At 33.4% G+C, this 57,671-nt stretch carries 43 protein-coding genes and 3 tRNA genes (1 of these 46 running past the window's edge); 24 read left to right on the plus strand and 22 right to left on the minus strand.

The window, feature by feature from the left end:
* Nucleotides 1-460 precede the first annotated feature (460 nt).
* Nucleotides 461-841 carry a DUF4258 domain-containing protein gene (locus tag ACIQ2L_RS11830; RefSeq protein ID WP_396159054.1) on the minus strand — a complete coding sequence of 127 codons (381 nt, stop codon included), beginning with the start codon at nucleotides 839-841 and terminating at the stop codon, nucleotides 461-463.
* Nucleotides 842-1,024: 183 nt separating this feature from the next.
* Entirely contained in the window at nucleotides 1,025-2,218 is a 1,194-nt protein-coding gene (locus tag ACIQ2L_RS11835) for an alanine dehydrogenase (protein ID WP_396159056.1), read from the minus strand.
* A gap of 151 nt (nucleotides 2,219-2,369) precedes the next feature.
* Here ACIQ2L_RS11835 and ACIQ2L_RS11840 point away from each other — a divergent pair, with 151 nt between their 5' ends.
* Both ACIQ2L_RS11840 and ACIQ2L_RS11845 read left to right on the plus strand, forming a co-directional pair.
* Complete coding sequence (locus ACIQ2L_RS11840) at nucleotides 2,370-4,745, plus strand: carboxypeptidase-like regulatory domain-containing protein (protein WP_396159058.1); 2,376 nt, start codon at nucleotides 2,370-2,372, stop codon at nucleotides 4,743-4,745.
* 91 nt (nucleotides 4,746-4,836) lie between these two features.
* Nucleotides 4,837-5,406, plus strand: a complete 570-nt coding sequence (locus ACIQ2L_RS11845) for a Crp/Fnr family transcriptional regulator (RefSeq protein ID WP_396159060.1) — start codon at nucleotides 4,837-4,839, stop codon at nucleotides 5,404-5,406.
* Between the two features lie 329 nt (nucleotides 5,407-5,735).
* Here the strand turns inward: ACIQ2L_RS11845 and ACIQ2L_RS11850 are convergent, their stop codons facing one another.
* From ACIQ2L_RS11850 to ACIQ2L_RS11860, 3 genes are all read right to left on the minus strand, one after another.
* On the minus strand, nucleotides 5,736-6,434 hold the full coding sequence (locus ACIQ2L_RS11850; protein WP_396159062.1) for a hypothetical protein: 699 nt from the start codon (nucleotides 6,432-6,434) through the stop codon (nucleotides 5,736-5,738).
* A 98-nt stretch (nucleotides 6,435-6,532) separates the two neighbouring features.
* Nucleotides 6,533-6,943: a tRNA (adenosine(37)-N6)-threonylcarbamoyltransferase complex ATPase subunit type 1 TsaE gene (gene tsaE / locus ACIQ2L_RS11855; protein WP_396159064.1), complete on the minus strand. Its 411-nt coding sequence runs from the start codon at nucleotides 6,941-6,943 to the stop codon at nucleotides 6,533-6,535.
* A 71-nt stretch (nucleotides 6,944-7,014) separates the two neighbouring features.
* Nucleotides 7,015-8,598, minus strand: coding sequence for a PglZ domain-containing protein (locus tag ACIQ2L_RS11860; protein ID WP_396159066.1), 1,584 nt, complete (start codon nucleotides 8,596-8,598; stop codon nucleotides 7,015-7,017).
* 176 nt (nucleotides 8,599-8,774) lie between these two features.
* On the opposite strand from ACIQ2L_RS11860, the gene ACIQ2L_RS11865 reads away from it, so the two are divergent.
* Nucleotides 8,775-8,975 (plus strand): hypothetical protein, encoded by a 201-nt coding sequence (locus tag ACIQ2L_RS11865; RefSeq protein ID WP_396159068.1) that lies wholly within the window; start codon nucleotides 8,775-8,777, stop codon nucleotides 8,973-8,975.
* Nucleotides 8,976-9,114: 139 nt separating this feature from the next.
* Entirely contained in the window at nucleotides 9,115-11,154 is a 2,040-nt protein-coding gene (locus ACIQ2L_RS11870; protein WP_396159070.1) for a M13 family metallopeptidase, read from the plus strand.
* Between the two features lie 43 nt (nucleotides 11,155-11,197).
* On the opposite strand, the gene ACIQ2L_RS11875 is transcribed toward ACIQ2L_RS11870, so the two are convergent.
* The 7 genes from ACIQ2L_RS11875 to rsfS form a co-directional block, all read right to left on the minus strand.
* Complete coding sequence (locus tag ACIQ2L_RS11875; protein WP_396159072.1) at nucleotides 11,198-12,055, minus strand: superoxide dismutase; 858 nt, start codon at nucleotides 12,053-12,055, stop codon at nucleotides 11,198-11,200.
* A 3-nt stretch (nucleotides 12,056-12,058) separates the two neighbouring features.
* A complete protein-coding gene (locus ACIQ2L_RS11880; protein ID WP_396159074.1) occupies nucleotides 12,059-12,334 on the minus strand; it encodes an acyl-CoA-binding protein in 276 nt (91 codons plus the stop codon).
* Between the two features lie 6 nt (nucleotides 12,335-12,340).
* Complete coding sequence (locus tag ACIQ2L_RS11885; protein ID WP_396159076.1) at nucleotides 12,341-12,994, minus strand: phosphatidylserine decarboxylase family protein; 654 nt, start codon at nucleotides 12,992-12,994, stop codon at nucleotides 12,341-12,343.
* A complete protein-coding gene (locus tag ACIQ2L_RS11890) occupies nucleotides 12,984-13,787 on the minus strand; it encodes a phosphatidate cytidylyltransferase (RefSeq protein ID WP_396159078.1) in 804 nt (267 codons plus the stop codon). Before ACIQ2L_RS11890 ends, ACIQ2L_RS11885 begins: the two co-directional genes overlap by 11 nt.
* Nucleotide 13,788: 1 nt before the next feature.
* Nucleotides 13,789-14,394, minus strand: a complete 606-nt coding sequence (locus ACIQ2L_RS11895; RefSeq protein ID WP_396159080.1) for a lactate utilization protein B/C — start codon at nucleotides 14,392-14,394, stop codon at nucleotides 13,789-13,791.
* Nucleotides 14,395-14,509: 115 nt separating this feature from the next.
* On the minus strand, nucleotides 14,510-16,429 hold the full coding sequence (ftsH, locus tag ACIQ2L_RS11900) for an ATP-dependent zinc metalloprotease FtsH (RefSeq protein WP_396159082.1): 1,920 nt from the start codon (nucleotides 16,427-16,429) through the stop codon (nucleotides 14,510-14,512).
* 22 nt (nucleotides 16,430-16,451) lie between these two features.
* Nucleotides 16,452-16,823 (minus strand): ribosome silencing factor, encoded by a 372-nt coding sequence (rsfS, locus tag ACIQ2L_RS11905; protein ID WP_396159084.1) that lies wholly within the window; start codon nucleotides 16,821-16,823, stop codon nucleotides 16,452-16,454.
* A gap of 93 nt (nucleotides 16,824-16,916) precedes the next feature.
* On the opposite strand from rsfS, the gene ACIQ2L_RS11910 reads away from it, so the two are divergent.
* Nucleotides 16,917-17,645, plus strand: a complete 729-nt coding sequence (locus tag ACIQ2L_RS11910) for a biotin--[acetyl-CoA-carboxylase] ligase (RefSeq protein ID WP_396159086.1) — start codon at nucleotides 16,917-16,919, stop codon at nucleotides 17,643-17,645.
* Here ACIQ2L_RS11910 and ACIQ2L_RS11915 read toward each other — a convergent pair.
* Nucleotides 17,642-18,052, minus strand: a complete 411-nt coding sequence (locus ACIQ2L_RS11915) for a hypothetical protein (RefSeq protein ID WP_396159088.1) — start codon at nucleotides 18,050-18,052, stop codon at nucleotides 17,642-17,644. The two genes, ACIQ2L_RS11910 and ACIQ2L_RS11915, sit on opposite strands and share 4 nt — an antisense overlap.
* Before the next feature lie 161 nt (nucleotides 18,053-18,213).
* On the opposite strand from ACIQ2L_RS11915, the gene sucC reads away from it, so the two are divergent.
* From sucC to ACIQ2L_RS11975, 12 genes are all read left to right on the plus strand, one after another.
* Nucleotides 18,214-19,407: an ADP-forming succinate--CoA ligase subunit beta gene (sucC, locus tag ACIQ2L_RS11920; protein WP_396159090.1), complete on the plus strand. Its 1,194-nt coding sequence runs from the start codon at nucleotides 18,214-18,216 to the stop codon at nucleotides 19,405-19,407.
* Between the two features lie 207 nt (nucleotides 19,408-19,614).
* Nucleotides 19,615-20,976, plus strand: a complete 1,362-nt coding sequence (locus ACIQ2L_RS11925; protein ID WP_396159092.1) for a hypothetical protein — start codon at nucleotides 19,615-19,617, stop codon at nucleotides 20,974-20,976.
* Nucleotides 20,976-21,932, plus strand: coding sequence for a glycosyltransferase family 2 protein (locus tag ACIQ2L_RS11930; protein ID WP_396159094.1), 957 nt, complete (start codon nucleotides 20,976-20,978; stop codon nucleotides 21,930-21,932). The genes ACIQ2L_RS11925 and ACIQ2L_RS11930 overlap by 1 nt, the downstream gene beginning before the upstream one ends.
* A gap of 6 nt (nucleotides 21,933-21,938) precedes the next feature.
* Nucleotides 21,939-22,676: a class I SAM-dependent methyltransferase gene (locus tag ACIQ2L_RS11935; protein WP_396159096.1), complete on the plus strand. Its 738-nt coding sequence runs from the start codon at nucleotides 21,939-21,941 to the stop codon at nucleotides 22,674-22,676.
* 100 nt (nucleotides 22,677-22,776) lie between these two features.
* Entirely contained in the window at nucleotides 22,777-24,747 is a 1,971-nt protein-coding gene (locus tag ACIQ2L_RS11940; protein WP_396159098.1) for a tetratricopeptide repeat protein, read from the plus strand.
* A gap of 83 nt (nucleotides 24,748-24,830) precedes the next feature.
* Nucleotides 24,831-25,598 (plus strand): LytR/AlgR family response regulator transcription factor, encoded by a 768-nt coding sequence (locus tag ACIQ2L_RS11945; protein WP_396159100.1) that lies wholly within the window; start codon nucleotides 24,831-24,833, stop codon nucleotides 25,596-25,598.
* Nucleotides 25,599-26,005: 407 nt separating this feature from the next.
* Nucleotides 26,006-28,633 carry a T9SS type A sorting domain-containing protein gene (locus ACIQ2L_RS11950; RefSeq protein ID WP_396159102.1) on the plus strand — a complete coding sequence of 876 codons (2,628 nt, stop codon included), beginning with the start codon at nucleotides 26,006-26,008 and terminating at the stop codon, nucleotides 28,631-28,633.
* 85 nt (nucleotides 28,634-28,718) lie between these two features.
* Nucleotides 28,719-30,731, plus strand: coding sequence for a T9SS type A sorting domain-containing protein (locus tag ACIQ2L_RS11955; RefSeq protein ID WP_396159104.1), 2,013 nt, complete (start codon nucleotides 28,719-28,721; stop codon nucleotides 30,729-30,731).
* A 189-nt stretch (nucleotides 30,732-30,920) separates the two neighbouring features.
* Complete coding sequence (locus ACIQ2L_RS11960) at nucleotides 30,921-32,204, plus strand: citrate synthase (RefSeq protein WP_396159106.1); 1,284 nt, start codon at nucleotides 30,921-30,923, stop codon at nucleotides 32,202-32,204.
* Between the two features lie 268 nt (nucleotides 32,205-32,472).
* Nucleotides 32,473-35,454, plus strand: coding sequence for a hypothetical protein (locus tag ACIQ2L_RS11965; RefSeq protein WP_396159108.1), 2,982 nt, complete (start codon nucleotides 32,473-32,475; stop codon nucleotides 35,452-35,454).
* Nucleotide 35,455: 1 nt separating this feature from the next.
* The gene (locus tag ACIQ2L_RS11970) at nucleotides 35,456-37,423 is read left to right on the plus strand and encodes a T9SS type A sorting domain-containing protein (protein ID WP_396159110.1); all 1,968 of its coding nucleotides are present in this window, start codon (nucleotides 35,456-35,458) and stop codon (nucleotides 37,421-37,423) included.
* An 86-nt stretch (nucleotides 37,424-37,509) separates the two neighbouring features.
* Nucleotides 37,510-38,424 carry a dimethylarginine dimethylaminohydrolase family protein gene (locus ACIQ2L_RS11975; protein ID WP_396159112.1) on the plus strand — a complete coding sequence of 305 codons (915 nt, stop codon included), beginning with the start codon at nucleotides 37,510-37,512 and terminating at the stop codon, nucleotides 38,422-38,424.
* Here the strand turns inward: ACIQ2L_RS11975 and ACIQ2L_RS11980 are convergent.
* Nucleotides 38,421-39,836, minus strand: coding sequence for a S41 family peptidase (locus ACIQ2L_RS11980; protein WP_396159114.1), 1,416 nt, complete (start codon nucleotides 39,834-39,836; stop codon nucleotides 38,421-38,423). The two genes, ACIQ2L_RS11975 and ACIQ2L_RS11980, sit on opposite strands and share 4 nt — an antisense overlap.
* A 121-nt stretch (nucleotides 39,837-39,957) precedes the next feature.
* Here ACIQ2L_RS11980 and ACIQ2L_RS11985 point away from each other — a divergent pair, with 121 nt between their 5' ends.
* The 4 genes from ACIQ2L_RS11985 to ACIQ2L_RS12000 are packed head-to-tail and all read left to right on the plus strand — an operon-like array spanning nucleotide 39,958 to nucleotide 41,981.
* The gene (locus ACIQ2L_RS11985) at nucleotides 39,958-40,467 is read left to right on the plus strand and encodes an RNA polymerase sigma factor (protein WP_396159116.1); all 510 of its coding nucleotides are present in this window, start codon (nucleotides 39,958-39,960) and stop codon (nucleotides 40,465-40,467) included.
* On the plus strand, nucleotides 40,454-40,903 hold the full coding sequence (locus ACIQ2L_RS11990; protein WP_396159118.1) for a hypothetical protein: 450 nt from the start codon (nucleotides 40,454-40,456) through the stop codon (nucleotides 40,901-40,903). The genes ACIQ2L_RS11985 and ACIQ2L_RS11990 overlap by 14 nt, the downstream gene beginning before the upstream one ends.
* Nucleotides 40,904-40,916: 13 nt before the next feature.
* A complete protein-coding gene (locus ACIQ2L_RS11995) occupies nucleotides 40,917-41,438 on the plus strand; it encodes a DUF4252 domain-containing protein (protein ID WP_396159120.1) in 522 nt (173 codons plus the stop codon).
* 6 nt (nucleotides 41,439-41,444) lie between these two features.
* The gene (locus ACIQ2L_RS12000) at nucleotides 41,445-41,981 is read left to right on the plus strand and encodes a DUF4252 domain-containing protein (protein ID WP_396159122.1); all 537 of its coding nucleotides are present in this window, start codon (nucleotides 41,445-41,447) and stop codon (nucleotides 41,979-41,981) included.
* Nucleotides 41,982-42,034: 53 nt separating this feature from the next.
* Here ACIQ2L_RS12000 and ACIQ2L_RS12005 read toward each other — a convergent pair whose 3' ends face one another.
* The 7 genes from ACIQ2L_RS12005 to ACIQ2L_RS12035 form a co-directional block, all read right to left on the minus strand.
* Nucleotides 42,035-42,478 (minus strand): beta-carotene hydroxylase, encoded by a 444-nt coding sequence (locus ACIQ2L_RS12005; protein WP_396159124.1) that lies wholly within the window; start codon nucleotides 42,476-42,478, stop codon nucleotides 42,035-42,037.
* Between the two features lie 5 nt (nucleotides 42,479-42,483).
* Entirely contained in the window at nucleotides 42,484-43,323 is an 840-nt protein-coding gene (locus tag ACIQ2L_RS12010; protein WP_396159126.1) for a phytoene/squalene synthase family protein, read from the minus strand.
* Between the two features lie 5 nt (nucleotides 43,324-43,328).
* Nucleotides 43,329-44,789, minus strand: a complete 1,461-nt coding sequence (locus tag ACIQ2L_RS12015) for a phytoene desaturase family protein (RefSeq protein ID WP_396159128.1) — start codon at nucleotides 44,787-44,789, stop codon at nucleotides 43,329-43,331.
* Between the two features lie 37 nt (nucleotides 44,790-44,826).
* Nucleotides 44,827-45,729: a MerR family transcriptional regulator gene (locus ACIQ2L_RS12020; protein WP_396159130.1), complete on the minus strand. Its 903-nt coding sequence runs from the start codon at nucleotides 45,727-45,729 to the stop codon at nucleotides 44,827-44,829.
* An 807-nt stretch (nucleotides 45,730-46,536) separates the two neighbouring features.
* Nucleotides 46,537-46,620: transfer RNA gene (locus tag ACIQ2L_RS12025), tRNA-Leu, on the minus strand.
* 41 nt (nucleotides 46,621-46,661) lie between these two features.
* A tRNA-Lys gene (locus ACIQ2L_RS12030) sits at nucleotides 46,662-46,734 on the minus strand.
* Between the two features lie 25 nt (nucleotides 46,735-46,759).
* Nucleotides 46,760-46,832 (minus strand) — tRNA-Lys (locus ACIQ2L_RS12035).
* 183 nt (nucleotides 46,833-47,015) lie between these two features.
* On the opposite strand from ACIQ2L_RS12035, the gene ACIQ2L_RS12040 reads away from it, so the two are divergent.
* On the plus strand, nucleotides 47,016-47,534 hold the full coding sequence (locus ACIQ2L_RS12040; RefSeq protein WP_396159132.1) for a shikimate kinase: 519 nt from the start codon (nucleotides 47,016-47,018) through the stop codon (nucleotides 47,532-47,534).
* On the opposite strand, the gene ACIQ2L_RS12045 is transcribed toward ACIQ2L_RS12040, so the two are convergent.
* Nucleotides 47,526-48,023, minus strand: coding sequence for a phosphoribosyltransferase family protein (locus ACIQ2L_RS12045; protein WP_396159134.1), 498 nt, complete (start codon nucleotides 48,021-48,023; stop codon nucleotides 47,526-47,528). The two genes, ACIQ2L_RS12040 and ACIQ2L_RS12045, sit on opposite strands and share 9 nt — an antisense overlap.
* A gap of 334 nt (nucleotides 48,024-48,357) precedes the next feature.
* On the opposite strand from ACIQ2L_RS12045, the gene ACIQ2L_RS12050 reads away from it, so the two are divergent.
* Both ACIQ2L_RS12050 and ACIQ2L_RS12055 read left to right on the plus strand, forming a co-directional pair.
* Entirely contained in the window at nucleotides 48,358-54,234 is a 5,877-nt protein-coding gene (locus ACIQ2L_RS12050) for a fibronectin type III domain-containing protein (RefSeq protein ID WP_396159136.1), read from the plus strand.
* 438 nt (nucleotides 54,235-54,672) lie between these two features.
* Nucleotides 54,673-57,671, plus strand: the 5' portion of a protein-coding gene (locus ACIQ2L_RS12055) for a T9SS sorting signal type C domain-containing protein (RefSeq protein WP_396159138.1). It continues 2,620 nt past the right edge of the window; the window shows 2,999 of its 5,619 coding nt (coding positions 1-2,999); its start codon is at nucleotides 54,673-54,675; the stop codon falls past the right edge of the window.

Genomic DNA, 57,671 nt, shown 5'->3' on the forward strand with positions numbered 1-57,671 from the left:
TGGGAGAGTATGTCGCTGCCTTTTTTTAATCTGAACTTGTTTCAGATTCTTTGAACCCCAATCTGAAAAGATTGGGGTTCTTTTTTTTATAGGAGCAGCGTGTCCCTCGTCTAAGGACGAGGTTGATCCGCTGCCCTGCCTGTCGGCAGGCAGGCTTTTTTTAGAAAGCCCTCATCATTTATTTGATGGGGATTTTTTGTTTAGAATAAGGCAGTAGTCATTAGGCAAAAATGGCGTTTTTTTTATTGGGTAGTGCGTGAGGGACCTACCTACCGAAAAGCAGGTAGTAGTGGCATCCTTTTTACTGTTTTAAGTAAGGCCATTTTTTAATCAAAATTTTATAAACAGTAAAAAGATTTCTTCGGCAGTTGCTTCGCTCATGTGAACGAATAGCTCAGTCTTTTTTATTTAACGAGAACTCGCCATAAAAAAAGCCAAACTACTTATCTTGGCGGATGTCTTATTTATCTTTTAGAATAATATTCCTTAAAACAGCTTTGTCGGCATAATTAATTACTTCTAAAGTTATTTCTTTGTTTTTTTTGGTTTTACCATAAATGATATACAATTTTCCGCCTTCTTCTTTGATATTACTTTTATCAAAATCAACATCTCCATAGGTTAAAGTATTTTTTATATCTATCGTGTCTACCCAGTCCTCAGAAAGTCTTCTGGAAGCTTCAATATCATACTGAAATGGTTTTGTCCTAAGGTCGTTTAAAACCCGTGCATTAGGAAAATAATTGCAGCGCGTGTCTTTTCCACTGAGTACTGCCGCAACAAAAAAAGATCCAATAACCAGACCTATTAAATAGTAGGCAAATCGTTGATAAAATTTCATGAGTGTGTTATTGTTTTTTATTGGTCATGTAATAGCCTTAGGAAATTATTATTTAACGGCACTTTAATGCTCGGCTATCATATAGTAGATTAATTTTTTAATTCGCAACGTTTCGATCTAAAGGTCCCGATTAGCAAAAGTAATCAATGTTTGATATTCTTTAAATTTTTAAGAAGATTTATTTTAAAAAACAATCAAATTAATATCGTTATCAGCAAGGTTAAACCAATCACCAATGGCTTTGTTCGTTAAAATTCCATGATAAAGGTACACACCGTTTTTAAGTCCTTTGTTACAACGGATGGCACTTTCTAATCCTCCATCTTCGGCAATTTGCAGTAAATAAGGTGTAATAATATTACTAATTGAAAGTGAAGCAGTTTTAGAATAACGCGAAGGAATATTTGGAACACAATAGTGAATAATATTGTTTTTAATAAAGGTTGGGTTTTCATGCGTGGTCACCTCCGAAGTTTCAAAACAACCACCAGTATCAATACTGATATCAACGATTACGGCACCTTTCTTCATGTGTTCTACCATAGTTTCGGTAACTACAATCGGGCAACGTTCTTTGCCGCGTAGAGCCCCAATGGCAACATCACATCTTCGCAAAGCTTTTAATAATGATTTCGGCTGTATGGTTGACGTAAATATTCTTTGATTTAAATTATTTTGCAATCGGCGCAGTTTGGTGATAGAATTGTCAAAAACTTTTACATTGGCACCTAAACCCAACGCTGTTTTGGCTGCAAATTCTCCGGCAGTTCCCGCACCAAGAATCACAACATCAGTAGGAGGAACTCCTGTTATATTTCCGAGTAATAATCCTTTTCCGAATTCGTTGTTAATCATCAATTCGGCAGCAATCAAAACCGAAGCTGTCCCTGCGATTTCGCTTAAGGATTTTACCGCAGGATACGAACCATCTTCATCTTTGATATATTCAAAAGCAAGTGCAGTAATTTTTTTCTTAGATAAGGCTTCAAAATATTCTTTTTTTCTAGTTTTCAATTGAATGGCCGAAATCACAATAGCGTTTATGTTCACTAATTCAATTTCCTCCATGGTTAAAGGTTCTACCTTTAATATCATTGGACAACTCAATACCTTTTTAACATCTTTGGTAATTGTTGCTCCTGCATCACTAAATTCTTTGTCGGTATAGCTAGAACTCAATCCCGCACCCGATTCAATCATTACTTTATGACCATGTGAAGTAAGCGAATTGACAGCATCAGGCGTTAAACAAATACGTCTTTCTTGATAAGAAGTCTCTTTTGGAATTCCGATAAAGAGTTCGCTTTTATGACGATATACTTCTAATTTTTCTTCTTGAGGTAAAAGTTGTTGCTTTGTGAAAGGAGTTAATGACATATAATTTATCTGATAAATAATATTTGTCTAAGATAAAAAAAGTTTTGGTAAAATAACACTGTAGTTTAATTTCATTTTTCTTGACTTTAATCAATTTTTATGGTTTTGAAATGCTATACGTTTGTAGAAATAAATTATTAAAAAATTAAAAATGAAAAAATTAATTCAAATAGTACTTGTAATACTTAGTACAGTAACTTTTGCACAAACAGGTGTAATTAAAGGTAAGATTATTGATAAACAATCAGAATCATCCATTGCTGGAGCTAGTATTATTTTAAATGCCAATAAGGAGTTAGCGGCAACTAGTGACGAAAAAGGTAGTTTTGTTTTGAAAGCTGTGCCAATTGGAAGGCAAACGATTACGGTTTCATTTATTGGATATGAAAATGCAATAGTTTCAGAACTCGAGGTTACTACTGGAAAAGATTTGGATTTGACCATTGTTTTAATCGAATCATTTAATAAGTTGGAAGAAATTGTCATCAAAAATGAGTTTAGTAAAGTAAAACCAATAAACAAAATGGCTGCTGTTTCTACCAGACAATTTACGGTTGAAGAAGTAAATAGATATGCTGGAGGTAGAAGCGATGTAGCTCGATTAGCAGCAAATTTTGCTGGAGTTTCTACCGCAGATGATAGTAGAAATGATATAGTGGTTAGAGGAAATTCGCCATCCGGAATGTTATGGAGAATTGAAGGAATTCCAGTTCCTAGTCCAAATCATTTTTCTACACTTGGCACAACAGGTAGTCCTGTTTCGGCTTTAAACCCAAATTTATTAGCCAATTCCGATTTTATGACATCTGCTTTTCCAGCCGAATACGGAAATGCTATTAGTGGTGTTTTTGATTTGAATTTTAGAAAAGGGAATAAAGATGATTATGAATATACAGCAAGTATTGGTGCTTTTCCTGGTGCAGAGTTTATGGCTGAAGGACCACTTGGCAAAAAACAAGGATCATTTTTAGTCGCTGGAAGGTATGGTGTTGCAGGATTTTTTGGAGCTGGAGGTACATCGGCTCAACCCAACTATAATGATTTGTCTTTTAATATTGATCTTGGTACAGGAAAATGGGGAAATCTATCTTTCTTTGGTGTTGCTGGTACATCCAATATTGATTTTATTGGAAAAGATGCTGATGCAAGCGATCTTTTTGCTGCCAAAGATGAGGATGCTTTTGTTACCTCAAATTTTGGAGCAGTTGGTATAAAACATACTATTAAAATTAATGAAAATTCATTTTTTAAAACAATACTTGGTGGTTCCACTTCATCAAACACGTATGATGCAGACCGATATATAAATTTTGAAACACCACAAGAAGAGAAAATACGATATACAGAAAATGATAATACCGAATCTAGAATTACTTTTTCCACCTTATTTAATTCTAAGTTAAACAGTAAAATCACCATTCGAACAGGATTACTTTTTGAACAATTTTCATTGGATGCCAATTTAACTGATCGAGACAGACAAGCCGATAACGACGGTGATGGTTTACCCGATTTTGTTTCAATATATGATACTAATGGTAGCTATCAAATTATTCAACCTTATGCACAAGGACAATTTAGATTAACCCAAACCATAACCTTAAATTCGGGATTACACGCTCAATATTTTTCTTTGAACGAACAATTTGTAGTGGAACCAAGAGCATCTATTACTTGGGCATTTTTACCAAAACACAGTTTCAATTTTGGCTATGGTTTGCATCATCAAAACGTAGTTGCGCCACTGTTATTTCAAAAAGGAGATGTTGGTGGTAACTTAGTAGAAACCAACAAAAACCTTGACTTAGTGAGCAGTCAACATTTTGTTCTTGGTTATGATGTAAAACTTGCCGATAAATGGCGGGGAAAAGTAGAATTGTATTATCAAAGCATCGAAAAAGCCGCTGTTGAAAAATTTGCCTCCAGTTATTCATCCTTAACCGAAGGTGCTGATTTTGGTTTTTCGGTTGATAAACCTTCATTGATAAGCAAGGGAACGGGTTTCAATCAAGGTGTTGAATTTACATTGGAAAAGTTTTTCAGCAAGGGATATCACGGGTTATTTACTACTTCATTTTTTGAAAGTAAATACAAAGGGAGTGATGGCATAGAACGCAATTCCCCTTTTAACAATCGATATGTTATTAATGCTTTGGCAGGAAAAGAGTTTAAAATTGGAAAGCAAAAACGAAACATATTTTCTATAAATACAAAAATCACAACTGCTGGCGGAAGGTTTTACACTCCAGTAGATTTGGCAGCGTCAAATGCTGCGGGTTATGAAATTACCGATGATACTAAAGCATTTAGTAAACAATATGATCCCTATTTTAGAATTGACCTAAAATTTGGTATGAAAATCAATAGTAAAACAAAAAAACAATCGCATCAGTTTTATGTTGATTTACAAAATGTTACCAACAATGATAATATCTTTGTTGATAGATACAATCGCTTGACTAATAGAGTAGATACAGTATATCAAATTGGATTTTTTCCTGATTTTGGTTATAAATTTCAGTTTTAATAATTTTTTCTTGATTAAAGCTTACTGGACTAATTTATTAGATTCAGTAAGTTTTTCTTTTACATAAATAATTTACCTTTACTAGTATCTTATGGAAGCGCGTTTAAAAATTTTTACCGATAGATTTACCAATCTTACTAGTTCAGAAATTCAAGAATTAGCGAGTATTTTTGTGCCATTGAATGTAAAAAAGAAAGATCATTTATTTATTGAGGGCGAAGTGGTAAGGAAAATGTATTTTGTTAATGAAGGTATTCTTAGAGCGTATTTTTTGAAAGATGGAGTAGATTATACTACAAATTTTGTTTTTGGTCCCTCAATGTTTAGTGATATGATTTCGGTTAGAACACAAAAACCAACGATGATGAATGTCCAACTTTTGAATGAAAGTGAAGTTTTTGAAACCAATTTTTCGAATATTGAAGATCTTGCACTTCAAAATCCAAGAATTTTATTTTTATTTTTCAAATTATATGAAATGTTATTTTTTCTAGGTACAGAAAGACAACAATCCTTTATTTTTGATAGTCCAACAGAACGGTATTTGAAATTATTTGAACTACGACCAAAAGTAATTGCCGAAATTCCACAGCAATATATTGCTTCCTACTTAGGAATTAAACCAGAAACTTTAAGCAGAATTAAAAAAAAGATTTTTTAATCATTGTTGACCGATAAAAAATTGAAAAGCTACTATTTATAAGCATTTCAATTGATTTGCTTGTTTTTAGACACTCTTTATAGAATTCGATATATGAAACTATTGTTGTCCGATAAGTTTTAATCAATAATAAACAGGACGCTCCGATGGAGCTATATTTTCAATAAAAATTCAATTTTCTACAAACATTTCGCTCCTAAAGGAGCTATTTTAGTCCCATCGGGACTTACTGTTTGTAGAAAAGATGTTATTCAAAAAATAAGCTCCAGAGGAGCGACCTGTTAAAATTCATCGTGAAGCTTTTAGTGGCTGGCATTTCTTGTATTTCGTTAGACATATTTTGGTGTTTGTCTTGTTAAATTTGAAAGTGTAAATAGTCCGCCTACTGTTAATATTGCTCCACCAACAAAAGGAAAACCTGCTCCAACTAAGTCCGCAATGTTCGAAGAAAATAGAAATGGCAAGCAAAATAGCATTCCAAATATTCCTGCAATAATTGAAGATAATGCTCCGTATTTAGTAATAGTCTTCATATTTAATGTTTTTTGGTTTTCAGTTCTCGTTTCAATTACTTGTTTTCTTAATGTTTGTGTTTGGAAATCAGCATATTTTTCAATTGTCCAACTTGAAATAGGTTTGGATTTTTGTCCGCTTTTAAAATCTTTATAAAATGTCGACCACTCGTCTGGCAACAGGATTGCTCCAAATGTCAGAATAGCAAAACAAGGAATTGTATAATTTCCGTTTCCTAACATAAAAGCCTGCATTCTAATTTCGTCAACAGGTGTCATTTTAAAGTCGAGCAGAACGTGTTTTAGGTCGTGGCTTTCATAGTTAGGAACAAGTCCAAGTTTATTGTCGTCAAGGCATTTAGCAATGTCGTGTCCTAATGTTCCAATTGGATATTTTCTTAAATTTTCTACTTGATCAGCATAGTAATTTTTGTCGTGAAATTGTTCGATTGTCCAAACCGAAAAGTTGAACGACTTCTTAATTATTTGTCTTGCTATTTTCTGTAAAATATTCATATGTCTCTTGTTTGCAGGGTCGTTCGTTTATGCTTGCCACTAACATAAACATTGGGTTAAAAATTTATTTACTCTTTTTTATTGGACAACAAAGTTTTTTAATAACTAAATAATACCTTTCTTTTTTCGTCAGGAAGAAGTAAAATAGTCACTTCGGAATATTTTTCAGGCAAAAGATTTGGAATTTTTTCAGCCCATTCAATAAAGCACCAATTTCCAGAATATAAATACTCATCAATGCCCATGTCCATTGCTTCGGTTTCACTTTTTAAACGATAGACATCAAAATGATACACATATTGATTTCTATCAATTTGGTATTCGTTAACTAATGAAAATGTGGGACTACTTGTAGCATCTTTTACACCAAGTTCTTTTGCCAAAGCTTTAATTAATGTAGTTTTTCCAACGCCCATTTTTCCATGAAAAAGAATCACTTTATTTGGGTTTTCTTCAATAATTTTATTGGCAACTTCTTGTATTTCGTCAATTGAAAATATAATTTCCATGGTTTGTTTATGGTTTATGGTTTATGGTTTATAGTAAAACAACGACAAACCATAAACCACAAACTATTAGCTTACTTAGGGTTAAAAACTAAAAAAGGTACAATCATTTCCTCCATTGAAATTCCGCCGTGTTGATAGGTATTTCTGTAATAGCTCACATAGTGATTGTAATTGTTGACATAGGCCAAAAAATAATCATTCTTTGCAAAAATATACGAACTACTCATATTGATGACTGGTAAACCAATTTTTTTCGGATCTTTCACAGCATAAACTTCTTTGTCTTCATAGGTCAAACTTCTACCGGTTTTGTAGCGTAGATTTAAACTGGTGTTTTTATCGCCAATTACTTTTGATGGATTTTTTACATTTATGGTTCCATGGTCGGTAGTGATTATGAGTTTAAAACCTAATTTTTGTCCTTGTTGAATGATTTCCAAAAGCGGAGAATTTTTAAACCAACTCAAGGTTAATGAGCGATAGGCCTTATCATCGGAAGCCAATTCTTTAACCACATCCATTTCGGTTTTGGCATGAGAAAGCATATCGACAAAATTATATACTACTGTAACCAAGTCATTGTCTTTAAGTCCTTTAAAATTTTCGGCTAGTTTTTTACCGTTGGTTAAATTAGTAATTTTAAAATATTCTTGTTTGATGTTTAATCCCAATCGTTTTAAATGAGCCGTTAAAAATTCGGCTTCATATAGGTTTTTCCCACCTTCTTCCACATCATTTTTCCAATATTGTGGAAATTGTTTTTCCATTTCTATTGGTAATAATCCCGAAAAAATGGCATTTCGGGCATATTGTGTTGCTGTTGGTAAGATAGCGTAGTAAGGTACTTCTTTTTCTAGTTTATAGTATTTGGAAACCACACTTTCCATTGCTTTCCATTGGTCATAACGAAGATTATCGATGACTATAAATAGTACGGGCTTGTCTTTTTTTACCAATTCAGGAACGACTAATTCTCTGAATAATGTGTGTGATTGTATTGGTTTAGCTTCGCTCAGTTCGGCTTTGCCTCGGGTGTCAACTTTTGGAGCAAACCAATCTTCATAATTACGCTCAATAAATTTGCTAAACTGCGCATTGGCTTCCACCTTCTGACTTTCTAGAATTTCAAACATACTTTGATCGTTGATATTTTCCAATTCTAATTCCCAAAACAATAGTTTTTTATACAACTCTACCCAATCTTCATACGTTTTCACCATAGCCATTTCCATAGCAATTTTTCGAAATTCTTTTTGGTAATCCAAGGTGGTTTTCTCAGAAATTAAACGGGAATGATCTAAATTTTTCTTTAAACTCAATAATATTTGATTTGGATTAACGGGTTTTATCAAATAATCAGCTATCTTAGAGCCTATGGCTTCTTCCATGATATATTCTTCTTCACTTTTAGTAATCATAATCATGGGTGTAGCTGACTTTTTTTCTTTCATTTCTGCAAGTGTTTCTAGACCGCTCATTCCAGGCATATTTTCATCAAGAAAAACAATGTCAAAATTACCATCTTCAAAAGCATCGACGGCATCTCGACCATTATTAAAGGTAGTTACTTTATAATTTTTCTTTTCTAGAAAAAGGATGTGTGGCTTTAATAAATCAATTTCATCATCAACCCAAAGAATTTTAATTGTATCCATAATTGTGTATAGTTTAACGCAAATTACTACATTATAAAACGCAGTATTATTAAAATTATTGTAAATTATCAAAATATAATTTTAACAAACAAGAGAATGTTAAAATATAGAAGTAACAATAAAAATTAATTACATTTGACCTTGTTACGATTATTATTAATTCAAAAAACTATAAAATGAAAAATTTAATTTCGATGATGGCTGTTGTTGCCTTTTTGTTTTCGATAAATGCAAATGCAAGCGAAACTCCAAAAGGTAAAAAGAAAGAAAAAGCAAAAACTGAAAAATCGTGTTCAGAAGCTGAAAAAAAATCTTGTGCTACTACCGAGAAAAAAGGTGGATGTTGTGCTGCTAAAAAAGCAGAAGAGAAAAAATAGTTTAAAACAGATTATTAGTAGCAAGTGCTTGAGATAATCAAGCACTTTTTTTTGCTTTAGGGCATATAAAAATATTCAAATGCAATATATTTGTTAACATTATATTTTTTCAGATTAATCATTAATAAACCAATAATTTATGCAAATAATAAACAAACTTTCATTTACTGCGCTGGCAGCTGTATTATTAATAAGTTGTAACAAAAAAGAATTTCAATATGAGGATCCATTAATTACTAATAGGGATACAACGTTGGTTCCTGGAGATGATTTTTTTCATTATGCTAATGGAAATTGGTTTAAAAAGCATCCTATTCCGAGTAGTGAAAGTAGTAATGGTATTTTTAGAACCATTGGAGATACAATTAATGCCCAAATAAAAGATATTTGTGAAAAATCTGCCAAAAATACAGGAACAGAAAAAGGAAGTAACGAACAAAAAATAGGCGATTTTTATGCGTCAGGAATGGACACCATAACTATTGATAAAGTAGGCTTACAACCATTGGCTGCCTCTTTTTCTCAAATTGAAGCTATTAAAGATATACCAACTTTAATGAATACAATTGGTTATCTTCATACAATTGGTGCTGGACCCGCATTCTCTTTTTATGTTGGTCAAGATGATAAGATAAGTTCTAAAAATGCTTTATTTTTTGGACAAGGCGGATTGGGTTTAGGTCAGCAAGAATATTATTTTAATACGGATGCTGAAACGGTAAAAATCAGAAACGAATATGTGAAGCACATTCAAGCAATAATGGAGCTTACTGGTGTTCAAACTACAAAAGCCAATAGTATTGCAACAACAATAATGAAATTAGAAACCGATTTAGCAAAAAATTCTAGAAAATTAGAAGCACTTCGTGATCCTATAAAAAACTATAATAAAATGACTTTGGAGCAATTCAAAGCTTTAACACCTTCTATTGCATGGGGAAATGTATTGCCCAAATTAGGCATTACAAAAGCAGATACCGTTATTGTTGGCCAACCAGAATTTTTCAAAGGTTTAAATAAAGTGGTAGCATCCTATTCCATCGAAGAGTGGAAGACCTATTTAAAATGGGATGTGATAAATACCTATGCTTCTTATTTGAATAAAGATATTGAAACTCAAAATTTTTATTTCTATTCAACGGTTATGAATGGCGTAAAAGAACAAAAGCCCAGATGGAAAAGAATTGTAGAACAAACAGATGGGTCTTTGGGGGAATTAATTGGACAAGTTTATATTGCAAATTATTTACCTAAAGGTTCCAAAGAAAAGCTCTTAGAAATCGGAAATAATATTCGAGACGTCTATGCTGAACACATCAAGAAATTGGATTGGATGAGTGACGAAACTAAGAAAAAGGCACTATTCAAATTGAGTAAGATTGTGATGAAAGTGGGTTATCCTGATAAATGGAAAGACATGAGTAGTGTTTCAATTAATAGAAATACCTATTGCTCCAATGTTATGGCAGTTAATAAATGGTCCTATGATTATATGATTAATAAATATGGAAATCCAGTTGATAGAACAGAGTGGGGCATGTTTCCGCAAACGTATAATGCCTATTATAATCCAAGCAATAATGAAATATGTGTTCCTGCATGTAATATTTTAGTCCCTGGTTTTGAAGGTAGAATGCCTGATGATGCTATTTTATATGGTATTATTGGAGGTTCTACTTTTGGTCATGAAATCACACACGGTTTTGACGATCAAGGTAGTCAATATGATGACAAAGGCAATTTGAATGATTGGTGGACAACAGAAGACAAAGCAAAGTTTACTCAAAAAACCAAAGCTATTGTTGCTCAATTTAACAAATTTGAACCGCTTAAAGGTAAGTTTGTCAATGGTGAGGCAACGCAAGGGGAAAACATTGCTGATCTTGGTGGAGTAGTGATGGGATTTGAAGCATTCAAAAAGACGTCACAATTTAAAAATAAAGAAAAAATTAGTGGATTAACACCGGAGCAAAGATACTTTTTGGCCTATGGATATGCATGGATGGTTCAGGCAAAAGACGAATCAATAGCAAGACAACTTATGTCTGATGTGCATTCACCAGCGCAGTTTAGAGTTAATGGTCCATTGATGAATATTCCTGAATTCTATAAAACATTCAATGTGAAACCAGGAAATAAAATGTATCTGGCAGAAAAAGACAGAGTTGTTATTTGGTAAAGCTCAAAAAAATCCCTATCTAAAACTGATAGGGATTTTTTTATTACTTTTTTATCGCCTCTTCATACCGCTCAGAGACCTTTTTCCAATTGATAACTTTGAAGTAGTTTTCAATATATCTTTTACGTTTGTATTGGTAATCTAAATAATAAGCATGTTCCCAAACATCAAGGTTTAGAAGCGGTGTTCCTGAAACCGTCTGTTTTGGCATTAAAGGATTATCTTGATTTGGCGTACTAGTAACTTGTAGTTTTCCAGTTTTATCCAAAACAAGCCATGCCCATCCTGAACCAAACTGCTTTTCTGCAGTGTCAGAAAATTGTGTTTTAAAATTTTCAAAACTGCCAAAGTTTTTTGAGATAACTGAAGCTAATGTATCTTTTGGTTGTCCGCCAGATTTCGGCCCCATTCCTTCCCAAAAAAAACTATGATTATAATAGCCACCAGCATTATTTTTCAAATCGGCATTACTACCATCTGCTTTTTTTAATAGGTCTTCAATGGTTAAATCTTTCAAGGTTGTGTCAGCTGCAACTAATTTATTTAGATTGTTTGTATAAGTTAAATAATGTTTAGAATAATGTACTTCCATGGTCAATATAGCAATACTAGGTTCTAGTTCATTATATTGAAAAGGTAATTTTACCAGAGGGAATTGACCTTCATCTGCTGTAACATCATCGGGCTGACCAATAGTTATTTTTTCTTTTGCTGATGGCAGCGGAACTTCTACTACTTCAGTAAGCTTTTTTCTTTTACAAGACGGTAAAACAAGAACGAAGCAGAAGCATAATACAAGTGAAATAATCTTTTTATTCAACATTAAAAAGTTTGTTTTTGATTTGTTTTCGTAACCCGAAACGCCTTGCCGGTATACTGGATAGAGAATCTGCGATTTCATAATCTATTTATTTTCATTTGCAATAGCATGAATAGCTTCTATATATAATTCTTTGGCTTCTTCAATTGTGAGATGGCTTATCTGCATCCAAGCATTCGTTTTAAAAGCATTTCTCAAATCAAAATCGGATGATTGGTTGTAGTTAATAGTGCCAAAAGTAGCCTGTTTATAATAGGCATACAACCGTAATTGTACATCTTGCGGGAGCGAAGATTGTGACATTTGTGTAGCAATTTCTACAGCTTCTTGAAATCGAATATCTAATGCTGCTTCGTCCATTTAAAATTATACATTTGACGTAAGTACTGTTTGGTTTCCAACTGCATTTTGTTGAAGTTTAACTTCTATTTGGGTTCCCAATGGGAAAAATAAATCTACTCTTGAGCCGAATTTAATAAAACCTGCATCATCGCCTTGTTGAACTTGCATACCTTCTTCAGCGTAATTTACAATTCGTCTCGCTAAAGCTCCAGCAATTTGACGGTAAAGAATTTCTCCAAACTCCTTAGTTTCTATCACCACAGTAGTTCGTTCGTTTTCAGTACTCGCTTTAGGATGCCAAGCAACCAAATATTTTCCGGGATGGTATTTGCTATATTTTATTTTTCCGCTTACTGCATAACGGGTTACATGCACATTTATAGGCGACATGAAAATCGAAACCTGTAATCGTTTGTCTTTAAAATATTCTTCTTCAAGAACTTCTTCTATAACAACCACTTTTCCGTCTACTGGAGCCAAGACAACCTTTTCATTTGGTTGTATTCTTCTATTTGGATTTCTGAAAAACTGCAAAATTAAAAGCAGAAAAATTAAGGTTATGATTTGAATGGTTTTTTCTAACCAAAGTATAGAAGTTAGTTTGTGTGATAAAAGAAAGATTATCACGGTTACTGTAGTTGCAATTAAAATAATTTTTCCGCCTTCTTTATGAAACATAATATAAAATTTGATAAAACAAATAAACAAATGGTGCTACAAATATAATACTATCTAGGCGATCTAAAATACCTCCGTGACCAGGCATTAAACTTCCGCTATCTTTTACACCCGCAATTCTTTTAAATTTAGATTCGATTAAATCACCTAATGTGCCTAAAAAACTAACTAGTATTGCAATTATTATCCAAATAAAAAGTGAGCCTTCGGTATAAAATTTAGAAATCAAATAACTTGCAATTACAGTAAAAAAAACACCTCCAAGAAATCCTTCAATTGTTTTTTTTGGTGATATTTTTTCTAATAATTTATTTTTTCCAATCGATTTTCCAACAATATAAGCAAAAGTATCATTAGTCCAAATCAGAATAAAAATACTGATAATGATTTTGGGATTATAGCCGTATTTTCCTATCGGTATTTTTGTGATTAATAGGAATGGGAAAATAACATAACCAATAACATAAATGTACTTTGATACATTATCAATTTTTTCTTTTTTTGAAATAAAAAGTAGGTGTAAGCATTTGATAGAAACAAAAAGTGTTGCCAGTAAAAGTATAATATTATTGGTCTGGCTTGTTTTAAACTGAGTGGCTAAAACATAAGTAAATGCACCAAAAAGTAAAGGAAGTATTTTATTTAAATTGACTAACTGACAAAACTCATAAATGGCAATCAACATAAAAATCCCAAAAAGAAAATAAAAGCTAGTAATAGAATAAGAAGTAGCAATTAAAAGAAGTGCAACATAAACGACACCTGATAATAATCTCTTTAACGATTCGTTCATTTTACAAATCTTCTAAAAGCAGCAGATATAGATTTTTTGCAGTGCTTCCATATTGAAGAAAGTCTTCATCCTTGGCTTTCTCAAAATATTTTATAGTCGTAATATTCGTTGGATAATCTCTATCGTATTTCTTTTTTATGACGCGAAGACCATCGCTTTTTGCCTCTAGGATTTGACTTGTTGTTGCTAAAATAATGATGTTGCTTGGCAAATCATTTGGTTTGTTTTGCTTAATTTGATTAGAAGAAAATAGTACAGAACCTTCGTCAGCAATCAAGTTTTCACAGCTAGCAAATAAAAATACTGGATTAGCGGGTTTGTCATAGGTCAGTTTGTTCTCATCTAAGATGCTAAAAAGCTTGGGTTCATAGCATAAAGCCTCGCACTCAAACCAATCATTTTCTTCTAAAATATTCAGAAATTGATCTTTTACCTCGTTTATGTTTTCACAATATAAAAACTTACCACCATTTTTTTTGAAATTATAAGTAAATTTTTCATCTACAGGAAGTAGTGAAAAGCTAGAAGGAACATTATTGAATTCGCTTTGACTTTCTTCGTCAGAGGCATCATTACCGGTGCCAAAAATTTTTCTGAAAAGACTCATGCTTGTTTTGGTATAATCTAGGTTCTAAATTGAAATCCTTCAAAGATAAAAAAATCTTAATTCAAAACTTAGTTTTGAATTAAGATTTTAAAGAAATGTTAAAAAACGTATCTTTTTATACGATATCCGTTTCTTCTGCCTGAATTTCAAATGGTCTTTTCCCAAAAATTGTTTCTAAATCATCTTTAAAAATGACTTCTTTTTCAATTAAGATATTTGCCAATTGTTCTAATTTATCTTTATTCTCTTGTAATATTTTTATGGCTCTTTGATATTCCGTTTCAATTAAGGTTGAAATCTCTTTATCAATTGTCATGGCAGTATCTTCTGAATAGGGTTTTGAAAAACTGTATTCACTTTGCCCGGTCGAATCGTAATAAGTAATGTTTCCTAACTTTTCGTTTAGACCATAAATGGTCACCATAGCTCGAGCTTGTTTGGTAACTTTTTCTAAATCGCTTAATGCACCAGTTGAAATTTTGTTAAAAATAACTTTTTCAGCAGCTCTTCCTCCCATTGTGGCACACATTTCATCCAACATTTGTTCAGGACGAACAATCAATCTTTCTTCAGGTAAATACCAAGCGGCACCTAAGCTTTGTCCTCTAGGAACTATCGTAACTTTTATTAATGGCGCTGCGTGTTCTAACATCCAACTAACTGTAGCATGACCTGCTTCGTGAACTGCAATAGCCCTTTTTTCATCAGTAGTAACAATTTTATTTTTCTTTTCTAAACCACCTACAATTCTATCAACAGCATCTAAAAAGTCTTGTTTGTCAACTGCGGTTTTGTTATTTCTGGCAGCAATTAAGGCAGCTTCGTTACATACATTAGCTATATCGGCACCTGAAAATCCTGGAGTTTGTTTGGCTAGAAAATCGGTATCTAATCCTTCTACTTTTTTAAGCGGAGTTAAATGAACCTCAAAAATTTCTTTTCTTTCTCTAATGTCCGGCAAGTCAACATATATTTGTCTGTCAAAACGTCCAGCCCGCATTAATGCTTTATCTAAAACATCCGCTCTGTTAGTCGCAGCAATGACGATAACGTGTGTATTTGTTCCAAAACCATCCATTTCGGTGAGTAATTGGTTTAATGTATTTTCACGTTCATCATTTCCGCCTGACATATTGTTTTTACCTCTTGCTCTACCAACAGCATCAATTTCATCAATGAAAATAATGGACGGTGCTTTGTCTTTGGCTTGTTTGAATAAATCACGCACACGAGAAGCTCCCACACCAACAAACATCTCCACAAAATCAGAACCAGATAAAGAGAAGAAAGGTACTTTTGCTTCACCAGCTACGGCTTTGGCCAATAATGTTTTTCCAGTTCCTGGAGGGCCAACAAGAAGAGCACCTTTTGGAATTTTTCCGCCCAAAACGGTATATTTTTCGGGGGTTTTAAGAAACTCTACAATTTCTTGTATTTCCTCTTTGGCACCTTCTAATCCGGCAACATCTTTAAAAGTTGTTTTAACTTCCGTTTTTTCGTCAAAAAGTTTAGCTCTAGATTTTCCGATATTAAAAATTTGACCGCCAGCACCGCCAGCACCACCCGACATTCTTCGCATAATTAATATCCAAAGGCCAATGATAATGACAAATGGAAGCAATGTAATTAAAAGTTCAGACCAATTGCTTTTTGCCTTAAAATCAAAATCTTTTATTTTTCCTTCTGTTTTTGCTTTTTCTATATTGTTCTGAAAAACTTCATCGTTCCCAATATCAAAAGAGTAATGCGGACCTTTGTTTAGATTCCCCAGCATGTCTTTTGCTACTTTAGCATTAGATTTATCGTTTAGAGCTGCTTTGGTCAGATACGCTTCACCTTCTGTTTTATTGTAGATGATTACTTTTTCAATTTGCCCTTTGTTTAAATATTCATTGAATTTTGAATACGATATTTTTGTGGTATCTTGAAAACCAGAACCGCCAAAGTAATTAAGCGCAAAAAATCCAATAATTATTGCTACATAAATTAACCACGGACTTATTTTGAAATTATTTGATTTTTTTTCGTTAGCCATTTTTTATTCTAGGTGCTATTTTTTAATATTTATTTTGAATGGTAGTTATTTTAGCATCACCCCAAAGTCCTTCAATATTATAGAACTCACGAATTTGTTTTTGGAAAACATGAACTACTATATTTACATAATCCATTAAAACCCATTCGGCATTATCAGTCCCTTCAACGTGCCAAGGTTTGTCTTTTAATTCTTTAGAAACTAATTTTTGGATGGAGTTAACGATAGCGTTAACTTGTGTGTTAGAATTCCCGTTACATATAATAAAATAGTCGCAAACTGCAGTATCTATTGCTCTCAAATCTAATATGTCAATATCATTTCCTTTTACTTCTTCAATTCCTTTTATGATGTTTGCCAAAAGAACATCTGTGTTAGCCGCTTTCTTCGTCATTTATTATTTATATATGTTTTGCAAATGTATTACTTTTTGTCATTAATTTTGCTGAACAAAAGTTTAAAATTCGTTAATATTTTTTGTAATCCTATGACAGTAATCAAACTCGATGCCATTGATTCAACTAATGACTATTTAAAACGATTATTTAAAGAATCAGACCTAGATAATTACACTGTTGTAATTGCAAATGAGCAAACTAATGGAAAAGGTCAAATGGGTGCAAAATGGGTCTCTGAAAAAGGTAAAAATTTAACCATGAGCATGTTAATTAAAGATTTTTCATCCAGAGATAATACAATATTTACCTTAACTATTATAGCTGCTCTAGCTGTAGTAGATGTTTTAAATACTTTTAATATCCCAAACATTTCAATAAAATGGCCCAACGACATTATGTCAGATTCAAAAAAAGTGGCAGGAATACTAATTGAAAATTCCCTGAAGTCTGAAGTAAGTTTTACAAGCGTTATTGGTGTTGGATTAAATTTAAATCAAACTAACTTTATTGCTCTTCCTCAAGCAACGTCGTTGTCTTTGATTACAGGTAATCAATATGAATCTGAACAAATTGCTGTTTTGTTGAAAGAATCTATAAAAGAAAGGATTTTAGTAATGACAAAAAATACGGAGTTTCTTTGGAAAGCGTACCACGAAAATTTATACAAATTAAATTACCCATCTGCTTTTGAAGACAAAATGGGTAATCGTTTTATGGGTATCATAAAAAGAGTACATAAAGACGGAAAACTCGAAGTTTTGCACGAAAATGATAGTATTATTCAATATGAAGTTAAAGAAATAAAAATGCTTTACTAACGTTTTAATGTAATTGCAAATCCATCAGCTATTGATTGATCGATTACGAGACTATCAGTAACTACCGAATAACATCCAAATACAGTACCATCAATTTCAATACTTTCACCACATGTTGAATTTGGATTGTTGACAAATTGATAATTATACACTCCCGTTTCCAACACATCCCACAAATTTGCATTCGAATTGTTGTTTACAACAGTAACTGTTTGTGTTATGGGATTAAAATCCCAAGTAACTAATCCATAAGTATAGTTGTCATTGATACCACCAAATGTGCCCGTTACTTTCACTAACTTCCATCGACCTGAAACAGAATCATTTCTTGAAATGTTGTTTTCATTACTACAACTTAATAGTGAAACACTTAAAAAAAAGAGCGTGATAAAAATTGTTTTTTTCATAGTTTTTGATTTAAAAAATAGATACCATATAAAAAAAAGGTTGCGTTTCAAGAAATAAAAATTATCGAATTAAAAAATATACTAAAATGGTATTCATTTCTTTTAGGTTTAATTCTAATTAATTACTTTTGTGGCACTTTAAAAGTAATAAAATCTTCAATATGAACATTCACGAATATCAAGGAAAAGAAATTTTAGCAAGTTATGGCGTTCGCGTTCAACGTGGTATTGTTGCTAATAGTCCAGTAGAAGCTGTGGCTGCTGCAAAACAATTAACCGCCGAAACGGGAACAGGTTGGCATGTTATTAAAGCTCAAATTCACGCGGGTGGAAGAGGAAAAGGTGGTGGCGTAAAATTGGCTAAGAATCTGCAACAAGTGGAAGAAATTTCAGAGCAAATTATTGGGATGATGCTAAAAACACCACAAACACCTCCAGAAGGAAAAAGGGTGCATAAAGTTTTGATTGCTGAGGATGTTTATTATCCTGGAGAAAGTGAAACGTCAGAGTTTTACATGTCAGTTCTGTTAAACAGAGCAAAAGCTAGAAACATGATTATGTATTCTACCGAAGGCGGAATGGATATTGAAGAAGTTGCCGAGCACACACCACATCTAATTTTTACAGAAGAGATTGATCCAACTGTAGGTTTACAAGGATTTCAAGCTCGTCGAATTGCCTTCAATCTAGGGCTTTCTGGAAATGCATTTAAAGAAATGGTAAAATTTGTTGATTCATTATACAACGCTTATATAGGTTCAGATGCCTCAATGTTTGAGATTAATCCGGTATTAAAAACTTCGGATAATAAAATTATGGCAGTCGATGCCAAAGTAAATATTGATGATAATTCGCTATACCGTCAATCGAAGTATGCCGACATGCGCGATATTCGTGAAGAGAATCCAATTGAAGTTGAAGCCAAAGAAGCGGGATTAAATTATGTTGACTTAGAAGGAACAGTAGGTTGTATGGTTAACGGTGCAGGTTTGGCAATGGCAACTATGGATTTGATTAAATATGCAGGTTTTGAACCGGCAAATTTTCTTGATGTTGGTGGAACTGCCGATGCAAAACGTGTTGAATTAGCTTTTAGAATTATTTTAAAGGATCCAAATGTAAAAGCCATTTTAATTAATATTTTTGGTGGAATTGTTCGTTGCGATAGAGTAGCACAAGGTGTAGTTGATGCCTATAAAAATATGGGTGACGCAATAAAAGTGCCAATCATTGTGCGTCTTCAAGGAACCAATGCCGAAATTGCCAAAGAATTAATTGATAATTCTGGAATGCCAATTTTATCAGCAGTACAATTTCAAGAAGCTGCTGATCAAGTTAAAATAGCTTTATCATAAAAATTATACAGACGTCACTTCGAGTGATTTTGTGAAACAAAATTGTATCGAGAAGCTTTATCTTACATATAGCTTCTCGATACTTTTTTTTGATGAACTAAAGTTTATTTACCTGACGGCCAATGACAGTACTTCTTTTAATTTCAAATTGAGCAAAAGCTCGGGATTTTTTATTATTTTTCGACACTATTTCTTGCAGCAGCCCATATGATTACAAATACCTTTTCAACAAAAAGAATCAACATCTTTATTGTTTTGATTTCATCCTTAATGATGATAATCGTTCTTAATTTACCTTTTAAAGCAAAACCTTTTGGGGATGATACCTTTCACGTTGAATCAAAAAACTTGGCACGTTATTTAAAAGGCGATATTGGCTTTGATAAAGTTACCATTACCAAAGCACCAGGACCTATTATTTTTTATACTCCAGCATATTTTATTGCTTCTTCAGAAGCTACAGACAATCAACTTTGGGCCTATGCCACTGTGTTTACCTTTATTATAGTTACGATTAGTTTATTACTGATATTTAAAATAGCCAATTCTTTGTTTTCAAAAGAAGTTGGTCTTCTTGCCATTGGACTTTTGTTTATTTTTCCAATTCATTGTTATTATTCATTGGGAATTTTAGCAGAAGTGCCTGCTTTTTTTTCATTGACTTTAGCGCTTTATGGCTGGTCAATTGCATTTTTTAATCCGAATAAAAAGAAAGGTTGGATTTATTTAATAATAGGATTATGGTTTTTAATTTTAAATAGACCAAATACAATGTTGATTCTTGGGTTAGGATTTGTGATAATTGGTTTTTCCTTTTTTAAACGTAAAGAGTTCTTTAGTTTATATGGTAAAAAGTTAGCGTTCACTTTTACTCTTGTCGGATTATTAGGTTTTGGAGTTTTACAAATGGCGAAAGCAATCACTAGAACAAAATCAAATAGTAATCAAGAAGGCTTATTTTACTATGTTGCTCATCTTGGTCGATTTCAATTTAGAGAAGAACCAACTGATTTTCGTTTTTGGGATAATGATAACAGAGCCGATAGCAAAGATTATCAAAATTGGGTTAAAAGCGATACAGTATTAGCAACTGTAATTGAAAAAACAAATCGTTCATCAATCGAAGTATACAAAGAGTTTTTAATCAATGATGCCATCGAAAATCCATTATTATTTACTCGGCAGTTTTTTGTAAAATGTTTTTACGGACATGTTTATTTTATCAATAGTGTTCAGCCAAAAGATTTTCATCTTGGGCCAATCCGAGGAACAACTGCCTATTGGTTATTTATGTTGCTTATTAATTGTGTGAATATACTATTGCTTTTTGGCGCTTTTATTTTCCTTCTCAAAGAGAAAAATCTCTTAAAGTATTGGTTGTTTTGGGCTGTGATTGTTGCCTTGTTAATTTTTCATGGATTGACTTATATGGAACCACGTTATATGTTCCCTGCTAGAGTCGCATTATACATTATGAGTGCTGCTGGTTTGTATCGAATAAAATGGATACAAAATAAAGTCAATTATATTGCTAAATTTGTTTTTCCTAATAATACACAAACTAACTAATGGAAACCAAACAAAAACCTATCATTGGAATAGTTTCTCCTTGTTATAATGAAGCATTAGTATTGCCTGAAACAGCAGCACAATTGAATGAAATTATTCTAGATTTAGTTGAACGTAATATCATTTCAGAAATGAGTTTTGCTGTATTTGTTGATGACGGAAGCAAAGACACTACATGGTGTTGTATTGAAGAACTCGCTACTAAATTAATTCATGTAAAAGGTTTAAAATTAGCGGGAAATGTGGGGCATCAAAAAGCACTTTTGGCAGGATTACTCACATTTAAAGAGGAAGCCGATGCTTTAATTTCTATTGATGCCGATTTACAAGATGATGTTCGTGTTATAGAAGAAATGATTTTAAAATTCATATCTGGAACTGATGTCATCTATGGCGTTCGAAAAGAAAGAGTAACCGATACTTTTTTTAAACGAAATACAGCCCTGCTTTTTTATAAACTAATGAAACTAATGAAAGTCAATGTTGTTCATAATCATGCTGATTATAGATTATGTAGCAATCGAGTTTTAAAAGCATTAGCGGAGTTTGGAGAAGTCAATCTATTTCTTCGTGGTATTATTCCCAGTATTGGATTTAAAAGTGAAGTTGTTTATTATGACAGGCTAGAACGTTTTGCAGGTGAATCTAAATATCCTTTTCGAAAAATGGCTGCTTTTGCTTGGAATGGGGTAACTTCATTTAGTAATTATCCCTTAAAATTAGTTACCATCATAGGATTTGCGGTGTTTTTTGCATGTTTGATAATGACCGGTTACGCCGTGTTTGCAATCCATACCGGAGATGTAGTTCCAGGTTGGCTTTCTACGGTTTTACCCATGTATTTCTTGGGCGGAGTGCAACTGTTTTGTTTCGGAATTATCGGCGAATATATCGGGAAAATATATTCAGAAGTAAAGCAAAGACCTAGATATTTTATTGATAAAAGAGTAGATTAATCAGTTATGGAAAAAGAATTTGAAAAGAAATATCATGACGTTGAAATTGACCATTGGTGGTTCAAATCGCGTAGAAAATATTTGCTCGATTTAATAAAAGATGCTCCAAAAGAAAGCAAAATATTAGATGTTGGCTGCTCTTCTGGAATATTCTTAAAAGACCTTGAAAGTATAGGATTTAAAACTGAAAACCTTTTTGGAGTTGATATCAGTGAAACGGCTATAGAAAACTGTAAAGCCAATGGTATTAAGCATTGTTATGTTATGGATGCCCAAAATATTACACTAACCGAAACCTTTGATATTATTATTGCATCTGATTGTTTAGAACATTTAGAGGATGATAAAAAAGCATTAAAAAATTGGAATAATTTACTTAAAATTGACGGTAAAATGTATGTCTTTGTTCCTGCTTTTATGTCATTATGGAGTTATCACGACGAAGTGAATAGGCACTTCAGACGTTATACTAACAGTGAACTAAAAGCAAAATTAGTAGCTGAAAATCTTGAAATCATAAAATCAAGTTATTGGAATTTCTTTTTGTTTTTACCGGTATATTTCTTCAGAAAGGTGACTTCCATTTTTCAAAAGAATAAGTCTGGAGAAAGTGACATTTCAATAGGAAATACTTATATAAATAGGATGCTTTTAAATCTAATTATTTTAGAAAATAAATTGCTTAAAGTAGTCCGTTTTCCCTTTGGAGTGAGCACATTTTGTATTGCCAAACGAGTTTCTTAAACAGCAAATTCTAATTCAAAACGTTTAAATACTCATTTGCTATCTTGTAACTAATTTTGGAATGTTATTTTTGTTGTAGCATTCGTTAAAAATGGTACACATGAAAATAGCAAAAAACCTGACTTTATCTTTACTGTTATTTTTTTCAGCGGTTTGTTGGTCGCAAAATAAAACGGCAGACAGTCTTGTTGCTGTTTTACAAATGGCTAAAAATGATATAGACAAGGCCAAAACGCTTAATCTTATTGCCGATGCCTATAAGTCTAGTGATCCCAAATTAATGCTTCAGTATGCCAATCGGGCATTAGAACTTTCAACCAAAATTAATTTCAAATTAGCCGAAGGAACTGCACGACTTAACTTGGGTAATGCCAATATTATTGTTGGAAATTATCCTCTAGCGTTGCAAAATTTCTCCAAAGCACAATCCATTTTTGAAATGGAACTGACTAGTGCTTCAGAAAATAATACTGAGATTAAAAATGGACTAGCTCGCGCTTATGGTAGTATCGGAATTGTTTTTTCGGAACAAAGTAGTTATGGCAAATCGTTGCAATATCAAATTAAAGCATTGAAGATTTATGAAGAAACAAAAAATCTTGAAAAATGTGCCCGTTTGTATAATAACATCGGTATTATATATAAAGCGCAGGGCTTAGATTTTAAAGCGCTTAGTTATTTTGTAAAGTGTTTGAAAATTCAAGAAAAAATAAAAGATGAAACCGTTGGTATTACTACAACCAATATCGGGAATGTTTATCTGAACCAAAAAAACTACGCCAAAGCATTGGAGTATTACACTAAAGCGCAGCAACTTTTTGTACAACATCCAAATTCACGTGGTTTAGGTGAATTATATAACAATCTAGGGTTGTATTATAAACTCAATAATAATCAATCAGAAGCATTGAAGACATTCGATAAAGCCATTGTTGCGTTTACTTCTATTGATGATAAATTTGGTATTTCAGACACTTATTTCTACATCGGAGAAATTTATCTAGAACAAAGCAAATTGGATGAATCCTTGATTGCAATCAATAAATCCCTGTCTTTAGCCAAAGAACTAGGAATACTAGAGCAAGTTCAAAATGCCGAAAAACGGTTGAGTGAAATTTATGAAAAAAAGAACAATGTTTCAGAGTCACTAAAACACTTTAAATTATATAGCATTGCCAAGGATAGTGTTACGAGTGCCGAAAATATAAGAAGCAGTGTTCGTGCCGAAATGAATTTTGAGTTTGACAAGAAAGAAGCGCTTCAGAAAGAGGAACAAGAAAAACGAGAATTGGTTTATAGCGAAACTTCCAAAAGACACCAGCAGCAAATCGTTTTTATCATTTTATTTATCCTATTGGCATTTGGAATACTATTTCTGATTTATAACCGTCTGCAATTAAAGAAGACATTGACCCTGCAAAAAGAATTGGCAGAATACGAACAAAAAGCGCTGCACTTGCAAATGAATCCGCATTTTGTATTCAATTGTTTGGGTTCGATATCGAGTTTTATTGTCCAAAACGGAACCGATTCCGCTATCAAATACTTATCGAAATTTTCTAAATTGATGCGATTGACATTAGAGTATTCCAAAGAAACATTGATTCCTATTGACAAAGAGATTGAAAGTTTGCAAAATTATTTGGAGTTGGAACAATTGCGTTTCAACAATAAATTTGATTTTAGTATTTCAAAAGGGAAAGACATTGAAGACGATATGGCATTGCCACCTTTATTATTGCAGCCATTTGTTGAAAACGCCATCATTCATGGGTTAATTCCAAAGAACGAAAAAGGAACTATTGCAATAAGTTTTTCCACTGAAAAAGAAAATTTGATTTGCACCATTGAAGACAACGGAATTGGATTTGATAAATCGAAAGAAATTAAAGAAAGTCTGGTTTCGGTGCATAAATCGATGGCGTTGGACATAACAAGAAAACGTTTGGAAATGATGGAAGCAACAACGTCGCGCAAAGCCAATGTTGAAATTATAGCATTAAAAAATGATAAGGGTGACATTCTGGGTACAAAAGTAGTTTTGAATTTGCCAATACAATATATAAAGTAGTCAGTGGTCAGTGTTTAGTAATCAGTTGTTGATTGCTAAATTAGACCGACTGAACACTAACAACTGAATACTGAACACTAATTATGATAACAGCCCTATTAATAGACGACGACGACAATTTAAGAGCCGGAATGAAATCGCTTTTGAGTCGGTATGCACCAGAAATAGCAATTTTGGGCGAAGCCGATAGCGTAAAAACGGGAACCGAATTACTATTGAAGACGGAACCTCAAGTGGTTTTTTTAGATATTCATTTGGGAGACGGTTCGGGTTTTGATTTGTTAGAAGAAGTGAATAAAAGAGGAAAACTGAACTCTCAAATTGTATTCATCACCGCTCACGAGCAATACGCCATTAAAGCATTTCGATTTAGTGCTTTAGATTTTTTATTAAAACCGGTTGATCCAGATGAATTAGAAAAAGTCATAAGCAAAATAAAAAATGTATTAGTAAAAAGTGAAAGTGTGGCTCATATCGATTTGCTGCTAGAAAACATCCGCAAGAAAGTAGATAACTTCAAACGCATTGCGCTATCAACTTCCGATGGAATTCATCTCTTTGAAATTAGCGATATCATCCGTTGTGAAAGCGAAGACAATTACACCAAGTTTTACATCAAAAACAACAAACCAGTTTTAATTTCAAAGACCTTGAAAGAATACGAAGATTTGTTGACCGAGCATGGTTTTGAACGCATACATCAGTCGCATTTGATTAACCTAGCGTATCTCAAATCGTATATCAAAAAAGACGGTGGTTATGTAGTTATGGCGGATAATAGTAACCTGCCCATTTCGCAGCGAAAAAAAGAACGGTTGCAGGAACTTATTGGGAAGCAATTAAACAGTTAGTAAAATAAAGTAAGAGAATGAAATTATAACAAACAAAAACATCAGTTGACTTAACAAAAACATCAGTTGACTTAACAAAAACATCAGTTGACTTAACAAAAACATCAGTTGACTTAACAAAAACATCAGTTGACTTAACAAAAACATCAGTTGACTTAACAAAAACACCAGTTGACTTAACAAAAACACCAGTTAACTTAACAAAAGCATCAGTTAACTTGAGAAAAACATTAGTTGACTTAACAAAAACACCAGTGAAGTAAGTAAAAACACCAGTGAAGTAATTAAAAACGTAAACAAGCGATACAAATTCTAATTGAAAACTAGAGTTTACTCAATTGCTCAATTACAAACACAAAAACTGAACTATTTTAGATAAAGAAAACACACAAGTAAAAATAACAATTATGAAAAAGCTATTTTACATTTTAATACTAATCACAGGAATGACAAATGCACAAATCGTAAATATTCCTGATTCGAATTTTAAGGCGAAGTTGATTGCTGCAGATGTTAGTAATAATACCGCATACGGAAACGGGGGTTATATTAAAATTGATGTAAATAATGACGGAGAAATTCAGGTTTTAGAAGCTCAATCAATTGATTCGTTGGACGTTCACTTTTCAGGAATAAATGATTTAACTGGTGTTTCAAGTTTTAATAATTTAAAAGGATTGAATTGTAGCAGTAATCAATTATCAGATTTAGATTTATCCAGTCTTACAAGTTTGAAAATATTGGATTGTGGTTCTAATAGTATATCTAATTTGAATTTAACCAGTCTAACAAATTTGAATTTTTTATATTGTCAGTACAATCAACTAACAAATTTAAATCTAAGTACAGTAAGTGGTTTGGAGTATTTAAGTTGTAATTTTAATTCGTTGACTAGTTTGAATATAGCTGGACTGACAAACTTGCAAACGTTGAATTGTAATTATAATCAATTACCAAGCTTAAATTTCAGTGGTTTGATTAATTTGAAAGATCTTTATTGTACTGACAACCTTTTGACTGATATAAATGTAAGCGGCTTAATAAATCTGCAAACGTTACAATGTTCTAATAATCAATTAACAGGTCTAGATTTAGCTGGATTGAATAATTTGACTACAATAGTAACTGATACCAATCAATTAGTAAGTATAAATGTAAGCGGATTAATAAATCTGCAAACGTTTCAATGTTCTAATAATCAATTAACTACATTAAATGCAACAGGATTAACAAATTTGAATTATTTGAATTGTGATTTTAATCAATTATCTAATTTAGATATTAGTGGTTCAGTTGCCTTAATTACATTGAGTTGTAACAGTAATCAACTGAGTTCTCTTAATGTTAATGCTTTAACCCAGATGAACTATTTATCTTGTGGAAACAACCAGTTGACAAGTTTAGACTTAAGTAGCTTAGATAATCTAGCTGCTTTATATTGTTCATCTAATTTACTAACAACTCTCGATTGTAATAATAATCATCAATTAAGTCAATTGCAATTTTCTGATAATCCCAACTTAACTACTGTTTTAGTCAAGAATGGCATTGAAGAGTTTAATATCGATAGTTTTTTAAATCTGAACTGTCCAAATTTTAATTTTGTATGTGCTGATGATTTTCAAACAACTTTTCTTATTGCAAATTTACCATCTTCAGTTTATGTAAACACTTACTGCACTTTTACACCAGGAGGAAACTACAACACCATAACAGGGACAGTAACTTTCGACGGCAATAATAATGGTTGTGATAACAATGATATTTATCAACCAAACATTAGGGTTAATATTAATGACGGAACCAATCAAGGCGCTACATTTACAAACAACACAGGAAATTATAATTTTTATGCACAAACAGGAAGTTTTGTTTTAACACCAGCTATCGAAAACCCAACATGGTTTACCTTTTCGCCAACTACAGCCACTATTCCTTTTGCCAATAACAACAATAATACAGCTACTCAAAACTTTTGTATTTCAGCCAACGGAATTCATCCAGATGTTGAAATAGTTATTGCTCCAATATTTAGATCAAGACCTGGTTTTGATGCCACTTATAAAATTGTTTTTAAAAACAAAGGCAATCAAACCCTTTCTGGAAATGTTAGTTTTACTTATGACGATGACGTTTTAGATTTTGTTTCTGCAACGGTAGTACCCAATTCTCAAAGTGTAGGAACTATGTCATGGAATTATACCAATTTATTGCCTTTTGAAAGTAGAAGTGTTGAAATCACTTTAAATGTAAATGCACCTACAGAAACACCAGCCGTAAATATTGGCGATGTATTGAATTTTTCGGCTAGTGTCAATCCAATTGCAGGTGATGAAATTCCATCTGATAATACATTTACTTATACTGAAACTGTAGTAGGTTCTTACGACCCCAATGATATTACCTGTTTGGAAGGAGATATTGTTGCGCCATCGGAAATAGGGAATTATTTGCATTACAACATTCGTTTCGAAAATACCGGTACAGCAGCAGCAGAGTTTGTCGTGGTTAAAGTAGAAGTAAATCAAACCGATTTTGATATGAATTCACTTCAAATAATGAATTCTTCAGACCCAGTTTATGCAAGAATAAATAGAAATATAGTAGAGTTTATTTTTCAAAATATCCAATTAGAATCGGGTGGACATGGTAATATACTATTGAAAATTAAATCTAAAAATAACTTACAAGTCGGTGATGAGGTCAATAAGAAAGCCAATATCTATTTTGATTATAATTTCCCAATCCTAACAAATGATGCTGAAACTGTTTTCCAATCATTAAATAATCCTGATTTTCAAAATGACGCGTCAATTTCGGTCTATCCGAATCCGACTAACGGAATTGTAACGGTTAATTGTAATAATTCAATCAAGTCTATTCAGTCGTACGATGTTCAAGGTCGATTGTTGCAAACCAATTTGGTAAACGAAAATCAAACTAGTATTGATATATCAAATCAAGCAAAAGGAGTTTATTTCTTAAAAATAGTTTCAGAAAAAGGAATAGGAGTTCAAAAGATTGTTAGAGAATAAAGCTACATATTGAAAAGTTAATTCTTTAAACTCGTTTTATTTGAAGCGGGTTTAAAGGCTTATAGTAATTAAAAAACACACAACCATGAAATCGAAGATTCACGAACACCGAAACAAAAATTATTCTATAGTGAGTAAAAAACTATTGTACATTTTAATACTAGTCACAGGAATTGCCGACGCACAAATTGTAAATATTCCTGATGCGAATTTTAAGGCGAAGTTGATTCAACTTGGTGTTGACACCAATGCTGATGGGGAAATCCAAGAAAGCGAAGCAGCTTATCCAAATTATCTTGATGTTTCTAATTCAAACATAGCCGACTTGACAGGTATAAAAAGCTTTACAAATATTGGGATTTTAAACTGTTCATTTAACCAATTAACAACCCTAGATATTGCTAACATGAATAATAATTTTAATAGTGTTTATTGCGATCATAATCTGTTAACAGAAATAGTATTTGAAAACAACTTAATATATGATTTACATTGTAGAAATAATCAATTAGTAGATTTAGATTGTTCTCGTTTAAGAATAAATGGAATTTTAGACTTAATGGACAACCCTTTGCAAACATTGAATTTAAAAAATGGTTTTAATGAAGATTTTCTTCAATTGTTTTTTTCTGTTTCTTTGGGACCGTTACGTTTTATATGTCAAGACGAAAATCAATTAGTTTCTTTAAATAACCAATTGATAGCCAACGGATGGAACAATGTTATCGCTAACTCCTATTGCTCTTTTACACCCGGAGGAAACTACAACACAATTGCAGGAACAGTAACTTTAGATGCCAATAATAATGGTTGTGATTCAAACGATATTTTTCAACCTAACATAAGAGTTAATATTAATGACGGAACAAATCAAGGTGCTACATTTACAAACAATTCAGGAAACTATACTTTTTATACACAAGCAGGAAGTTTTGCTATAACGCCAGCTATCGAAAACCCAACATGGTTTACCTTTTCGCCAACAACTGCCACTATTCCTTTTGCCAATAACAACAATAATACAGCTACTCAAAATTTTTGCATCTCAGCCAACGGAATTCATCCCGATGTTGAAATAGTTATTGCTCCAATGTTTAGAGCAATACCAGGTTTTGATGCCACTTATAAAATTGTTTATAAAAACAAAGGCAATCAAACCCTTTCTGGAAATGTTACTTTCAGTTATTTCGATGCCGTTTTAGATTTTGTTTCTGCAACGGTAGTACCCAATTCTCAAAGTGTAGGAACTATGTCATGGAATTATACCAATTTGTTACCTTTTGAAAGTAGAAGTATAGAAATTGTTTTAAATGTTAATGCTCCTACAGAAACACCAGCCGTGAATATTGGCGATGTATTGAATTTTTCGGCTAGTGTCAATCCAATTGCAGGTGACGAAATTCCATCTGACAACACATATACTTATCCCCAAACCGTAGTAGGCTCTTACGATCCAAATGATATTACCTGTTTGGAAGGAGATATTGTTGCGCCATCAGAAATAGGGAATTATTTGCATTACAACATTCGTTTCGAAAATACAGGAACAGCAGCAGCAGAATTTGTGGTGGTTAAAGTAGAAGTAAATGAAACCGATTTTGATATGAATTCACTTCAAATAATGAATTCATCCAATCCAGTTTATGCAAGAATAAATAGAAATATAGTAGAGTTTATTTTTCAAAATATCCAATTAGAATCGGGTGGACATGGTAATATACTATTGAAAATTAAATCTAAAAATAACTTACAAGTCGGTGATGAGGTCAATAAAAAAGCTGATATCTATTTTGATTATAATTTCCCAATCCTAACAAATGATGCTGAAACTGTTTTCCAATCATTAAATAATCCTGATTTTCAAAATGACGCGTCAATTTCGGTCTATCCGAATCCGACTAATGGAATTGTAACGGTTAATAGTAATAATTCAATCAAGTCTATTCAGTTGTACGATGTTCAAGGACGATTGTTGCAGACTAATTTGGTCAACGAAAACGAAACAACGATTGATGTTTCCACTAAAGCAAAAGGAGTTTATTTCCTTAAAATACTTTCAGATAAAGGAATGAAAGTAGAAAAAATAGTTAGAGAATAGCGTTAATTTAATTTATTTGAAAAAAACTCGCGAAATGTTTCGTGGGTTTTTTATTTAAAACAAATAGTAGGAAAGTAATTTTATCAAATAATTAACGAAAACGTTGTTATAATTCTTTTTTATTTCATTCCCAATTCGTTAATTTTGTCGAATTAATAATTTTATTAAGATTTATTCCCATACTAAACCATGTCAAAAACAGCTATATTAGAATTTGATGGCAAAAAATACGAGTTTCCTGTAATCGTAGGAAGCGAAAACGAAGCAGCTATTGATATTGAAAAACTTCGTGCTTTAACAGGTGCTATAACTTTAGATCCAGGATATAAGAACTCAGGTTCTTGTAAAAGTGATATTACTTTCCTTGATGGTGAAGAAGGTATTCTTCGTTACAGAGGATATGCTATTGAAGATTTAGCCGAAAAAGCCGATTTTCTTGAAGTGGCTTTTTTAGTTATTTTTGGAGAATTACCCACTAAAGCAGCGTTAGCTCAGTTTGAAACTGATATTAGAAAATATACGTTAGTAAACGAAGAAATGAAAAACATCATTGATGGTTTTCCAAAAACAGCTCACCCCATGGGTGTTTTGTCTGCGCTTACCAGTGCATTAACTGCCTTTAATCCAAAAGTGGTTAATGTTGAAAATGAAAAAGAAATGTATGAAGCGGTTTGCAAGACCATGGGTAAATTCTTGGTCATTGCTACTTGGACTTATAGAAAAATGATGGGCTATCCTTTAAATTATTATGATAATACCCAAGGATATGTTGAAAATTTCATGCAGTTAATGTTTAAATTACCAACAGGACCTTATACTGCCAACAAAACAGTAGTTGATGCTTTAGATAAGCTATTCATACTTCATGCCGATCACGAACAAAACTGTTCCACTTCTACAGTTAGAATTGTTGGTTCGTCACATGCTGGCTTATTTGCTTCAATTTCGGCTGGAGTTTCGGCACTATGGGGTCCATTACACGGTGGCGCTAATCAGGCGGTTTTAGAAATGTTGGAGGAAATTCAAAAAGACGGTGGTGACGCTGCTAAATATATGGCTAAGGCCAAAGACAAAGATGATCCATTCCGTTTAATGGGATTTGGACACCGAGTTTACAAAAACTTCGATCCAAGAGCCCGAATTATCAAAAAAGCAGCCGATGAAGTTTTAAGAACACTTGGTGTTGATGATCCGATTTTGAACATTGCCAAACAGTTGGAGGAAGCAGCTCTTGTTGATGAATATTTCGTTTCTAGAAAATTATATCCAAATGTAGATTTCTACTCTGGAATTATCTATCGTGCCTTAGGAATTCCAACCGATATGTTTACCGTAATGTTTGCTATTGGTCGTTTGCCAGGTTGGATTGCCCAGTGGAAAGAAATGCGCATCAACAAAGAACCTATAGGTAGACCAAGACAAGTTTATACGGGTTATCCACTTAGAGATTTTAAACCTATGGATAAAAGGTAATTATTGTACTATTTTATATAGAACTCCTTGCAATTTGTAAGGAGTTTTTTATTATCAATAATTAATATTTAGTATAGTAATTTATCATTATGTAAGATATTATCTTTTACTTACTTTAAAAAAGCGTATTTTATCGATTATATATGTATTTAATGGATATTATTAAATCATACGAACTATATTTGATAGGTCAAACAATAACAAAACATACATCAAAAAGTTAATTGAGTTTTAATTGAATTTTAACGTAAAATGTAATGTCATGAAAATGAAAACTACCTACCTCTTTACAATTGCATCCCTGATCGGAATTTCTTTTACTTCAATTGCACAAACTGAAAATATTTTTTTCGGGGAAAATTCAGGGATATATAACACAGGTAACTTTAATTCAGGTTTTGGATTAAATGTGCTACGTCAGAATTCTGGTAATAGTAATGTAGCTTTTGGAATTGAAGTACTTCAAAATTCAATAGGAGGATTTAATTGCGGGATTGGAAACGATGCGCTTTTTTATAATCTAGAAGGTGAATTAAATATAGCTTTTGGAACAAGAACTCTTTATAAAAATACTACTGGTTCTAGAAATGTTGCTATTGGACACAGAACATTGCAAGACAATGCAACTGGTAGTGATAACACAGCAATAGGATATGCCTCAATGTTATTCAATTCGGGTAGTAATAATATTGCACTAGGATCTTATACTCCTAGAAATTTGTTAACGGGTGATAGTAATATTTTTTTGGGGACAGAAACGGCAATCAACTTACTAAATGGCAATAATAATGTTATTTTAGGTAATAGAATAGCTTTAAATAGAGGGCCATCTACAGCCTTTATGGCAGGTAACGATACGAATAATTCAATTATTATTGCAGATGGAACGGGTGTACAAAGAATTTTTATAACAAAAAATGGGAATACTGGAATTGGTTTAGGAAATAATATTATTCCAGCTAATAGATTAGATATCAAAGGCGGTGTAGTGATTGGTAAAGGCTATACGCCAGATGGGATAAGTCAAGGAGAGATTGCTCCAGCTAGTGGTTTACTTGTAGAAGGAAGAGTCGGAATAGGAACTGTATCTCCAAATAATAAAGTTGAAATAACTCAAGGAACTGATGGAAACTCAGGCCTTCGATTTACCAATTTGACAAGCAATTTTAATGGAGTAACGGTTCAACCTGGTAACAAGTTTTTAAGTGTAAACGCTTCAGGTGATGTTGTTTTGCAAAAAGTTTCAAATGCAGTTGAGTCTAACCGCTTAACGTCTAATGCAAATGTAATGACCAGTAATGTCAATGGAATTGTATCTTCTGCATCTATTGTTAACTCGATTTCGAATAGTATAAATACTACTAATCAATTAATAACTAGTGTAAACGGAGTGCAAAGTGCTCCGGTTAATTTACCCGCGCAAGTTTCGCAAACCCTTTCCCAATCAGGAAATACCATTACTCTTTCTAATAATGGAGGTTCATTTACATTACCAACATTTACAGATACCGATGCACAATCTTTAGCCTTGACGGGTAACACATTATCTATTTCAAATGGGAACAGTGTAACACTTCCAGCACAAGTCCCTCAAACAATCTCACAATCGGGTAGTACCATTTCATTATCTAATAATGGAGGTTCATTTACGTTACCAACATTTACCGATACCGATTCACAGTCTTTAGCCTTAATAGGTAACACATTATCTATTTCAAATGGGAACAGTGTAACACTTCCAACGTATACTGATGTTCCACAAACAATCTCACAATCAGGAAATACCATTTCATTATCTAATAATGGAGGCTCATTTACATTACCAACATTTACAGATACCGATTCACAATCTTTAGCCTTGACAGGTAACACATTATCTATTTCAAATGGGAACAGTGTAACACTTCCAGCACAAGTTCCTCAAACAATCTCACAATCGGGTAATACCATTTCATTATCTAATAATGGTGGTTCATTTACGTTACCAACATTTACCGATACCGATACCGATTCACAGTCTTTAGCCTTAATAGGTAACACATTATCTATTTCAAATGGGAACAGTGTAACACTTCCAGCACAAGTCCCTCAAACAATCTCACAATCGGGTAATACCATTTCATTATCTAATAATGGAGGTTCATTTACGTTACCAACATTTACCGATACCGATACCGATTCACAGTCTTTAGCCTTGACGGGTAACACATTATCTATTTCAAATGGGAATAGTGTAACGCTTCCAGCACAAGTCCCTCAAACAATCTCACAATCGGGTAATACCATTTCATTATCTAATAATGGAGGCTCATTTACATTACCAACATTTACAGATACCGATGCACAATCTTTAGCCTTGACGGGTAACACATTATCTATTTCAAATGGGAATAGTGTAACGCTTCCAGCGCAAGTCCCTCAAACAATCTCACAATCGGGTAATACCATTTCATTATCTAATAATGGAGGTTCATTTACGTTACCAACATTTACCGATACCGATACCGATTCACAGTCTTTAGCCTTAATAGGTAATACATTATCTATTTCAAATGGGAACAGTGTAACACTTCCGGCGCAAGTCCCTCAAACGCTATCTCAATCGGGTAATACCATTTCATTATCTAATAATGGAGGTTCATTTTTGCTTCCAACAACACATGTAGTTGCAGGAAACAATACTACGGTTACGGGGAATGGGACAGCAGCAACACCTTTTTTAATAAGCGCTGTCGACAAGAGTATATATGCTGATAATGGCACTATAGATCAGTCCACAACCATTAATAATAATAGAATTGTTAATATGAATAATAGCAATATCTGGTTTAATGGTTCAAGTAGTGAATCAAATGGTAAAATTTATATAGGTTCAAATGTCTCCTACCCAAATGCAACCGGTAATTATAAGTTGTTTGTTGAAGGTGGTATTTTGACTGAAAAAGTTAAAGTTGCATTGCGTAGTACAGCAAATTGGGCAGATTATGTTTTTGAAAAAAATTACGAGTTGATGCCTTTAAAAAATGTTGAAGAATACATCAATAAAAACAAACATTTACCTGGAATTGATTCTGCTGAAGAATTATCAAAAAAGGGACTTGATTTGGCCGAAATGCAAGCCAAACAAATGGAAAAAATTGAAGAGTTGACTTTATATATTATTGAACAAAACAAAAAATTAGAAAAGCAAAATAATGAAATCGAAGAATTAAAAATTCAAATGAAAGCATTAATTGAAAAAACTAAATGATATGTATAAGATATTTAAAATAGTTTTGATTGGTTGCATTTGGATTAATTCAGCCAATGTTTCTGCTCAGCTCAATGAATATTTGGATGCCGAAAACAGCCGAATTTCAATGGCTAAAGAGACGGAAACAGAAATACAAAAATTTATTAACGATAATTTTAATAACTATAAATTATCCCATGAAATTAGTGAGGATGTTATAAATCATCTTAAAAGTGAAGAAGAATTTACAGAAACGCAATTAGAAAATGCTATATTAAATGCAAAAATAGTCGAGCTTAGAAAATTATTCTTTTATGAAAATCCAGATAAAAAGGAGCATTACATGGCTAAACCTGCACCAGTTTCTATAATGCAACAATGTATTAATGGTGATTTTGAAAGCAATACTGCTGGCTATACTTTTTGGTCTGATCCACATCCGCAGCCAGCTACTGGTTCGGCCTTTTTTTTATCATGTGCTACACCAACTGCAATAACAGCAACAAATGTGGTAACTCCGGGAATTAATAACTTCAATTCAACAATTACGATGATTGATAATACAAGTCCTGGATACCAACAATTTGACCCAGTATTGGCTGGACTTGGAGTAAATGTACCAACTTTAAATTCGAATGGCAGCAACAAATGTATTAAATTGAATAATGCCTTTGGAATGGGCTCTTCTGATCAGACAACTATGTCACGTTATTTTCCAAGTGTTAATCAATCTACAATAGATTTCAATTTTTCATTGATAATGGATAATAAACCAGCTCATGGTCAACCCATTCAACCTTTTTTTAGAGTAAGAGCTTATGACCAATTTAATAATATTGTGGATGAAATATGTATCATCGCCAATCCTGATAATTGTTTGTTTAATACTATTGTAATTAGCAGTAACAGAAGAGTTCTTTACACGGGTTGGATTTGTGCTCGTTTAAATGTATCTAATATAGTAAATCAACCTTGCAGAATTGAATTTACTGTTAGTGATTGTCAACCCTCAGCTCATTTTGGAACCGTTTATATTGATAATATTTGTGGTTTAACTTGTGCTGTTCCTCAACTCGGTGCCTTGAGTTTAGATCCAACCAATATAAATTGTCCAGATGTGTCTTTTAATTTACCTATTCAAGTATGTGGCACCTATCAAGCACCAGTTAACGCTACTTTTAATACACTTACATTAGATGTTTTGCAGAATAATACTATCATTGGAACAATTAGTACTCCATCACAACTTACGTCGAATACCTTTTGTTTTTCGGTCTTGCCGAGTATATTTGGGGCATTGCCTTCAGGTGATTTTGAGTTTAATCTAAATGCCACATTTAATGTCAATTGTCCAGCAGGAACATTTATTTATAGCATAACAGACACTTCAGCAAGTATAGGTCCAGATGTTACTTTTACTAATTGTTGCTTTCCAATATTGACTTTAACATCACCAAATGATGACCTTAGTAATTTAGCCATACCTGAAAAAAAGCAACGAGAAAGGTCCGATTGGATAAAAGCGGCTAATATAGTTTCGGTTGGGAACAATACTTTATCAAATGGAGTAGTGTATCATGCTGAAAATTATGTCGAGCTCAATCCAGGTTTTGAAGCGTTGTTGGGTTCGCAGTTTGCTGCGTATCCTGAAGGGTGTACCTCAAATTATACCTATAAAGCGCCAACTCAAAATGCAACGGTTAGTCAACCAATCATCACAGACGAAACTGTTAACCTAATTCGTTTAACAAAAGATTTTGCCATTGTGCCTAATCCATCAAGCAATATCATTGAGATTATAATGAAAGATGCTAAGTTCACTAAGGTAAGTATTGCTACAATAGACGGAAAAATTGTTGATGAGAAAAAGCTAGATATCACGAATAGAACCCAAATGGATGTGAGTCGCTATGCGAACGGAATTTATATCATTAACGTCACTTCAGACGATGGTACGTTATTCACCAAAAAGTTAATTAAAAATTAGTTAGTTAAGTTAGTAATTTTTAATGAAAGAAAGCTTCTCTTAATCGGGAAGCTTTTTTATATTTGTCACAAGCCAAAAGCTATTATATGTTACAACTAAATGTAAAAAACGAAACCTCACGATTAAGAGCCGTAGTGCTGGGTTCAGCCCTACATAATGGACCTACACCAACCGCCGAAGAAGCGTATGACCCCAAATCTTTAGAACACATCCTAGCTGGGACATATCCCATTGAAACCGATATGGTCAAAGAGATGGAAGCTTTTAATCAAGTATTTCAAAAGTATGAGGTACAAGTTTTTCGTCCAGAAATGATTGAAAACTACAATCAAATCTTCACTCGAGACATTGGTTTCGTAATTGATGATGTGTTTATTAAAGCCAATATTCTTCCCGAAAGAGAACGCGAATTGGAAGCAATTCAATTCGTAATCGACCAAATCAATCCCGCAAAAGTAGTGCGTCCACCCGAGGATGTTCATATAGAAGGTGGTGATGTCATGCTGTGGAACGATTATATTTTCATCGGAACGTATAAAGGGTCAGATTATAAAGAGTACATCACAGCCCGAACCAATATGGCTGGTGTAAATTATATCAAGCAATTATTCCCTAATAAAATTATCAAGGAATTCGACTTGGTGAAGTCAAAATTAGAAGCCCGTGACAATGCCTTGCATCTCGATTGTTGCTTTCAACCTGTTGGAAAAAGCAAAGGAATCATTTATAAAAGTGGTTTCCGTGAAGAAGCCGATTATGTATTTTTGGTAAACCTTTTTGGAAAAGAAAATCTATTTCACATTACACGTGATGAAATGTATGATATGAATTCCAATGTTTTTTCAATAGACGATAATGTAGTGGTTTCGGAACGTAATTTTAGACGCTTAAACCATTGGCTCCGCGATAACGGATTTACTGTTGAAGAAATTCCGTATGCTGAAATCGCCAAACAAGAAGGATTGTTGCGTTGTTCTACATTGCCTCTAATTAGAGATTAATTTTTAAGATCCACATACATTTCGCTTCCCAAAGGAGTAATCGATTTTGCATCTATGAAATCGCGATTAATAACGCTTGGTACTTGAGGAAGCATTTTTCCGCCCCCAATAATTTGATTAATAGCTGCATTCAGTAAGGGTTCGTTAACATCTCCTAATACCCCTAAATTTTCAAAGTTTTCAGGTAAAAATGTTGTTGGTAAAATTCCCGAAGTATAGTCTCCAAAACCATTTTTATCTACAATTTTTAACACTATGGGTTGCATGGCATATTTATGATTTGGATTTACATTGGACTTAGCAAAAGTAGGTGAATCATACAGCGTAATGGATCCTACATTTTTACCAGTTGTTTTATCACCAATTTGAATTACTTCTATATAAGGTTTTAAACAATTGATAATCAACTCGCTTGCAGATGCAGTAGATTTTGTTGTTAAAATATATACTTTATCGAGCTGTAAACGGTTTAATCCAGCAACGAATTTATTCTCTAAAGAACCCGGATTGTTTGCTAAGAAATCCCCTTGTGCTTTCGCATTCCATTGTTGTTTGGCAAATAATTGTCCAGAGAATTGCCCTGTAATCATACTGGCTAGTTTGGTCGCAGTAGCCACAGAACCTCCTGAATTATAACGTAAATCCAAAACTAAATCAGTCACATTTTGAGAAACAAATGACCCAAAAACGGCATTTAACTGACTTTCATAGCTAGAGTAAAAGCCATTATACATAAGATAGCCTATGTTATGTGCGCCTTGTGTGATAACGGTATTCAATAAGATAGGATTTTCGGCCAAATTAGTTTTTGTCAAAGTTACAGATTGCCCGTTTGGAGTTATAGTGACAATACCACCTGTTTCACTATAATTGGCTAAGTTTACGGTATAAGTAGTACTCGCTAAAAGTGTTCTGTAATTATCATTTGTTAATGGGATACCATCAATAGCATAAAAAATAGCGCCTCGTTGAATGTTTTTTGAAGCCGCATCTGAGTTTGGGATGATATAGCGAACCCAACCAAAAACTGTAGTTTGACTTGCATCGGTGTATTTTAAACCATAATCCATTCCGTTGTTAAGCGTATTTCCCGAAAGCACTCCTTCAAGTACCGAATAGTCACTATAAATGACACTAAATCGATCAGTAGGAGATGGAACTCGTAGTGTATTAAACAAATCGTTTGGATTTGCAAATGGCTCTAAAAAAGTATTCAATTGCGATTGATTGGCAAATCGATCATCAGCTAAATCAGGAACATCAGCTTGCCATAGATAATATAGATTCATTCCTTTCCAAACAAAGTCTTTTATTTCAAGACTAGTCGGAACGGCATTGTCATCCATGTCTTCACAACCAAATTGAAGAAACAACAATACTAGTATTTGTGATGCGAGTAGAGATTTTTTCATAGCAGCTTTTTGTTTTAATAAACGTAAATTTACGAAGTTTAGATTAATAATTTTATTTTGTTTGTAACAAATAAAAATATGCCTCGTCTTGAACTAACAACCAATAACCAAATTAGTTTCAATGAACCAAAATGAGTTTATGCTTCTGGTAAATCCTTTTAAGGATAAACTCTTTCGGGTCGCGAAGCGATTACTTGTGAGCACCGAAGAAGCTGAAGATGCAACTCAAGAAATATTGGTTAAGCTGTGGAACAAGAATGAGAGTTTGAACCAATACAATAGTGTTGAAGCATTGGCAATGACGATGACAAAAAATTATTGTTTGGATCAACTGAAATCAAAACGAGCGAGCAACATGAAAATTGTTCACAATAATTTCACCGATAGAGAAGCGAGTTTGCAACAAAAAGTGGAAGATACCGATACTTGGAAATGGGTCGAAAAAATTATGAACGATTTGCCTGAGCAACAAAAATTAATTGTTCACATGAGAGACATCGAAGAAATGGAATTTGAAGAAATGAGTACAATTTTAGAAATGAATGAACAAGCAATTAGAACAGCATTGTCAAGAGCACGAAAAACAATTAGAGAAAGAATGATAAAAACCCATCATTATGGCATTGGATAGAATAGAACAATTACTAGAAAAATACTTCGAAGCCGAAACCAGTATCGCAGAAGAAAATGAGTTGAAAGCGTACTTTACTTCTCCCGATGTTGCTCAGCATCTAGAGCAATACAAATCAATATTTGGTTATGCGGTTCAGGCAAAACAAGAGCAGTTTAGCGCAACAAATCCATTACAAACAAAGAAACGCAAAAGCGTAGTTTGGATATCAGTTGCAGCATCTGTGGTGGTTTTACTTGGTGTGAGTGTAGTTACATACCATCATTATAACCAACCAAAATCGAATGATTTAGGTACTTATGATGATCCGGAAGTTGCCTATAGAGAAACGTGCAAGGCGTTGGCTATGATTTCGGAACATGTTAACACTGGCATCGAAAGCATGAATTATTTAAATGAATATGAACAAACAAAAAACAAAATTTTTAAAAAATAAACAATCAGAAATTATGAGAAAGTTACTTTTAAGTATGGTATTAGTGTTAAGTGCAAATACTTTTTTTGCACAAAGTGTCTTCGATAAATTTGAAGACCAAGATGGAATAACAACCGTTATTGTCAACAAAAAAATGTTTTCGCTTTTGAGTAAAATGGAAGTAAATGACAAACAGGAACAAGAATATGTCAATTTGATTAAGAAGTTAGACAATTTAAAAGTGTTTGTCACCCAAAGCGATAAGAAGTCAGACGAGATGAAAGCTGTATTCGATAAGTATATTAAAACTGCTTCTTTAGAAGAGTTGATGCGTGTGAACGAAAAAGGAAAAAGCGTTAAGATTTTTGTAAAATCAGGTGCTACTGATTCGCAAATCAAAGAACTATTAATGTTCGTTGAAGGTATCGGACAAGAGGAAACTGTATTGATGTCATTAACAGGCGATTTCGATTTGGAGGAACTTTCGGTATTGACAGATAAGATGAATTTGCCTGGTGGCGATGATTTGAAGAAAGCATCAAAAGGTAAAAAGTAAGAAAGCATGAGAGCCATTGTCTTTTTAACTGTTTTTTTGACTTCACTATTATTGCTTAGTTGCAACAGTGAACCTACAATACAAAAATATTTTGTAGCCAATTTAGAGAACAAAGATTTTGTAGTGTTAGACATTTCACCAACTATTTTAAATTTGGATAAAACAAAACTGTCAGCTGAGCAAAAAAGAGCATTGGAATCCTTTGATAAGATGAATGTTTTAATATTCAAGTTGGACGAAAATAATCAGGCACAATATGAAGTTGAAAGTCAAAAAATAACTCAGATTTTAAAAGACGAATCTTATCAACAATTGATGAAAGTAGGTTCAGGAAAGGACGGTGCAACTATAAGTTTTGTGGGTGATGAGGATAATATTAATGAATTTGTTGTATTTGGTAAAAGTAAAGATAATGGATTTGCTGTAATAAGAATTCTAGGGAAAGATATGAATCCAAATAATATCATGACAATGCTTTCGGTTTTGAAAGAATCAAAAATTGACATGGCACAGTTGGCGCCTATAAAAGAATTGATTAAATAAATACGAGGTTAGTTATTCAAGTAAGAAAGCCACAGACAGTGCTGGGGCTTTCTTTATTTTTTGAAGTATTTAAATGGTACAAATAACATTCCGAAACATTCACCATCTCCTTTTCCTATATGTTTGTGATGAATCTTGTGAGCTCTTCTAACACCTTTCGCATAGATGTTATTTGCATTTCTAAACAGTTTAAAACGCTGGTGAATAAAGATATCATGAACAATAAAATAGGCAACTCCATAAGCAAAAATTCCAAGACCAACGGCAATACCCAATTCAAAAATGCCTTTTTGCCAAAGCAAAAAACAACCAATGCTTACGACGGCGTAAAAAATAAAGAAAGCATCGTTACGCTCAAACCAAGAGTTGTGGTCTTTTTTGTGATGATCGGCATGCAAAACCCATAAAAACCCGTGCATAATATATTTATGAGTGAACCACGCCATGAATTCCATGACACAAAAAGTAATAATAAAAGCAGTAATTTGGAGTAACATAATAACTATATTAAATTTAAACGATAGTTAACATAACATTTTGCCATAAGTCCAAATTTTTGATAATCGGGAACGCGAATTCGGGTGTTTTTGATTTCAGTAGAAGGTGTCTTTTTTAACTTAGACAGTAATTTTTTGTAATAAACAAAAGCAGTATAAACACCAAACTTAGCTTCTATAGGTAGTTTTAAAATTCCTTCAAATCCGGCAGCAAAGTCGGCCTCAATTTCGGTAATAATTTCATTTTTTGAATGTTCGTCTAATTGAGACAAATCCGTATTGGGGAAATACGTTCTATTCAAATCTTCATAATCCGCTTTTAGGTCACGAAGGAAATTTACTTTTTGAAAAGCGGATCCTAAACGCATAGCAGAAAGTTCTAATTCCTGAAACTTGGTATCATTGCCATTAACAAAAACTTTTAAGCACATTAGTCCAACCACATCGGCTGAACCATATATGTATTCGTTATATTCGTCCATGGTTTTGTATTCGCTTTTGTGCAAATCCAATCTCATACTATTCATAAAAGCATTGATCATATTCATAGGGATAGAATAGCGATGAACAGTATGCTGAAATGAATTCAAAATTGGGTTTAAACTGATTTTGTTTTCCAAAGCACTTATTAAATCTTTTTCAAACATATCAAACAATTCCTCTTTATTATAATCATGAAAAGTGTCTACGATTTCATCAGCAAAACGAACAAATCCATAAATATTGTAAATGTCTTGACGAATGCTAGGTGCTAACATTTTAACAGCAGCAGAAAAGGATGTGCTGTACGATTTGGTAACATTTCTACTGCAATCGAATGATATGGTGTCAAAAATTGATTTCATATAAATTATAAATTTTTCTCAATAAGTTCAGCAACAAGTTTTCCGGAAATTAATGCTGGAGGCACACCTGGACCAGGAACAGTTAATTGTCCGGTAAAATAAAGGTTTTTTACCTTCTTACTCTTTAATTTGGGCCTTAAAAATGCAGTTTGTAATAACGTATTGGCCATTCCGTATGCATTTCCTTTATAGGAATTATACTCTTTAATAAAGTCCTTAACACAAAAAGATGCTTTAAATATAATACTATTTTTTACATCTTGTTGCGTGATTTTTTCAAATCTTGAAATAATTTTTTCAAAGTATAAATTTCTCAATTCTTCTGTATCTTCAATTCCTGGGGCTATCGGTATTAAAAAAAAACCATTTTCACAATCTTTTGGAGCTAATTTTTCATTTGTTATTGATGTAAAGTTAGCGTAAAATAATGGTTCTTCTGGCCATTTTGGATTATCATAAATATCAGAGGCATGAATATCAAAATCAACATCAAAAAATAAATTGTGGTGTACTACATTCTTTAGTTTTTTATTGAATCCGACATAGAATAGGAGCGAGGAAGGTGCAAAAGTTTTCTTCTCCCAATAATTTTCAGAGTATTGACGGTATTCGGAGTCTAGTAATGTTTCTGAGTGATGATAATCAGCACCAGTTAGCACAATATCGGCAGTTATTGTAGTTCCATTAATAATAATACCTGTTGCTTTTTTGTTTTTAACTATAATTTTTTCAACAGCTGAATTCGTATGAATAGTAACTCCCAATTCTTTTGCTAATTTTTCCATACCTAAAATAACGCTATACATGCCGTTTTTAGGTTGCCATGTACCCAGTCCAAAATCGGCGTAGTTCATAAAACTGTAAAAAGAGGGTGTATCGGATGGTTTTGCACCAAGAAACAAAACTGGAAATTCTAAAATTTGTATTAGTTTTTTATTTTTAAATTTCTTTTTAACATCTTTACTTATATTAGAAAAAAACTGATTAACCTTTTGTGCTGTTTGAAGTGTTATTAATTCTAAAGGTGATTCTCCCGGTCTATAAACCAAATCTTTAATAGCAATATCATAATTGCTTTTGGCCTCTTTCATAAACGACTCTAATTGTTTTCCACTCCCTTTTTCTATAGACTCAAATGTTTCAATGATCTCCGGTAGATTATCTGAAATAGTGACGAAATCGTTAATGTCAAAAAAAACTTTGTAAGCTGGAGATAATTTACTGAGTTCATAATAGTCCGAAGGTTTCTTGTTAAAATCGTTGAAGAAACGTTCAAAAACATCAGGCATCCAATACCAAGAAGGGCCAATATCAAAAGTAAAACCTTCTCTAATTAATTGTCTAGCTCTTCCTCCGATGGTTGCATTTTTTTCAAAAACAGTAACATCATTTCCTTGTTGCGCTAAATAGCAAGCAGCAGCAAGAGACGAGAAACCAGATCCAATTATTTTGATTTGTTTTTTCATTTTTTCTTTAAAGCAAAAAAAATTATAAGATAAAATTTTAATAAGTGATGGTATCAACCAACTCTTTAATAGAGCTAAATGTGCTGATTTTTTCGGAAATTAATTTTGGGTCAATATTTTGAATCATTCGACCAATAACCCACAAATTAGATGTTTCATCTAAAACTTCATCATTAACTTGTTTAATATAATCATTAATTAAATCTTTATTAGGTTCAACGGTTGAATAGCATATGTAGGTAATATTATCAAAATATTTTTTCATGTCTTTCAAACTGTCTAAAGGAACACTCTCGCCAAGATAAATACTTTTATAACCGTGATTTATAATTTCATAATTAAGATACATTAATCCCAAATCATGAATTTCATTCATAGGAAGGTAAAGAATGAATATCTTATCATCATAAATCGGAGCTTTTGATTGAACAATTTCAGTATTATTCAATAGTTTTTGCTTGATTAAATAAGAGATGAAATGCTCATGGGCAGGAGTTATAGTGTCCGTTTGCCAGAGCAAACCAATTTCTTCTAAAAGCGGAATAAAAACTTCGTAAAACACACTTCTAAATGATTTTTCAGAAAGTAGTTTATTATACGTGCTGAAAAATAAGGCATGGTCAAAATTCATCATAGCCATTTTGAACGAACTAATGGCATGATGTTTTACACTTTTATCAGAAATAATTTCGTTGACTAATTCCGGAATTTTTTTGTCAGTTAGTTTTGATATTTTTGATATTTTATAACCGTGATTGTGCAGTAAGGTAATGTTTAGTAGCTTCTGAAGGTTTGATAAATCATAGGTTCTTATATTAGTTTCAGTTCTGATAGGAGAAAGTACATTATATCTTTTTTCCCAAATACGTATTGTATGCGCTTTAATTCCCGTAATATTTTCTAAATCTTTGATACTGAAAACATTTTTAACATTGTTCATTGTTTGAATTTATTAGTTAAACAAAATTAACAAAATAACGTTACAACCATTTCTTTATTAGGAAAACTTTATAAAAAAGAGTAATCCAAAATAATTTATCCTTATAAATCACCGTTAAGTCTGTATTTAGAGTATAAAAGCTATTGCTGAAGAAGTGGCTTAGTGAAATATTTTTAAGAAATTAACTTCGTTTTTCCCTCAAAGGGCCGCTTTGAGAATACCAGCGAACACTGTTTTTGTTAAAAGAGAATAGGGAATACCTTCGTTTTTCCCTCAAAGCTCCGCTTTGAGAATACCAGCGAACACTGTTTTTGTTAAGAGAATAGGGAATACCTTCGTTTTTCCCTCAAAGCTCCGCTTTGAGAATACCAGCGAACACTGTTTTTGTTAAAAGAGAATAGGGATTAACTTCGTTTTTCCCTCAAAGCTCCGCTTTGAGAATACCAGCGAACACTGTTTTTGTTAAGAGAATAGGGAATACCTTCGTTTTTCCCTCAAAGGGCCGCTTTGAGAATACCAGCGAACACTGTTTTTGTTAAAAGAGAATAGGGATTAACTTCGTTTTTCCCTCAAAGCTCCGCTTTGAGAATACCAGCGAACACTGTTTTTGTTAAAAGAGAATAGGTAATACCTTCGTTTTTCCCTCAAAGCTCCGCTTTGAGAATACCAGCGAACACTATTTTTGTTAAAAGAGAATAGGGATTAACTTCGTTTTTCCCTCAAAGCTCCGCTTTGAGAATACCAACAACGCAAAAAAATAATTTCAAGCAAGCTTGATTATTTTTTTGGGTTGTTGGTATTCATTCGTGACCACGATGGGATTCGAACCCACACGTCCTTTCGAACACCACCCCCTCAAGATGGCAAGTCTACCAATTTCTCCACGTGGCCCAAAATAAAAAAAGTCATTCACCATGGCGAACGACTTTTTGTGACCCGACTGGGGCTCGAACCCAGGACCCCATCATTAAAAGTGATGTGCTCTACCAACTGAGCTATCGAGTCTTAAATGTATTCTAGAAAAAAAACGTGACCCGACTGGGGCTCGAACCCAGGACCCCATCATTAAAAGTGATGTGCTCTACCAACTGAGCTATCGAGTCTTTTTCTTTTCTTGAATACTTCACTGGAGTCTATTTTTTATAGGAGTTCAGTGATTCGCCATATGGCTTAATTGCGGGTGCAAATATAAGACCTTATTATTCATATTTCAAAGCAATTTTATTATAAATTTACCTTTTTTTGACCAAGGGTGTTAATGGTCTAATTTATAAGGATTTATTGCAATGAATAAAGTTGTTTTAATAGGTTATATGGCTGTTGGTAAAACTACTATTGGACAGTTGCTGGCTCAAAAAATGAATTGGAAATGGCTTGATTTGGATAAAGTTGTGGAAAAAAAAGTAAATTTATCCGTAAATGAAATCTTCAAACTGAAAGGTGAGATTTATTTTAGAAAATTAGAACATGAAGTGTTTAAAGAGATCATTCAAAATAATGAAAAAGTAATTATCAGTACCGGAGGTGGTACTCCTTGTTATGCAAATAATCATTTACTAGTAAATGGCGAAAATATCGTTTCAATATATTTATGTGCTTCTATCGATGTCATTTTTGAGCGACTTAAAAACGCTAAAAATATGCGTCCCTTAGTTGCTAATCAATCCGAGGTTGATTTGAAAGAGTTCATTGCTAAAAATCTATTTGAAAGGAGCTATTTTTATAATCAAGCCACTTATAAAATTACCATTGATTCAAAATCGACAGCCACTATTACAAATGAAATCTTCGAAGTCTTACACTAAGTAGGCATAATTATTATTTTCTTCAAAAACCACGTGAACATGTTCTTTTGATGATGTTGAAAGTGAGATGCCTTTAAAATCTGCTTTAACAGGAAACTTTTTGTGATTCCTATCCACTAAAACAACTGTCTTGAATTTCTTTGTTGGAACTTCTAAAAAATGTTTAACACCATAAATTAATGTGCTTCCAGAATTTAAAACATCATCAACTAGTATGATATTTTTATTCTTATAATGCTCTTTGGTAATAGAGGTGACTATTGGGTTGAATGGGTTTTTTTTGTCAATTTTGACTTCACATAAGGTTACTTTTAAATCAGAAATAGTACTCAATACAGAACTAATTTTTATGGCTAAAGTATAGCCATTGTTCGAAATCCCGGCCAAAATTATTTCTTTTTCGTCAGCAAAGGTTTCAAATATTTGATAAGCGATTCGTTTTATTTTATGATCAATTTCTTGATTGTTTAAAATAATATTTTGATTCATACTGTTGTTTTTTTTCAAAGATAAAAAACTGTTTTATTCTTTGCGAAACGAATTAATAAGTTTTTTATTTAATTACTCTATTATATCAAACTATTTTTATTAATTTTCTTTTTTGTAGGATTATAGTATAACATTGATAGAATAGTACTTTACGTTCAACGATATTGTAAGGTATTTTATCGATTTTAGTAAAAAATGCAGTAGAAAAAGGTATCTTTTTTTTAAAAATTGACATAATTTTAGTTTATTTGTAAATTGTTGAATAACGACTTAAACAATTTAAAAACAATATTTTAAGTATTTTATCACTACCTACTAAGAAACAATACTTTATATGATGAATTACGCAAGTGCCCTAAAAACAAATGGAGTACTAAAAAAGCACATTTTAGTTTTTTTAGTAGTAAGTTTTTTTTCGTCATTTATTCAATTGGGTTATGCTCAGGTTAGTACCTATGGCTTTAGTGAATCTATAACAAGCTATACTCCTTTGTCAGCGCCTGCTAATGCTTATGCAGCACCTTGGGATGACCATGTTAGCGGATCAGCATTCTTAGCACCTATCGGATTTAATTTTGTTTATAATGGGGTAATTCAAACACAATGTTTCGTAAGTCCAAACGGCTTTATTTCTTTTGGAGTTCAACCCACACCTATTAATTATTTACCTTTAAGCGGAGCAACCTCATTTGCAAACGGAGGAACGATAAGTGCTCTTGGAATAGATTTAATTTCAGGAACTCCAACAGATAACATAGTTTATCAAACAATTGGTTCATCTCCTAATAGAGTTTTCGTTGTGCAATGGACGAATGCTAGAAGAAAAGTGGCAACTGGAAATTTTAATTTTCAAATTCGATTAAATGAAACTACAAATACGGTTCAGATCGCTTATGGAACCTCTTCTACAGTTGATCCAACGCCTTATAATGTCCAGCTGGGCATACGCGGAGTTACCAACGACTTCTTACAAGGTGAAGTAAATAATCGATTGCAAAGTGGAGCTAATACTAACGTTCCATGGTCGGGCAGAACAGTACTAGGAACTGCAAATTCAAGTACTGTTAGAACTAGTGTTACTGAGTTTCCAAATAATGGATTGTTATACACTTATACACCACCATTAGCATGCGTAACACCTGCGGCAAGTCCAACATCCTTTAATATTGGTGCTACAAATGTAGATGCAACAAGTTTCACTGGAAATAGTTTTACTGCGGCTGTACCCGCACCAACTAATTATTTAATAGTAAGGAGTACTGTTAATACAACACCTACAAATATAGATATCCCTAATCGGGTGTATTGGGCAGTCAATGATGTAATTTCTGGAATTTATACTGTAATTAGTACATCAAGTGCGACTTCATTTACGCAAACGGGTTTGACTCCGAATACACGATATTATTATTGGATAATACCCTATAATGCAGGGTGTTTAGGAGGACCATTTTATAGAATGACGAGTATAGCAAGTGCTACTAACGCAACTTGTATAGCGGCACCAACTGCTATTGCTTCTTCAAGTGTTGACGGTAATTCATTTATTGCAGATTGGAATGGAGTTGCAGGCGCTACTGATTATCGTATTGATGTTTCAACAACAAATACATTTGCAACAACATTGCCAGCTTATACCAATTTTTCAACCGGTGGTGCTTCAAATTTAACATTACTCGGACTTAATCCTTTGACGACCTATTACTTTAGAGTTCGCGCAGTTGGATTAGGTTGTGGTTTAAATAGTACAACGGGAACAGTGACAACTACTTGTGGCGCTTTCACAGTTCCATATTCTCAAAATTTTGACACAACTCCAGTAGCAGCAGTTCCGAATTGTTTTGTGATTACAGATGTAAATTCAGATACTAATCGATGGCAAGTTCAAAATTCCTCCGCTTCGTCTAACCCAAATGCAATTCATTTAAGAACAAATGTGGTTGATGATTCAGATGATTGGTTTATTTTGCCCGGTATAGTATTATCAAATAGTGTTACCTACAGGTTAAAGTTTAGATACAACACGACAAATCCCTCATTTTTTTCAGAAAATCTTAGGATAATTATGGGTACAAGTCAAAATGTTCCTAGTATGAATATCACATTATTCAATTTGAGTAACTTTAATAATACAGTTTATCAAACCGCTATCGTCGATTTTACACCTGCAATTTCTGATGTTTACTTTATAGGTTTTCAAGGTTTTAGTTTTGCTAATCAAAGTAAAATTTTGATAGATGATATTAGTGTAATTGTTTCCCCAACATGTTTTGAGCCAACAGATATTACAGTGACTTCAGTAAGTTCAACCACAGCAACATTATCATGGACAGCCAGTGTGCCCGTGCCTTCAAATGGTTATGAATATTTTGTTAGTACTACAAATACACAACCTACTAATTTTACAATACCTACAGGGTCAGTTGGAGCTGGAATCACAACTGCTACTATTACGGCATTATCACCAGCTACTTTATATTATGTTTGGGTAAGAGGAAATTGTGGACCTACTGATAAAAGCGAATGGAGTTTGTTAGCAGCTTTTAATACAGACTGTTCCGTTTCAACTTTAATACCTGTTGTAAACGGCACTTTGTGTGGAGGTGGATCTGCTACACTAAGTGCTACTGCAAGTATGGGATCAACAATAGAGTGGTTCTCGGATGCTGCAGGTACCAATTTGGTTGGTTCCGGACCTAATTTTGTTACACCAACACTATTTTCTAGTACGACTTATTATGCTCAATCTAAATCTACGGGTGGTCAAGATACCGTTGGGCCTTTTTCTCCGACTTCTCAAGGAGGAACATTAGCAATACAATCGAATTCTGTTCGTTTGAGTTTTTTAGTTAATAATGCAACTACTTTTCAATCGATTGATATATATCCGCTGGTCTCTGGACAAAACGGAGTATTGACTATCCGGGCCGTTTCAAATGCAGTTATTAGCACTTACAATTATACCACTAATACTTCTGGAGGTGGTATGCCACAAACAATACCATTAGGTTTGAATTTAACTCCAGGAAATTACTTTCTGTCTTTTGATGTGATGCCTGCTTCTGGTTTTATTATTAATGTTGATAACACAGCTTATCCATACGCTTCCACAACAGCATCTATTTTGGGTAACGATTTTGATAATTCCTATTTCATTTATGCTTACAATTGGAAATTTTCAAATATTTGTAGATCTTTATTGACTCCGGTTACCGCTAGTATTTCCCCAGCACCTCCGTTATCTTTTAGTTCGACTTCAACAACTTTATGCTCTGGTGAAACATCTCCATTGGTTACAGTTTTAGGATATTCCGCATATAATAATTTTGTATGGACGCCAAATACAGGAATTAGTGGTTCTTTGGCAGCAGGTTTTACTTTCGCACCGTTAGTGACTACTACGTATTCTTTAGTGGCAACTCAAACATCAGGAGGGCTATGTGCTTCCTTAATTACCTATACCGTAAATGTAAATGCTGAGCCACCGGCAATTACTATAGTTCCTTCTTTAGCGGCTGTTTGCCCAGGTTTGGTTCAACCTTTAAACGCAACTCTAGCAGCAGCAACTCCAGTTGTTATTTTAAGTGAAAATTTTAATGGTGCAACAAATAATTGGACAACAATCAACAATTCAATTGGTGGAACTCCTGCTGCATCTTCATGGACATTGCGAAATAGTCCATACACTCCTCCGGGTGGATGGAGTTTACCTATAAGAAGTAATGATGCTTCTCAATATTATTTCAGTGATTCTTACGCGCAGGGATTTCCTAGTTCTAACCTAACACAAACCTATTTAGTATCACCGGTTATTAATTTAGCTGGATTTACAAGTATAACTTTAAGTTTTTGGCAATATTTGCGCTATATACCAGGCAATAGGGCACGTGTCGAATCATCTATCGATGGGGGTATAACTTGGCAATCACCTCCAAGATTAGTGCAAACAGTTACTCAAGGTACACCCTCCGGCTTTGTTAATACAACAGTTAATTTAAGTGGATTAATAGGAAATTCAAATGTACGAATTCGCTTTTTTTATGAAGCATCATACGATTATTGTTGGGCAATAGATAATGTAAATATAACGGGTACTTTAGCTTTAGAGGTAAGTTGGTCACCTACAACAGAATTGTTTTTTGATGCAGCAGCAACAGTGCCTTATATAGCCGGAACACCAACTGCAATTGTTTATGCAAAACCAACGGCAACTAGGACTTATACTGGTACAGCTTTGGGTGCAAATGGATGTTTCACCAGTAATAGTGCTACGCTTACTGTCTTGCCAAGTGTAACACCCGGATTGTTGTCGAGTAGCCAAACCATATGTAGTGGGTTTTCCCCAAATAACTTAGTGTTAACAGGGTCTGTAGGGACAATTGTTAGGTGGGAGTATGCATCTAATGCTACATTTACTAGTGGGCTTACCACTATTGTTAATACAACAACAACGCTCACAGCTGCAGCTATTGGTACCTTTACTGGAAATCGGTTTTACAGAGTAGTATTGCAAAACGGTTCCTGTCCTATTGTATATTCTAATAGTGTAACTATTAGTTTTTCTTCTACAACATGGAATGGAGCAACATGGAGTAATGGAGTTCCTTCATCAACATTAAAAGCTGTTTTCAATGGTAATTATACTTCAACAAGCAATCTGCAAGCGTGCTCTGTTGAAGTACTTTCGGGAGCAGTAGTTTTTAATACAAATCACACGCTTACTGTTCAAAATGATGTTAAAGTTACTGGCGGTTCACTTACATTTGATAATAACTCAAGTTTACTTCAAATAAATCATTTAGATAATAATGGAGTGCCTTTTTCTAATACGGGTAATATTACCTATAAAAGAGCGACAACGCCAATGTTTAAGTTTGATTATACGTATTGGTCTACTCCAGTAAATCCTCAAAACTTATTGGCGGTTTCACCTTTGTCTCCTGCCTCATTGTTTTTTGAATATAATTCGACTACCAATAATTGGCAGTATGTTCTTAGCCCAGCAACGAACAATATGATTCCGGGCAAGGGTTACATTTTCAGAGCTCCTAGTAACTTTCCTCCAGGACTTCCTGATCTTGCTCCACCACAACCGTATACCGCTTCTTTTATAGGAGTACCTAATAACGGAATTATTTCCTTACCTGTTACGGGTGGTGCCAGTCAGTTTAACTTATTGGGGAATCCATATCCGAGTACACTTTCAGCAGATGCCTTTTTATTAGATGTAGCAAATGCGGCTACTTTGAGCGGAACACTCTATTTCTGGACCCACAATACACCACTAAATGCAGCCTATCAATATAGCGGAAGTGATTATGCTCTATATAATTATTTGGGCGGTACTGGTACATCAGCAGCAACAAATACGGGTTTAAATATTTCCGTTCCGAATGGTAAAATAGCTTCTGGTCAAGGATTCTTTATCAAAGGTCTTTCTAACGGAACTGCTACTTTTAAAAATAGCATGCGAATTGCAGGTGATAACGATCAGTTTTTCAGAACTTCTAGTACTAACGTTACTTCTTTTTCAGAACTTGAAAAGCACCGATACAGGATCAACATTAACAATACACAAGGTGCTTTTAAACAAGCATTAATTGGTTATGTAGATAGTGCAACTATGGGCTTAGACCGTTTGTTTGATGGTGAGATGGTAGATGTAGGTAATGCAATATCTTTGTATACTTTAGTAGACAATACCAAATTGAGTATCCAAGGAAGGCCATTGCCTTTTGAGGTAACCGATACTATTCCGTTAGGGATTAAATCTACAATAAGCAGCGACTACAGTATTTCCTTGTACGATTTTGATGGCTTGTTTACGAATCAAGATATTTATTTAGAAGATAGGCAGGTTAATGTCATTCATAACTTAAAAACAGGACCTTATTCCTTTACAACCAATGTAGGTACTTTTGACAACCGCTTTGTCTTAGGGTACACCGAAACAAGTTTAGGTGTTGATCCTGTGTTTAACGAAAATGCCGTGGTCATCTATAAAAACAATGACAATAGATTTGTGATTAATTCGGGTAATTATACTATGGATAATGTGAAAGTCTTTGATACTAGAGGTCGTTTATTATACAATTTAAAAGATATTAATGCCACACAAACTATTTTTGATGGTGGTATGACCAATCAGGTATTACTAGTGCAAATTACTACAGTTGAGGGTGTTAAAGTAACCAAGAAAGTCATAAGATAAATTCCTAGATTTATAATATGTTATCATTAAATCCTTGTTTTTTAACAGGGATTTTTTGTAGCTATTTTAGACCTAAAAATTGAGTTAATGACACTATATCTAACGAGAACATAAAGATTTATTAACAATTCTTGTAAAGTGTTGACAATTTGTTATTTTAGGAGCCTTAATTTGGCAAATAAAAAGTATTTTTGAATAATTTAGGTAAATTTTATGCAACCTATGTTATTTTAACGTTACTTTTTTTACAAAAATTAACATGTTTTCAAATAGTATGTAATGCACTACGGTGCATTGGTCGATATTTAATATTACTTTATCGAAAAAAATTATTTTTTGGTTATATAATTGTTACTGATTTGTTTTTATGACGTATTTTTAGCGTCTTAACCTAATAAAATGGCTCTTTTTTGCCGTTTAAATATTAAAACTAATAATATGAAAAGAATTTTACTTTCTGCCCCGAGTAAATTAACCCGTTTTTATTTTAAAACTCTAAGTGTACTATTGTTAACTTTGGGGTTAACAAATGTTTCGTATTCACAATGCAATTCCTATCAACACTATAATAGTGGAACTGTGCCTGCGGGTTATACAAATAGTGGATTTAATGCTTCTACCCTAACGCCAGCAGCAATTGGAAATGTTGGAAGAACAGGGCAGTTTGTTCTGACTTCCACTACTAATGGTCAATTCGTTGAAACTCCCAGTGTGACTACTCCTGATGTTTTTTCATTTTGGATGAGAAGAGGAAATGGAGCCTCAACTGGAACAGCTTACATTGATTTACAAGTATTTAATGTTACTACTTCGTTATGGGAAAGTTTAAGGAATACTACTGCTTTAACAAATTATGGTATTGCGACGTATTCTGCAAATATGATAACACCTTTAACAGCACTTAATGCTACATATCAACAATTTTGGGTTAAATTTGATGGAACACCACAGTCTGGCTATTCTAATTCTAATCTTAGATTTAGAATTGTGAATACCAAAGGAGCGTTTAATGGAATAATATATTTAGATGATATTTCGTGGAGGTCAAGAACTCCTTCTCTAAATGATACGTTTGTTCCAGATATGGTGAACTCACCAGGAACTTCTACTTGTACCTCAAGTTTGACTGCTGGATCTACTTACACATTATATGATGTGGGTGGGGAATTTGACAATTACCATCTTGGTCAAAACAACACCACAAATTTTCAGCCGTCAGCTGGAGACAAAATAGAAATTACATTTGTTAGTTTTAATACAAATGCTGATCCTAATGATTACATATCTGTTCTCGATGGTGCTACTCCAGTACTTACTAATTATACGGGTACAGGTAATCCGGGAACTGTTACCTATACTGGAACGATAAATAATACGATGACCCTACAGTTTATTTCTGACAATGTGGGTTCTACTACTAGTGCAGGTTTTAAAATTACCGTTAAATGTATAGCAGGCAGCACTTGTTCTTTGCCAGGTGCATTGAATGCGGCGACTCTTATTACGGCAGCAGGTGCTACAGTAAGTTGGGGACCTGCGTCTCCGGTACCGACCTCAGGATATGATATTTACTATAGTACTAACCCATCGGATACACCAAGTGTTCTAACAACAAGCGCAACTACTACTAGAGCTTTAACAGGTCTACTCCCTGAGACTACTTATTACTATTGGGTACGCTCTAATTGTGGAGGTACGCAAAGCGCTTGGGTAGGGCCATCAGCGAGCTTTACTACTTTGTGTGCGCCTATTAATCCACCGTATACCGAGAATTTCAATGGGCTGCCTACCAGTGCTCTTCCGCAATGTACTTCTGCTGATAATGCGGGTTGGCAAGTAAATACCGTTAACGGGTATTTGACTAATAATATTGTTGGTACAAATTTTTTTACCAGAGCTGTCAGATTAACAGGTGGTGTTAGCTATCGTTTGTCTTATGACTATAGTGGTGCTTTAGGAAATTTAGATATGAAAGTGTATTACGGATTTACTAATAATGCGCCTAACACTTCAAATATTATTACACCACTAAATACGCATACAGGTGTTACAGGACTAAATAACAATATTGGTAACTTTACCCCTCCTTTTACTGCTACCTATTATATACGTTTTGAATTGATTAGTGTTTCTAATGCGCCTAACACCCTTCTTATTATAGACAATATCAATTTAATTCAAGAAACTTGTGGTCCAGGACGAACGTTAACGTCTTCGGGAGTAACGTCTTCGGCTGCTACTGTTAGTTGGTTAGTTCCAGCGGCACCTTTTTCGCCACCAGTAAATGGGTATCAATATTATTTAAGTACATCAAATGTTACCCCAACCTATAGTGTTACTCCAACAGGATCAACTGCCGCAGGTTTTACTTCGGTTAATTTGTCAGGTTTGGCAACAAGTACCACTTATTATATTTGGGTTCGTTCTAACTGTGGTGGTAATTTTAGTGCATGGTCTGTTCCAACATCCTTTACAACCTTAGTTGGTGCATTACCATTAATATTAGACGCATCATCAAACGGAACGACTAAAACAGATTGTGATTATAGTTTTTTTGATAGTGGAGGCGGAACAGCAAATTATCAAAACAATGAAAATTATACAGTTACGTTATTGCCTGCTATTGCAGGTACGAAGGTGAAGGTAGTTTTTAGTACATTCCAAACAGAGAATAATTGGGATGGTCTATCCATATTTAATGGTAATAGTATTGCAGCGCCTTTAATTAATTCTGGTTTACCAGCAGGATTTGCACCTTCAGCTCCCGCAGGATCATTTTATGGATCAACATCACCAGGTACTATTATTTCGACAGCAGCAGATGGTTCGTTAACCTTTAGGTTTACTTCGGATCCGTCGGTACTAGCACCCGGTTGGTCAGCGTTTGTAAGTTGCGTTGTTACTCCAACCATTACCAGTTTTACTCCAGCAAATAATAACTGTGGTGCTAGTGGAACAGTTGTGCTAACGGGAACTAATTATATAGGTATAACTAATGTCTCGTTTGGAGGTGTTTCTGCACCTTATGTTGTAAATTCTACTACTCAAATTACGGCTACAATACCCGTCGGTGCCAATTCAGGACCAATAAGTGTATCTAACAATACTGCAACTGGTTTTAGTGCAACCTCTTTCTTTGTCTTAGCTCCTCCTCCTGTTACAACCGGAGTGACCATTTGTGCCGGTGGTACAGGGTCAATAAGTTCATCTACAGTATGTAATGGTTTTGTAAATTCAGGAACTACTATTGCAGGAGCATTAAATGCTGCTACTGACCCAACTGCACCAAGACCTAGTCCTCCTGGAGGAAACTCAACCACTTGTTCGTTTCTTGCAGGTTCTATAAGAAATTATCAGGCTACACAGTTTCAGGTAAGTGTTACGGGTAATTATATTTTTCAGATGGCTAGTCCATACGATGCGATGGGATATATTAC

The organism is Flavobacterium sp., from assembly GCF_044369455.1.
Lineage (GTDB): Bacteria > Bacteroidota > Bacteroidia > Flavobacteriales > Flavobacteriaceae > Flavobacterium.

Coding starts and splice junctions, on each gene's coding strand:
- ACIQ2L_RS11895 (WP_396159080.1), bottom strand. CDS start 14,394: ATGAGTCTTTTCAGAAAAATTTTTGGCACCGGTAATGATGCCTCTGAC.
- ACIQ2L_RS11875 (WP_396159072.1), bottom strand. CDS start 12,055: ATGAAATCGCAGATTCTCTATCCAGTATACCGGCAAGGCGTTTCGGGT.
- ACIQ2L_RS12000 (WP_396159122.1), top strand. CDS start 41,445: ATGAGAGCCATTGTCTTTTTAACTGTTTTTTTGACTTCACTATTATTG.
- ACIQ2L_RS11835 (WP_396159056.1), bottom strand. CDS start 2,218: ATGTCATTAACTCCTTTCACAAAGCAACAACTTTTACCTCAAGAAGAA.
- ACIQ2L_RS12005 (WP_396159124.1), bottom strand. CDS start 42,478: ATGTTACTCCAAATTACTGCTTTTATTATTACTTTTTGTGTCATGGAA.
- ACIQ2L_RS11940 (WP_396159098.1), top strand. CDS start 22,777: ATGAAAATAGCAAAAAACCTGACTTTATCTTTACTGTTATTTTTTTCA.
- ACIQ2L_RS11945 (WP_396159100.1), top strand. CDS start 24,831: ATGATAACAGCCCTATTAATAGACGACGACGACAATTTAAGAGCCGGA.
- ACIQ2L_RS11840 (WP_396159058.1), top strand. CDS start 2,370: ATGAAAAAATTAATTCAAATAGTACTTGTAATACTTAGTACAGTAACT.
- tsaE (WP_396159064.1), bottom strand. CDS start 6,943: ATGGAAATTATATTTTCAATTGACGAAATACAAGAAGTTGCCAATAAA.
- ACIQ2L_RS12040 (WP_396159132.1), top strand. CDS start 47,016: ATGAATAAAGTTGTTTTAATAGGTTATATGGCTGTTGGTAAAACTACT.
- ACIQ2L_RS11885 (WP_396159076.1), bottom strand. CDS start 12,994: ATGTTTCATAAAGAAGGCGGAAAAATTATTTTAATTGCAACTACAGTA.
- ACIQ2L_RS11960 (WP_396159106.1), top strand. CDS start 30,921: ATGTCAAAAACAGCTATATTAGAATTTGATGGCAAAAAATACGAGTTT.
- ACIQ2L_RS12045 (WP_396159134.1), bottom strand. CDS start 48,023: ATGAATCAAAATATTATTTTAAACAATCAAGAAATTGATCATAAAATA.
- ACIQ2L_RS11915 (WP_396159088.1), bottom strand. CDS start 18,052: ATGAAAAAAACAATTTTTATCACGCTCTTTTTTTTAAGTGTTTCACTA.
- ACIQ2L_RS11850 (WP_396159062.1), bottom strand. CDS start 6,434: ATGAATATTTTACAGAAAATAGCAAGACAAATAATTAAGAAGTCGTTC.
- ACIQ2L_RS11955 (WP_396159104.1), top strand. CDS start 28,719: ATGAAATCGAAGATTCACGAACACCGAAACAAAAATTATTCTATAGTG.
- ACIQ2L_RS11995 (WP_396159120.1), top strand. CDS start 40,917: ATGAGAAAGTTACTTTTAAGTATGGTATTAGTGTTAAGTGCAAATACT.
- ACIQ2L_RS11890 (WP_396159078.1), bottom strand. CDS start 13,787: ATGAACGAATCGTTAAAGAGATTATTATCAGGTGTCGTTTATGTTGCA.
- rsfS (WP_396159084.1), bottom strand. CDS start 16,823: ATGACGAAGAAAGCGGCTAACACAGATGTTCTTTTGGCAAACATCATA.
- ACIQ2L_RS11975 (WP_396159112.1), top strand. CDS start 37,510: ATGTTACAACTAAATGTAAAAAACGAAACCTCACGATTAAGAGCCGTA.
- ACIQ2L_RS12010 (WP_396159126.1), bottom strand. CDS start 43,323: ATGAAATCAATTTTTGACACCATATCATTCGATTGCAGTAGAAATGTT.
- ACIQ2L_RS11870 (WP_396159070.1), top strand. CDS start 9,115: ATGCAAATAATAAACAAACTTTCATTTACTGCGCTGGCAGCTGTATTA.
- ACIQ2L_RS12050 (WP_396159136.1), top strand. CDS start 48,358: ATGATGAATTACGCAAGTGCCCTAAAAACAAATGGAGTACTAAAAAAG.
- ACIQ2L_RS11990 (WP_396159118.1), top strand. CDS start 40,454: ATGGCATTGGATAGAATAGAACAATTACTAGAAAAATACTTCGAAGCC.
- ACIQ2L_RS11950 (WP_396159102.1), top strand. CDS start 26,006: ATGAAAAAGCTATTTTACATTTTAATACTAATCACAGGAATGACAAAT.
- ACIQ2L_RS11830 (WP_396159054.1), bottom strand. CDS start 841: ATGAAATTTTATCAACGATTTGCCTACTATTTAATAGGTCTGGTTATT.
- ftsH (WP_396159082.1), bottom strand. CDS start 16,429: ATGGCTAACGAAAAAAAATCAAATAATTTCAAAATAAGTCCGTGGTTA.
- ACIQ2L_RS12020 (WP_396159130.1), bottom strand. CDS start 45,729: ATGAACAATGTTAAAAATGTTTTCAGTATCAAAGATTTAGAAAATATT.
- ACIQ2L_RS11910 (WP_396159086.1), top strand. CDS start 16,917: ATGACAGTAATCAAACTCGATGCCATTGATTCAACTAATGACTATTTA.
- ACIQ2L_RS11845 (WP_396159060.1), top strand. CDS start 4,837: ATGGAAGCGCGTTTAAAAATTTTTACCGATAGATTTACCAATCTTACT.
- ACIQ2L_RS11970 (WP_396159110.1), top strand. CDS start 35,456: ATGTATAAGATATTTAAAATAGTTTTGATTGGTTGCATTTGGATTAAT.
- ACIQ2L_RS11935 (WP_396159096.1), top strand. CDS start 21,939: ATGGAAAAAGAATTTGAAAAGAAATATCATGACGTTGAAATTGACCAT.
- ACIQ2L_RS11965 (WP_396159108.1), top strand. CDS start 32,473: ATGAAAACTACCTACCTCTTTACAATTGCATCCCTGATCGGAATTTCT.
- ACIQ2L_RS11930 (WP_396159094.1), top strand. CDS start 20,976: ATGGAAACCAAACAAAAACCTATCATTGGAATAGTTTCTCCTTGTTAT.
- ACIQ2L_RS11980 (WP_396159114.1), bottom strand. CDS start 39,836: ATGAAAAAATCTCTACTCGCATCACAAATACTAGTATTGTTGTTTCTT.
- sucC (WP_396159090.1), top strand. CDS start 18,214: ATGAACATTCACGAATATCAAGGAAAAGAAATTTTAGCAAGTTATGGC.
- ACIQ2L_RS11925 (WP_396159092.1), top strand. CDS start 19,615: ATGATTACAAATACCTTTTCAACAAAAAGAATCAACATCTTTATTGTT.
- ACIQ2L_RS11880 (WP_396159074.1), bottom strand. CDS start 12,334: ATGGACGAAGCAGCATTAGATATTCGATTTCAAGAAGCTGTAGAAATT.
- ACIQ2L_RS11865 (WP_396159068.1), top strand. CDS start 8,775: ATGAAAAATTTAATTTCGATGATGGCTGTTGTTGCCTTTTTGTTTTCG.
- ACIQ2L_RS11860 (WP_396159066.1), bottom strand. CDS start 8,598: ATGGATACAATTAAAATTCTTTGGGTTGATGATGAAATTGATTTATTA.
- ACIQ2L_RS11985 (WP_396159116.1), top strand. CDS start 39,958: ATGAACCAAAATGAGTTTATGCTTCTGGTAAATCCTTTTAAGGATAAA.
- ACIQ2L_RS12015 (WP_396159128.1), bottom strand. CDS start 44,789: ATGAAAAAACAAATCAAAATAATTGGATCTGGTTTCTCGTCTCTTGCT.